The sequence below is a fragment of the Micromonospora cathayae genome (assembly GCF_028993575.1).
GTDB classification, from domain to species: Bacteria; Actinomycetota; Actinomycetes; order Mycobacteriales; family Micromonosporaceae; genus Micromonospora; species Micromonospora cathayae.
Map to the genome: position 1 here is coordinate 171309 of NZ_CP118615.1, position 57373 is coordinate 228681.

Below are 57373 nucleotides of genomic sequence, written 5' to 3' on the forward strand. Positions count from 1 at the left end.
CGTTCCGCGCCGGCCACCACCTCCGCGTTCTGCCAGGCCGAGAAGCGGTCCGCGCCGTCGGAGGCGGCCTGTTGGCGGGTACGCGCCAGCAGCCGCACCACCTCCTGCTCGCAGCGCGCCGAAACGAACCGGCTGGCCAGCCCGTACTCCTCGGGCCGCTTGCCGTACGGCTCGAAGCACCGGTACGCGTCCTGCGCGGCCTCCAGCGACGCCGGGTCCTCCTCGCCCAGGTAGTCGAAGATGGCCTGCATCGACTCCCAGAGGCTGTACACGTCGAGGCCGTGGAAGCCGGCGCGGGCGGTGTCCGGCCGGTCCACGTTCCAGGCGCGCAGCCACCGGCAGAACCGGGCCACCTCCGCGTTCGCCCACATCCAGGTGGGCCAGCGCTCGAAGCGTTCCAGAGCGGTCAGCGGGTCGGCGCTGCCCCGTGGGGCGGCGGTGACCGAGCGGTGCACCCGGTCGCAGTCCGGCCAGTCCCCCTCCACCGCCACGAACGAGAACCCGCACTCGGCGATCAGCCGCCGGGTGAGCTGTTCCCGCAGCCGGTAGTAGTCGTAGGTGCCGTGCGTCGCCTCGCCCAGCATGACGATCCGGGCGTGCCGGGCGCGCTCCAGCAACGGGTCGAAGTCGCTCGGCGCGCCGAGCCGCTGGACCAGCATGAACGCGGCTACCCGGCGCGGGCCGCGACAAACCGGGTGTGCCACGCCGGGCAGCGGGTAGCCGACGGCCATGACGACCACCGGTACCTGGCTGCGGGAGTATCTGGACGGGCTCGACTACCCGGTGTCCCGGGAGGACCTGGTCCGGCGGGCCCAGGAGAACGGGGCGAGCACCGAGGTGCTCCAGCTGCTCCGGGCGCTGCCGGCGGAGCAGTTCGGCTCGCCCGCCGAACTGGGCGACACCCTGGCCTCCCTGGCCTGACCAGCCGGCCGGGCAGGGGACGGCCCGCCCGCCGGAGACTCGGGCCCCGACCGAGACCGGCGGCCCGGCAGAGGCCGGCGGCCCGGCAGAGGCCGGCGGCCCGGCAGGAGCCGGCCGGGCGGGGGACGGCTCAGCTGACCGTCACGGTGACCGTGTGCCAGCCGGTGGCCCCGTCGGGGAAGGGCGGCCGGCGCTCCTCCGGCTGCACCGCGCCGGTCCGGTCGGTGGCGCGTACCCGCAGGGTGTGCCCGCCCGGCGGGGCGGCCCATTCGTACCGCCACTGGACCCAGGTGTCGGTGGACGGGACCGGCAGCAGGGTCGCCGGCCGCCACGGGCCACCGTCCACGGAGACCTCCACCGCGGCGATGCCCCGGTGCTGCGCCCAGGCCACCCCGGCCACCTGCACCCGACCGGCGTCCAGCCGGGCGAACGGGGCCGGCCGGTCGATCCGGGAGGCGGTCTTCACCGGCGCGCGCCGGGCCCACCCGCGCCGCACCCAGTACGCGTCGAAGTCCGCGAAGGTGGACACCTCCAGTTCGACCAGCCACTTGCACGCGCCGGCGTAGCCGAACACGCCCGGGGTGAGCATCCGGACCGGGAAGCCGTGGGTGAACGGCAGTGGTTCGCCGTTCATGCCCACGGCCAGCAGCGCGTCCCGCCCGTCGAGGACGGTCTCCAGCGGGGTGCCGATGGTCATGCCGTCGGACGACCGGGCCACCAGCTGGTCCGCGCCGGACCGGATGCCGGCCGCCCGCAGCAGCGGGGCGATCGGTACGCCGAGCCACCGGGCGGTGCCCACGTACGGGCCGCCGACCTCGTTGGAGACGCAGCTGAGGGTGATGTCCCGCTCGACCAGGTCCCGGTCCAGCAGCTCGTCGAAGGTCAACTCGACCGGCCGGTCCATCAGCCCGTGCAGCCGCAGCCGCCACTGCCGCGGGTCGAGGCGGGGCACGGTGAGCGCGGTGTCCACCCGGTAGAAGTCGGCGTTGCGGGTGTGGAAGCCGGGGGCGACGCCGGCCGGCAACGGCTTCGCCGGGCTGGTCGGGGCGGGCAGCCGGACCGCCTCGCGGGTACGGGCCGCGTCGCGCAGGTTCGTCCGGCGTAACGTGCCCACGCCGAGCGCGGCCAGCGCGGTGCCGCCGGCCACCAGGGCGACGTCCCGCAGCAGCACCCGCCGGGGGGTGCGCCGCTGCGCGTCGTCCGGTGCCGTTTGAGGATGCCCGACCGACAGCAGCCGGCGCAGCAGGAGGGCGGCGACGGTCGCGCCGGCCAGCGCCGGCAGGGCGTCGAGCGGGCCGGCGGCCGGGCGGGTGACGGCGGCGACCGCCGCCACCACGCCCAGCACCGCCGCGCCGGCCAGGCCGTACCCGGCCCGCCGCCGGGCCAGCATCCCGGTGCCGGCGGCCAGCAGCGCCAGCACCAGCACGATGCCGCCCAGCAGCAGCGGCTTGTCGTACGTGCCGAAGGTGCGGACCGCCCACTCCTTGACCGGGGTCGGGGTGCCGTCGATCACCGTGCCGCCGACCGCGACCAGCGGTGCCGCCTGCGGTCGGGTGGCGGTGGCGAGCAGTTCGGCCACCGCCACCCCGGCCGTGGCGGCCAGCAACCCGAGGCCGGCGGCGGAGAACTGGGGGCGCATCGTCGACCTCCGGGGTGGCCCGCCGGGGACGGCGGGCGGGACGGGGAGTGGGCGGTCCGCAGGTCCGGTCAGGACTTCGGCATCAGCACGGTGTCGACGATGTAGACGGTGGCGTTGGCGGTCTGCACGTTGCCGCAGACGACCATCGAGTTGCCGTTCACCGTGAACTGGGTGCCGCTGCCGGCGACGGTGACCTCACCGCCCTGGAGGGTCTTGTGGGTGCCGGCGAGCTGCGCCGGGGCGAGCTTCCCCTCCACCACGTGGTAGGTCAGCACGTCGGTCAGCATCTTCTTGTCGGCGAGGACCTTGTCCAGGTCGGCCTTCGGGATCTTGGCGAAGGCGTCGTTGGCCGGGGCGAAGACGGTCACCGCCGGGGCGGTGTTCAGCGAGTCGACCAGCTCGGCCTGCTTGACCGCGGTGACCAGGGTGCTCAGCACGGGGTTGCCGGAGGCGGCGGTGGCGACCGGCACCTTGGCCATCGCCTCGAAGCTGCCCGGGTTGGCGGCGTCGGTGGGTACCGCGGCGCAGCCGGGGCCGAACTCGCCGTCGGCCATCGCCCCGGTGCTGGGGCTGGCCATGTCGGTCGCCATCGGCGCGCTGGTCGCCGGGGCGGCGGTCTCCTCCTCGGTGGACTCCCCACCGCAGGCGGAGAGGGCGAACGCGAGGGCGGCGACCGCCGCGACGGCGGAGAGCTTCTTCGTACGCATCAGACGAATCCCTTCAAAGGCGAACCTTGCTTCTGAACGGGATTCGTCTCCCGATAGCTCCTTGGATGGGGAGATACGGGATTATTTACGTGAGGGATATCACTGTCAGCGGAGTTGCGGTCGGCTGCCGGGACCCGCCGGCCGGCTCCTCGGTCACCCCGAAGGCACCCTTACCCCGGACCCCGGTCACCAACACCGTCGCCGCGTCGCTGCCCGCCGGCAGCACCCCGGCCGAGGTCGCCGCACCGTCCGCGATCAGCCAGAGCTGGTACGCCCGGTCGGTGCCCGGCCGGGCCAGCCCGCCCAGGGTCACCACCCCCTCGTCCCGGCCGGCCGACACCACCACACTGACCCGGCCACCCCCCGGCGTCACCTGAGACCGGACCACCGCGTCCGGAGCAGTCAGCACCGCCCGGATCCGCTCCCGTTCCGCCTCCAGCGCGGTCACCGAGGCCCGCTCGTCGCGTACCCGCTGCTCCTGCACCGTCCAGGTGACCGCGCCGGCCCCGGCGGCCAGCACCCCGGCGGCGACCGCGAGGGCGGCCCGCCGCCGCCACCGGCCCACCCCCGGCCGCCCGGACCGCACGCCGCGGCCCGGCCGCTCCTGCGGGGTACGCCGGATCGCGGCCAGCACCTCGGCCCGGAGCCGGGGTGGTGGCACCGACCAGGTCGGGTCGGCCAGCCGGGCCGCCGCCTCCCGCAGCTCGGCCACCTCCGCCGCGCAGGTCTCGCAGGCGGCCAGGTGCCGACCGAACGCGACCCGCTCGACGTCGTCCACGGCGTCGAGGACGTACGCGCCGGCCAGCGCGTGAATGTCCGTCATGGTCTCTCTCCTCGCGCTCACCGTGCCGCCCTTCCGTTCGCGACTGCGGGGCTCGCAAGCTCACTCCTCGCGCTCACCGTGCCGCCCTTCCGTTCGCGACTGCGGGGCTCGCAAGCTCACTCCTCACGCTCACCGGCCGAGCTCCAGGCCGAGGCAGTCGCGCAGCCGGATCAGGCCGTCCCGCATCCGGGTCTTCACCGTCGGCAGGGCCGCCTCCAGCAGGGTCGCCACCTCGCGGTAGCTGTGCCCGCCGTAGTAGGCCAGCGTGATCGCCTCCCGCTGCACCTCGGTCAGCACGTCCAGGCAGCGCCGTACCTGCTGGCGTTCCAACCGGACCGCCGCCTCCTCGGCCACCTCGTCGTACGGGGTGTGCGCCGAGCCGGCCGCCACCCGCCGGTTCCGCTCGGCCTGCGACTCCTCCGAACGCACCCGGTCCACCGCACGCCGGTGCGCGATGGTGAACACCCAGGCCGTCGCCGACCCCCGGGCCGGATCGAAACGGCCGGCGGTCCGCCACACCTCCACCAGCACCTCCTGGGCGACCTCCTCGGCCTGCGCCGGGTCCCGCAGCACCCGACGGGCCAGCCCGTACACCCGGGGCGCGACGATCCCGTACAGCTTCTCGAAGGCGGCCTCGTCGCCGCGGCCGACCGCGCGGAGCAGCCGGTCCGCCTCCTCCCGCGGGTCCGGGGCCGGCCCGTCGGACGGGACCGCGCGCAGCATCGGCCCGTCCGCCGCCCGGCCACCGGCGCGGTCCACCCGCTCGGCACCCGTGTCGCCCTGCGTCATCCTGCCGAGCCCTCCGTCCGCTCCACCTGACAGCACGGTAGGCATTCGGAGCCGCCGCCGGGCCGGATGGGCGAATCGCCCACCGGACCGGCGGCCGGCCCGGTCAGCCCCGTCGGGCGTGTCAGGCTCAGCCCGTCGGGCGTGTCGGGGCTCAGCCCCGTCGGGCGTGCAGGAGACGGAACAGGACCAGCCACTGCTCCGGCCAGACCTCGCCGACCGGCGTGGCCGGACCGAGCCGCACCGCGCGCAGCGCGGCGTCGACCCGGGACCGGGCGTGGGCCGTGCGTAGCGACGCCGCCAGCGAACCGCCGACCCCGCCGAAGCCCAGCTCCACCATCCTCCGGTACGCCGGCAGCGCCGCCGGTGGCAGCAACGGCTCCGGCCGCCGGTCCAGCCGCAGGATCCCGGCGTCGACCCGGGGCACCGGGCGGAACGCCGTCCGGGGCACCCGCCCGGCCAGCGTCCACTCGAACTCGGGCCAGGTCGCCACGGTCAGCCGGGTCCACCGGCCGTAGCCGCCGGTGCGTTTGCGGGCGTACTCCCACTGGGTGAGCAGGGTGGCGGCGCGCAGCCCCTCGGCGGCCAGGCACCAGCGGACCACGGCGGCCGTCAACGACCAGGGGATGTTGCCGACCACCGCGAACGGTTCGGCCGGCGGCGACGTGGTCAGGAAGTCCACCGGCCGGTGCGTAACCCCGGGCAGCGCCGCGCACACCCCGGCCAGTTCGGCGTTGACCGTCGGGTCGACCTCGTACGCGACCAGCCGGCCGCACCGGGCGGCCAGCGGCCGGGTCAGCTGCCCCCGCCCCGCGCCCACCTCGATCAGCAGGTCGTCCGGTCCGGGGCGGACCGCCTCGACCATCCGCGCCACGGCGGCCGGGTCGGCGAGGAAGTTCTGGGACAGTATGCGACGGGACCGGTCGCGGGCGGTGCCGGCGGAACGGGCCGGCGTCGGATTCGGGTTCCGGTTCGGGTTCGGGTTGGTACGGGTACGGCGGGGCGCCACGGGTTCGTCCTGTCTGTCGCCGGTCGGCGACGGTACGGACAGGCGCAGCACGGAGCGGGGCCTGTCCGAGCGGGATCGGGACTCGGACGACCCTGGGAAACGACGCGGAACGCGGAGACGGACGGACCGCCGGACCGGTCAGGTCAACGGCGGGTACGGGTGGCGTCCCGGCCGGCCAGGGCCGGACGCCGGACGCGCGGACGGGACGCCAGGAGCGGGCCCCACGCGGCCGACGTGACGGCCACGTTGATCAGGGCATGCGTGCACATGCCGGGCACCCTAGCCGGCGGACACCGCGTACCACGACCGGTTTTACCCGGCCGGCAGGTCGACGGTCCGCGACTCGGCGCGGGCGGTCTCCGCGGCGGCCAGCACGGCGACCACCTCCCGCCCGAACCGGACGTCGCACCCGTGGTCCCGGGCACCGGTGTCGACCTGCTCGACGAGCTGGTCGACGGCGAACCCGAAGGCGTCCACCGCACTGCCGTCCCCGGGCGGGACGGTGGCGGTCCCGTTCTCCCCGAACAGGACCGCGTCCCGGGTCGTCGCGTCCGGCGGCGCGTCCAGGGTCAGCGACAGCGCGCTGGTGGCCCCGCCGTCGTGGGTGAGCAGCAGGTGCACCAGCCCGCGCGGGCCGTCGGTGGCGGACACCCGGGTCACCCGGCCGAGCACCGGCAGGACCAGCGAGAGGGCGTGCGGGCCGATGTCCCACAGCGCGCCGCGCTCCCGCCGCCACACCGACCCGCCGTACCGGTGGCCGGGCTGGAAGATCGAGGCGAACATGGTGACCCGGGCGTGCTGCCAGCCGCCGACGGCGGCGGTCGCGCCGAGGAAACCCGCCACGTTCGGGTGGAACCGTTGGGTGAAGAAGACCACCGAGGCGACCCCGGACCGCTCGGCGGCGGCGGCCACCCGGTCGGCCTCGGCGAGGTCGAGCGCCAGCGGCTTGTCCAGCAGCAGGTGCCGGCCGGCGGTGGCGGCCCGGACGGCGAGGTCGGCCTGCACGTCCGGCGGCAGCGCCACGGCGATCGCGTCCACCGTGTCGAGGAGCGCGTCCTGGTCGTCGTACGCCGGGACGCCGTGCCGGGCGGCCAGCTCGCCGGCCCGCTCCGGGTTGCGTCCCCACACCCCGACCAGTTCGGCGCGGGGATGGGCGGCCAGCGCGGCGGCATGCGTGTGCGCCGCCCAGTGCCCGGTACCGAACAGCCCGAACCGCAGCACGCCGCCACCTCTCCTCGTCGGCCCCGACGACCTGCCGGACCGGTGATCCACGCTAGTCGCCCCGGCCTCCCTACGCAGCCCACCGCCCCACCCGGTCGGGACACCGTCCGGGGTGGCGTACCGGCGCTGAGTAGGCTGTCCCGGTGACCGAGCCACGGACGGGGTACCCCCGATGACCAGCGCGGCGGCGGCCGGTTCCCCGGTGGACGGCATCGTCGCCACCGTCCCGATCGTGCTGTCGCTGGTACTGGCGGCGTGGAGCCTGCTGACGGCGGCCCGGAACCGGCCCCCGGACCGGACCCACCTGGTGGGTCTGCTGGTGCTGGAGGCGGCGCTGCTGGTGCTGACCGTGGTCGCGCTGGTGGCGCTGGGCGGCGGTGACCGGCCGGGCGAGCCGGGCGCGTTCTTCGGGTACCTGGTGACGCTGGTGTTCATGCCGGTGCTGGCCGGGGTGCTGGCCCGGATGGAACCGACCCGCTGGGGCGCGGCGATCGTCGGGGTGGTCTGCCTGGTCGTCCCGGTGGTGGTGGTCCGGCTCCAGCAGACCTGGCAGGTCGTCGGTGGCTGAGACCGGTACGCCCGCACGGACCACCAACCGGGGGCCGGGCCGGCTGCTGATCGCCGTGTACCTGCTGTTCGCGATCGCGGCGACGTCCCGGGCCGGGCTCCAGATCGCCACCCGGTTCGACGAGGCCCCGGTGGCGTACGTGCTCTCCGCGCTGGCCGCGGTGATCTACATCGTGGCGACCGTCGGGCTGGCCCGGGGCGGGTCGGCCGGGCGACGGACCGCGTTGGCCTGCTGCGCCGTGGAGCTGGTCGGGGTGCTCGGGGTGGGTGTGCTCAGCCTGGTCGACCCGGCGCTGTTCCCGGACGACACGGTCTGGTCCCGGTTCGGCAGCGGCTACGGGTACGTGCCGCTGGTGCTGCCGGTGCTGGGCCTGGTGTGGCTGTACCACACCAGGCACGACCGGCACTGAGGACGGCCCGACCCGACCGGCGCTGAGGACCACCGGGCCTGACCGGCGCTGACGCTGGCCGGGCGGCCCGGGGCGGTTCAGTCGCGGGGGCCGCCGGCCACGTAGACGACCTGCCCGGAGACGAACCCCGCGCCCTCGCTGACCAGGAACGCGATGGTGTGCGCCACGTCCTCCGGCCGGCCCACCCGGCGGACCGGGATCTCGGCGGCGGCGTGCTTCTGGAGGTCGTCGAAGTCCACCTTCATCCGGGCCGCGGTGGCGGCGGTCATGTCGGTGACGATGAAGCCGGGGGCGACCGCGTTGACGGTCACCCCGAACGGGCCCAGCTCGATGGCGAGGGTCTTGGTGAAGCCCTGGAGGCCGGCCTTGGCGGCGGCGTAGTTGGCCTGCCCCCGGTTGCCGAGCGCGGACGTGCTGGACAGGTTGACGATCCGCCCCCACTTCTGCTCCACCATGTGCTTCTGCACGGCCTGGCTGACCAGGAACGCGCCGCGCAGGTGCACCTGCAGGACGGTGTCCCAGTCGGCGTCGGTCATCTTGAACAGCAGGTTGTCGCGGAGCACCCCGGCGTTGTTGACCAGCACGGTCGGCGGGCCCAGCTCGGCGGCGACCCGGGCCACGGCGGCCTCCACCCGGTCCCGGTCGGCGACGTCGGCCCCGACGCCCAGGGCCCGCCCACCGGCGGCGGTGATCGCGTCCACCGTCTCGGTGGTCGCCGACTCGTCCAGGTCGACCACGGCGACCGCCAGCCCGTCCGCGGCCAACCGGCGGGCGGTGGCCGCGCCGATCCCCCGCGCGGCTCCGGTGACGATCGCGACCCGACGTTCCTCCGACATGCCTACCTCCCGGTAACAGGCTCGATCCCGGGAGCCTAACCCGCTGCTCCGACCGGGCGGGGTCAGCGGGTCCGGTTGCGGCAGAGCCGGATCCAGCGGTAGCCGTAGCCGCTGAGCTTCAGCGCGTCGAGCTTGCCGACGCCGCCGTAGTCCCGGTCGGCGAGCGTGTCGATCGGCAGGTCCGCCTCCGGCTGGAGCAGGCTCAGGTCCACCATCGTGTCCTCGGTGCCCAGGTTGTGCAGGAAGACCATGGTGCCGGTCGGGCCGTCGGCCCGGTGCGCGAGCACCCCGGGCGGCATCGGCACGTCGATGTGGGTGGTCGAGCCGGAGCCGATCTCGGGGGCCTCGCGGAGCGTGCCGATCATGCGCTCGAACCAGGCCAGCAAGGACTGCCGGTCACTGCGCTGGGCGGTCACGTTGACCTTCTCGTACGAGAACTCGCCCTTGTCGATCACCGGACGGACCAGCTTCTCCGGGTCGGCGTCGGAGAACCCGGCGTTCGGCTGGTACGACCACTGCATCGGGGTACGGATCGCCTCCCGGCCGGGCAGGGACAGGTCCTCACCCATCCCGATCTCCTCGCCGTAGCGCAGCACCGGCGTGCCGCGCAGCGAGAACTGGAGCGCGTACGCCAGCTCGATGCGGCGGCGGTCGTTGCCGAGCATCGGGGCGAACCGGCGCCGGATGCCCCGGTCGTAGATGCGCATGTCCTCGTCCGGGCCGAACTGCTCGTACACCTGGTTGCGCTGTTCGGCGGTGAGCCGGGACAGGTCGATCTCGTCGTGGTTGCGCAGGAAGGTGGCCCACTGCCCGCCCTCGGGCAGGGCCGGGGTGTCCCGCAGCGCCTCGACGACGGGCTCCGGGTCCTGCCGGGCCAGGGCGAGCATCAGCCGGCCGTTGAGCATGAAGTCGAAGAGCATGTGCACCCGGTTGGCCGAGCCGCCGGCGTCGCCGAAGAACTGCGGCAGTTCGTCGGGCTCCACGTTGGCCTCGGCCAGCAGGACCGCGTCGCCGCGCCGCCACTGCACGTGCTGGCGCAGTTCGGTGAGGAACTCGAAGTCCTTCGGCGAGTTGGCGTTGCCCGGCTCGGTCCGCTCGATGATGAACGGCACGGCGTCCATCCGGAACCCGGCGACCCCGAGCTGGAGCCAGAACGACATGATCTTCTTGACCTCGGCACGGACCTGCGGGTTCGTCATGTTCAGGTCCGGTTGGTACTTGTAGAACCGGTGGTAGTACCACGCCTTGGCGCTGCGGTCGTAGGTCCACGTCTCGTGCTGCTCGCCGGGGAAGACCATGCCCTGGTGCCGGTCGGCCGGCTCGTGCTCGGACCAGACGTACCAGTCCCGGTACGGCGAGTCGGGCGAGGAGCGGGCCGAGACGAACCACGGGTGCTCGTCGGAGGTGTGGTTCACCACCAGGTCGATGATCACCCGGATGCCCCGGTTCTGGGCCTGGTGCAGCAGTTCGGCGAAGTCGCCCAGGGTGCCGAAGCGGGGGTCCACGTTGTAGAAGTCGGTGACGTCGTAGCCGTCGTCCTTGTTCGGCGACGGGTGGATGGGGTGCAGCCACAGGCAGGTGACGCCCAGCCGGGCCAGGTAGTCGAGCCGGCCGATCAGGCCCCGGATGTCGCCCACCCCGTCGCCGTCGGAGTCCGCGAACGTGTCGATGTCGAGGCAGTAGACGACGGCCTCGGAGTACCACCTGTCACCCATGCCGGCCTACCTTCTCCGATTGCCGACCTCGGTAAACGCGAGTCCCATTCGGCGGACGCGCGTCCCACCCGGCCGGCAGCGGCGGGTGCCGACCGGGCGGTGACGGGTAGCCTGCCGGGCATGGACCTCGCAGCCGCGCCGCACCCGGTCGACTGGGCGGAGGGGAGCTGGTCGCGCCCGCCGGTCCGGGTCGAAGCCATCCCGCACGGTGGGCTGCTCGTCGAGCCGGCCGCCGGCAGCGACCTGTGGCGGCACACCAGCTACGGGTTCGTGCACGACGACGCGCCGGCCCTGCTCGCCCCGTTCCCGGCCGGCAGCGCCGTCGAGGTGGACTTCCACCTCGACTACACCGAACAGTTCGACCAGGCCGGCGTGCTGGTCCGGGTGGACGACGCGCACTGGGTCAAGGCCGGTGTCGAGGTCAGCGACGGGCAGCCGCAGGTCGGCGCGGTGGTCACCCGGGGGCACTCGGACTGGTCGGTCGCGCCGGTGCCGGAGTGGGTCGGGCGGGAGGTGACCGTCCGGGTCAGCCGGTCCGGTGACGCGCTGACCGTACGGGCCCGGGTGGCCGGTGGGCCGTGGCGGCTGGTCCGGCTCGCGCCCCTGGACCCGACGGCGACGGCCACCGCCGGGCCGTACTGCTGTTCGCCGAGTCGCGGCGGGCTGACCGTACGTTTCACCGGTTGGCGACGCGGTCCGGCGGACGCCGCACTGCATCCCTGAGTCGCCGGGCCTGAGTCGGTGGTCAGGCGTGGTCCCGGCCACCAACAGGTGTGATCATGGTGGGATCGGGTAGCAGTCTCCGATCATCGGGCTCTCCGGCGGAAGGACGCGCATGGCACTCGCCGACAACGTCGACCCGGCCCAACTCGGCGGCCTGACCGGCTGGGTGGCCGGGGTGATCGAGGCGATGGGCGCGCCCGGGGTGGCCCTGCTGGTGGCCCTGGAGAGCATCATCCCGCCGATCCCCAGTGAGATCGTGCTGGCGTTGGCCGGCTACCTGGCCGGTGAGGGCCGGTTCAACCTGGTGGTGGTCTGGGTCGCCGCGACCGTCGGTTCGCTGCTCGGCGCGCTGGTGCTCTACTGGGTCGGCGCGGGGCTGGGCGAGGACCGGCTCAAGCGCTGGCTGGACAAGCTTCCGCTGGTCGACCTGGACGACCTGGAACGGGCCGACCGCTGGTTCGAACGGCACGGCCGCTGGGCGGTGCTGTTCGGCCGGATGGCCCCGGTGGTACGCAGCCTGGTGTCGATCCCGGCCGGGGCGAACCGGATGCCGCTGGTCGAGTTCAGCCTGTTGACCACGCTGGGCAGCGGGATCTGGAACGCGATCTTCGTCGGTCTGGGTTACGCCCTCGGGTCGCGGTGGGACCAGATCGACAGGTACAGCAGCTGGTTCGACTACGGCATCCTGGCGATCTTCGCCCTGATGATCGCCAGTTGGGCGGTGAAGAAGGTCCGTCGCCGGCGCGCCCGACGCGCCCGTCAGCCGGTGTCCAGCGGCAGCGAGAACTGAGCCGCCGCCCCTGCGGAGCGGCACCTCCGGGTCGGACGTGCCGCTCCTGCGCGTTCCGGTCAGGGCAGCGTGGCCAGGTGGGGCTTGACGGTACGGGCGAACCCGTTGCCGTTGCTGACGTCCCAGTTGATCGACCAGGTCATCGCGCCCCGGATGCCCGGGTAGGTGCGCGGCGGCCGGAAGCTGCCGCAGTTGGTCGCCTTCGCCAGACAGTCCAGCGCGGCGTTGACCACGCTGGGCGGGACGATGCCGCCGCCGGCCGCCCCGGCACCGGCGGGCAGGCCGAGCGCCACCTGGTCGGGGCGGAGCCCGTTCTCCAGCTGGAGGCAGGCCAGCGCGACGATGAAGTTCACCGTGCCCTGCGGGTACGCGGCGTTCTGGTCGCAGCCGAGCATCGCCCCGGAGTTGTAGTACTGGGTGTGCACGACGGTGAGGATGTCCCGGATGTCGAGGGCGAGCTTGAAGTAGCTGGTGGTGGGGTTCTGCATGTCGATGGTCTGCGGGGCCATCGTGATGATCAGACCGGCCCCGACCTTGGCCCGCAGCGAGCGCAGCGCCTGGCCCATGTAGGTCGGGTTCAGGCCGTTCTCCAGGTCGATGTCGACGCCGTCGAAGCCGTACCGCTGGATGAGCGCGTGCACGCTGTCGGCGAAGGCGACCGCGCTGGCGGCGTCGTTGACCGCGACCCGGCCGGTCTCCCCGCCGACCGAGATGATCACCTTCTTGCCCCGGGACCTCAGGGTCCGGACGTCGGCGCTGAAGTCGGCGTCGGTGTAGCCGCCGAGCGCGGCGGAGAGGCCGGGGTCGACGGTGAAGCCGACCGCGCCGGGGGTGGCGGTGGCGTCGGCGAAGGCCACCGCGACCACGTCGTACTCGTTCGGCACGTCACGCAGCCGCAGCTCGACGGCGGGGTTGTCGAAGTTGTGCCAGTACCCGGTGAGCAGGTGTTTCGGCAGCGACCCGGTGGGCGGCGGGCTGGTCGGGGGCGGTGTGGTGGCCGGCGGGGTGGTGGCCGGGGGTGTGGTCGGCGGCGCGGTGGTGCCGGGCGGGGTGGTCGGGGTGGTGCCGCCACCGCAGGGCGCGCCGTTGAGGGTGCAGTTGACCGGCGTACCGGAGCCGGTGGCGAGGAAACCGAACGACACCGACGCGCCCGGGGCGACGGTGCCGTTCCAGGACCGGTTGGTGAAGGTGTGCCGCTGGCCGGAGGAGGTCAACAGGGCGTCCCAGTAGCTGCCCATGATGGTCCCGGCCGGCAGGTCGAAGGCCACGCTCCAGGCGGTGATGGTGCTGCCGCCGCCGTTGGTGATGGTGTACTTCCCCTCCCAGCCGGTCCCCCAGTCGGCCGTCTTGACGAAGCTGGCGGTGGCTCCGGCGGCGAAGGCGGGTAGCGCCACCCAGGCCGCGCCGAGGGTCGCCGCGAGTGCGGTGACCAGGGAGAGAACAAGTGCTCGGGTACGTTTCACGGCAGCCTCCAGCCCAACCGGGCATCCATGGACGTCGACAGGTGCCGGTAACGATAAAGAAAGTTAACTGTTCCTGTCCAGGGTCGGCGGCGAGATCGCCCGCTCGCGGCGCAGCACGGTGTGCTCCAGGGCGGTCCAGGCGGTGGTGGTGACCAGGTACAGCACCCCCGCCAGCGGCACCACCAGCGCCACCGGCAGCGTCCCGTACGGCAGCAGCGGCATGATCCGGCCCAGCAGCTCCGCACCCGGGGCCGCGTCCCCCGCCGCCGCCCCACCCGGGCCCGCCGCGCCCGCCATCGCCGATCCGCCCGGCAGCGCCGCCCCGGCCGCCATGGTCCGCCGCATCCGCCGCGAGGCCAGCCAGGCCAGGGCCAGCAACCCCAGCAGCAGTACGCCGAACAGCGGCCCGGCCGCCCCGGCCAGCCCGTCGGTCAGGTGGTGCCCCAACGGCACCCCGGCCAGCTCACCGGCCAGCACGTCCGGGTCCCCGCTGGTGAAGAGGCGGTACATCACCAGGAAGAACGGGGCCTGGAGCAGCGCCGGCAGGCACCCGGCCAACGGGCTCGCCCCGGCGGTGCGGTACAGGTCGACCAGTTCCCGTTGCAGGCCGGCCGGATCGCTGCCGTACCGGCGGCGCAGCTCCGCGATCCGCGGGGCGAGCGCCGCCCGACGGCGCTCCCCACGCACCTGGGCGACGGTGAGCGGCGTGATCAGCAGCCGGACGGCGACGGTGAACAGGACGATGGCGATGGCGGTGGCCGTACCGCCGGCCAGCGGGGCGACCCCGGCGGCGAGCGCGTCGACGGCGGTGGACGCGACGCCGACGACGGCGTCGAGTGGAGCGAAGGCGAACATGACGAGACCCCTCGGTGCGATTCCGGTCGGATGTCCTCGACGGACGGATGACAGGCGGAACCGACCGCGCGACGGCGGCACAGGTGAACTGGGCGACGGCCCGTTACGCGGTCGCGGGGCGCAGGCCGGGCGCGCGGGGACGGGGTCGGCCCGGCGCGTCGGGGTCGAGCTGGCGGGGGATACGGCGGCGGCGGGCCCGGTCCCGCAGGGCGCGGGACCGCCGGCCGGCCCGGGGCACGCCCGCCCCGGTGGTGACCAGCCGCACGGCCAGCACCACGGCCAGCAGCAGGGCCGCACCCAGCGCCGCGCCGGCCAGCAGCTCGACCGGCCGGCCGGCGAGCGGCACGAGGTGGGTGAGCGCGTACGCCCACACCTCGGTCAGCAGCAGAGCCGGCACGCCGCCAGCCTAGGACCCGGTGTCAACGTCCCTGACCGGCTCCGACGACGACCGGCACCGTCCACTTCCCGCGTCGCCCGGCGACCCCCGCGTGGGTGGCGCCCGGCCTTCCGCGTTTCCCGGCGGCCCGCGCATGGGTAGTGCTCGGCGCGACACCCGCGAAGCGCGCGGGGCGGGGAAGGTGGTGAAGGCCGTGATCGGCCAAGGGGCACAGGAGAGCCGAGAGGCAGCGGCGGCCGGTACGGCGGTGCCGCACCAGCCGCAGACCGGCGCACCGGCGGGACCGGACCTGCTCACCGTCGGCGTCGAGGAGGAGTTCCTCCTGGTCGACCCGCACACCGGGGTGGCCGTCCCCGCCGTCGACCTGGTCATGGAACAGGTGCCCGCCGAGCTGTCCGGGCAGGTGGAACGCGAGTTCCAGACCAGCCAGATCGAGATCGGCAGCCCACCCGGGCTGGACCTGGGCGCGATCCGGCACTCGCTGGGCCTGCTCCGGGCCGGGCTCTCCGACGCCGCCGAACGGGCCGGCGTCCGGCTGCTCGCCATCGGCACCGGACCGGTCGCCGGGCCGGTCCCGCCGGTGGTGGACAAGCCCCGCTTCGACCGCATGATCGAGCGGTTCCGGCTGCTCGCGCCCGGCCCCGGCAACAACGGCATGCACGTACACGTCGGGGTGCCCGACCCGGACACCGGCGTGCAGGTGCTCAACCACGTCCGCCCCTGGCTGCCGGTCCTGCACGCGCTCACCACCAACTCCCCCTTCTCGGCCAGCGAGGACACCGGGTACGCCAGCTGGCGGTCGATCGAGTGGGAACGCTGGCCGTCGGTGGCCCCCACCCCCTGGCTCGACTCGTACGCGCACTACCAGCGGCTGATCGGGCAGCTCATCGACAGCGGCCTGATGCTCGACGAGGGGATGCTCTACTGGTACGCCCGGCTGTCGGCGAAGTACCCGACGGTGGAGATCCGCATCGGTGACGTCTGCCCGGCGCTGGACGACACCATCCTGGTGGCGGCGCTGGTCCGGGGCCTGGTCGGGACCGCGATGGCGGACATCTCGGCCGGTCGGCCCGCGCCCCGGGTCGACCACCACCTGCTGGTCGCGGCGCACTGGCGGGCCGCCCACGACGGGCTGGCCGGCAAGGCGGTCGACCTGGGCTCCGGTGGGGTCGTGCCGGCCTGGGAGCTGCTGGACCGGCTGGTCGAGCGGGTCCGCCCGGAACTCGACCGGCACGGCGACACCGACCGGGTCACCGACCTGCTCGCCGGGGTACGCCGGCACGGCACCGGCGCGCAACGCCAGCGGGCCGTGTACGCCCGGACCGGGCAGCTCGTCGACGTCGTCGCCGACGTGGCCCGACAGACGCGCGGCGGCGCACCGACGGTGACAGACTGACCCGATGGCGCAACGGTTGATCGTGATCGGCGGGGACGCCGGCGGCATGGCGGCGGCGTCCCAGGCCCGACGGCGTCGGGACCGCACCGACCTGGAGATCGTGGCCTTCGAGCGGGGCCGGTTCACCTCGTACTCGGCGTGCGGCATCCCGTACTGGATCAGCGGGCTGGTGGAGGACCGGGACGACCTGGTCGCCCGGGACCCGGAGACGTTCCGGCGCGACTTCGCCATCGACGTCCGGCTGCGGCACGAGGTCACCGTGATCGACCTGGACCGCCGCGAGGTCGTCGCCCGGGACCTGGCCGGCGGCGGCGAGGTCCGCGAACGGTTCGACCTGCTGATGTACGCCACCGGCGCGAACCCGGTGCAGCCGGACTGGGCCCGCACCGACGCGGCCGGGGTGTTCGGGGTGCAGACCCTCGACGACGGCGACGCGCTGCGCGACTGGCTGGAACGCGACCCGGCGCCCCGCCGGGCGGTGGTGGTGGGCGGCGGGTACATCGGGGTGGAGATGGCCGAGGCGCTGATCCTGCGCGGACTCGACGTGACCCTGGTCGAGCAGGCCGAACAGCCGATGTCCACGGTGGACCCGGACATGGCGGTGCTGGTGGCGGACGCGATGCGCGGGCTCGGCATCGACATCCGGACCGGGGTGACGGTGACCGGGCTGACCGAGGAGGACGGCCGGGTCACCGAGGTGGTCACCGACGCCGGGGCGTTCCCGGCCGACGTGGTGGTCCTCGGTCTCGGGGTACGCCCGAACACCGCGCTCGCCGAGGCGGCCGGGCTGCCGCTCGGGCCGTCCGGTGGGGTCCGGGTGGACCGCCGGATGCGGGTGGTCGGGGTGCCGGACGTGTGGGCGGCCGGGGACTGCGTGGAGACCCTGCACCGGGTCAGCGGCCAGCCGGTGCACATCCCGCTCGGTACGCACGCCAACAAGCAGGGCCGGGTCGCCGGCATCAACATCGGCGGCGGGTACGCCACCTTCCCCGGGGTGATCGGCACCGCGGTGACCAAGGTCTGCGACCTGGAGGTCGGCCGGACCGGCCTGCGGGAACGCGACGCCGCGGCGGCCGGTTTCGCGTTCGTGTCGGTGATCGCCGAGTCGACCAACCGGGCCGGCTACTACCCGGGGGCCCGGACGATGACCGTGAAGCTGATCGCCGAGCAGCCCAGCGGTCGGCTGCTCGGCGCGCAGATCGTCGGCTGGTCGGAGGCGGCCAAGCGCATCGACACGTTGGCCGTGGCGCTGTGGAACGGCATGACGGTGGACGACATGACCTCGCTCGACCTGGGCTACGCCCCGCCGTACGCGCCGGCCTGGGACCCGGTCCTGGTCGCCGCCCGCAAGGCCGTCGACGCCCTACCGAGGTAGCACCCGTCGACACGCTCACCTGACCGGTGGGGCCCGTTCGGGCCCCACCGGTCTTCCCGTCAGCGGCAGGTCCACCGCAGCGGCTCACCGGTCCGGATCGGTTGACCGTCGGTGGACCGGTACTGGTAGAAGCCGGCGATCGTCCGGCCGTCGTCGCTGAGCACCCGGGCCATCGGGGAGAGCAGCGCCGGGGCCGGATCGATCCGGGGCGGTGCGAGCTCCAGCAGCCCGGCCTCGGTCAGCAGCCCGGCCCGGTCGGTCCCCACCAGGCCGACGACCCAGCCGCGCGCGTTGCCGGCCAGCGGCCGGAACCCCTCTGCCACCTGCGGCAACGGCGCGAACTCACCGGTCGACAGGCGCAGCCGGGCGACCTGTTGACGCGCCGGGGACTGATTCTCGGGCAGGCTGCTCCCGATCGCCCAGGGACCACGGGCGGTGGGCCGGAAGAAGTGGGCGGCCCCCGGGGGCGTCGGCAGGAACTCGCCGGTGCCGTCCGGTCGCCACAGGTAGCCCCGTTGGAAGCCCCCACCCTGACCCACCGAGCCGACGATGGTGCCGTCGTCGGCGATGCCCTCGGCCCGACCGGCCCAGTCCGGGCCGGGCAGCGCCAACTCGACCGGGGTGCTGGTCGACGACGCCCACACCACCGGCACCGACAGGTTCGGGTCGTCCGGGCCGACCCGTAGCCGGTTACCGGCGATCCGGCCCGCCTCGTTGATCGCCACCGGTTGGGTGTTCGGCCCGCCGGGAAGTGGACGGACCACCCCTCCGTCGCCCGACGCGCCCTGGCCGGAGTCGAGCTGGTGGAAGTAGCCCACGCTGCCCCGGTCACCGCCCACGCCGATCGCCTGGCCGGCGGTGTTCACGTCCAGCAGGGTCAGGTTCCGCGCCGCCGGGGGGAGTTCCCGGAGCCGACCGTCCACCCACAACACCGTCCACCCGCCGGAGAGGTCGGGCGAGGCGACGCTGCCCAGCAGGTAGCGGCCGGTCGGATCGCCGGTTGTCACGTCACCACTGCCGGCTCCGGCCGGCAGGGGGAGCCGTTCGACCGTGCAACCTGTCGGCGGTGCCGCCGCCGGCGGCGTGCCCTCGGACCGGCCGGCGTCCCGCAGCACCGGCACGGCCACCAGCGCGGCGAGTGCCACCACCAGCGCGGCCGACCCGGCCCCCGTCATCCGTCGGGCCCGCCGCCGACGACGCCCGTCGCGTACCGCCCGGGCCAGGTCGACCCGGGCCGGCCGGTGCGGCCCCTCGTCCAGTCGGCGCAGCATGCCGACGACCTCTTCGTCGTTCATCGTCATCTCCGCTCCCCTCCGGCGCTGGCGGCCGGCTCACGGTCTCCGAGTTGCCGGCGCATCGCGGCCAGTCCGTGCGCGGTCTGGCTCTTCACCGTCCCGCTGGAACAGCCGAGGATCTCGGCCACCTCCTCCACCGGCAGGTCATGCAGGAACCGCAGCACCAGCACCGCCCGCTGTCGGGGTGGCACCCGACCCAGCGCGGTCCGCAGCACCGTCCGGTCCTCCACCCCCGGGTCGGCGGGCACGGGTGGCGGGTCCGGCGGGGCCGCCGAGAGGCGTACCCGCCACCAGCCGCGTCGCCGCCCGTCGATGAAGAGCCGCACCACCACCGTCCGGACGTACGCGTCGACCCGCTCCGCCCGGGAGACCCGCGCCCAGCGCTGGTACAGCCGGGTCACCGCCTCCTGCACCAGGTCGTCGGCCTCGTCGGCGTTGCCGCACAACGCGTACGCCAGCCGGTGCAGCGCCGGCAGCCGCGCGGTCACGTACTCGGTGTACTCCTGCTCCGATGCGTCCGGCATCCGATACCTCCGTCGCTTCCACCCATCCAGACGGAGGCGGCCCGGAAGTGGTTGTACGCCATCGGTCGGGTTTCCCTGTCGGAGGTGGGCGTTAGGTTGTGCCCGCAGTCGACACCGCCGGCCGGATCGCCGCCGGTTTCCCGCCCCCTCGGAGGATTCCCGATGTCCCAGGAGACGACCTACCTCGAACTGTCCGAAGTGGACGGAGGCGCGCACAAGTTCTACGAGGTCGTCGTGGACGGCTCCGAGCTGACCGTCCGGTACGGCCGGATCGGTGAGCAGGGCCAGGTCAAGAGCAGCAGCTTCGCCGACCAGGCCAAGGCCCGCGCCGCCGCCGCGAAGAAGATCGGCGAGAAGGTCCGCAAGGGGTACGCACCGGCGGTGCGCGGGGTCCGGCAGCGTCGGCCGGTCAGCCGCCGCCAGATCGTCAGCACCCGGTCCACCGCCCGCACCGCGCCGGTGCTGTGGCGGTACGACTCGGGCGCGCCGGCCTTCGGCATCTTCGTGGACGGGCAGCACTGCATGATCGGCAACGAGCGCGGTGTGATCACCACGCTCGGCCACGACGCGCAGGTGCTGGGTCAGGTCCGGCTGCCGGACGGGGTGAAGTGCATCGTCGCCGACGACGCCTGGATCTACGCCGGCTGCGACGACGGGAACGTCTACGACCTCTCCGGCAAGGTGCCCCGGGTGGCGTACGCGATCGCACCGGACATCGACATCTACTGGCTGGACATCCACGACGGGGTGCTCGGGGTCTCCGACGCCGGTGGTGGCATCTCCGCCGTCGACCACGAGGACGAGTTCCTCTGGCGGCGTCCGGGGCGCGGCTCGTCGGCGTGGATGGTGCGCTGCGACGACGACGGGATCTACCACGGGCACTCGCAGGGCGTCACCGGCTACGACTGGCGGACCGGCCAGGAACGCTGGCACAGCCGCACCGGGGCGGTGCTGTTCGGCTGGCAGGAGGGCGACCACGTCTTCGCCGGCACCGCCACCCGCGAGGTGGTGCGGCTGAGCAAGCGCGGGCGGGCGGAGCAGTCGTTCCGCTGCGACGCGCCGGTCTTCTCCTGCGCCACCGCCCCCGACGGCCGGTACGTCTTCGCCGGGGACAGCCACTCCTCGATCTACTGCTTCGACCGGGCCGGCAACCGGCTGTGGAAGCTCGGCACCGGCTGCGGCTCGGCGTACTCGATGCAGTACCACGACGAGCGCCTGTACGTGGTCACCACCGGCGGCTATCTGGCCTGCGTCGACGCCAGCGAGGCGGCGGTACGGGCCGCCGAGGCGGGCAGCGTGCCCCAGGTGGTGGACGTCAAGGCACCCCGGGAGGCGCCCGCCCCGGTGTCGTCCACGGTGGTGGAGGTGGTCCGGCACGTCGACGGCGGGGTGGTGGTGCAGTGCGTCGAGGAGCGGGGCCGGCTGCGCGTCCAGGTCGTCTCCGACGGGTACCGACCGGACTGGTCGGTGCAGTTCCCCAAGGGCATCCGCGAGCCCGGGGCGCGCTACCTGGTCACCGAGGTCCGCGAGTCCGGTCGGGGCGGCTTCTACCGGGCGTACGGCGACATCCGCCGGCTGCTCTGAGCCGCCACAATGGTCCGGTGAGCGGGCAACTGTGGATTCCGGAGGCGCTGGGCTGGGTGCGGGAGGCGCCCGCCGGCCGGGAGTGGCTGGCGGGGCTACCGGATCGGCTGGCCGCCTGCGCGGAACGCTGGCAGCTGCGCCTCGGACCCGCGTACGACGGGGGTGTCGCCTCGCTGGCGTTGCGCGCGGACCTGCCGGACGGGACACCGGCCGTGCTGAAGCTCCAGTACCCCGATCCGGACAGCGTGCACGAGGCGACGGCGCTGGCGGCCTGGGCCGGCGACGGCGCGGTCCGGCTGCTGGCCCACGAACCGACCTGGCGGGCACTGCTGGTCGAGCGGTGCCTGCCCGGCGAGCCGCTGCGCCACCGCCCGCCCGAGGAGGCGCTCGGGGTGGTGGTCGATCTGCTTCCCCGGCTCTGGCTGCCGGTCGACGGGCCAACTGCCGCCGGTGTCGCCGTGGCCGGGATCACCCCGCTGGCCGAGGAGGCCGCCGGCTGGGTGGAGCGGATGCCGGGCAACTGGGAGCGGGCCGGCCGCCCGTACGATCGGCGGCTGCTCGACGCCGCCCGTGACCTGCTCGCCGACCTGGTTCCGACCCAGGGCGGACAGGTGCTGGTCAACCAGGACCTGCACGCCGGTAACGTGCTGCGCGCCGACCGCGAGCCGTGGCTGGTGATCGACCCGAAACCGCTGGTCGGCGAGCGCGAGTTCGGCGTGGTGCCGATGGTGCGCGGCGCGGAGCTGGGCCACTCCCCGGCGGCGGTCCGGTACCGGCTGGACCGGCTCACCGCCGAGCTGGGGCTGGACCGGGACCGGGTCCGGGGCTGGACGATCGGCCAGACGCTGGCCTGGAGCATCGGCGCGGGGCAGGTCTTCCCGCAGCAGGTCGAAGTGGTCCGCTGGCTGCTCGACGGCAGCTGACGGTCAGGACGCGCCGGAGTCCTCCGGGGCCGACTCGGCTCCGTCCCCACCCGAGTGCCGGAGCATCGTCGCGGTGAGCACCGCGGTCAGGGCCAACGTCGCGGCGGCGACCCCGGTCGCCACCGAGAAGCCGTTCTCGAAGGCGCGCTGGGCGGCCGCGACGATCTGCTGGGCCAGCGCCGGCTCGTGGGTGCTCGCCACCTCGGTCGCCGCGCCGATGGACTCCCGTACCGTCCGCTCGTCGTCGGCGGCGAGATCCGGCGGGCGGATCGTGGCGCCGTAGACGGCCAGCAGGACGGTGCCCAGGATGGCGACGCCGAGCCCGGCGCCGAGTTCGAACGAGGTCTCCTGGACGGCCGCCGCCTCACCGGCGCGCTCGGGTTCCGCCGAGGCCATGATGGCGTCCGCGCCGAGCGTCATGACGACGCCCGCCCCCGCCCCGGCCACCAGCATCGCCACCACGGTCTGCGGGTAGTGGCCCGTCCCGCTCACCACCGTCAGGCCGAGCATGGCCACGGCGAACGCGCCGAGCGCCAGCGCCATCGCTCTGCCGCGTCCCCACCGCTCGGACAGCCAGGGTGCGCCGATCGCGCCGACCGCATTGGCGGCGGCGAGCGGCACGAGCGCGAACCCGGCGGTCAGCGGCGAGTACCCGTCCATCAGCTGGAACCACTGGGTGAGCAGGTACAGCAGCCCGACGTACGAGCCGAAGCAGGCCAGCACGCAGACCACCGCGAGGGAGAACCGGCGGTTGGCGAAGAGGGTGATGTCGAGCAGCGGCTGGGTCAACCGGCGTTGCCGGGCCGTGAACCAGACCAGCAGCGCCAGCCCGCCGAGCCCGCTGACCAGCAACGTGGGCTCCAGGCCCAGGGCGGACCCGGCCTCCTTGATGGCGTACACCAGCCCGCCCAGCCCGACGATCGACAACAGTGCGCTGGTCAGGTCCCACCTGCGGGGGGTGCTGCTCTTCGACTCCGGCACCACCAGGAAGCCGGCGACCAGCACCACCACGATGATCGGCACGTTGACCAGGAACACCGAGCCCCACCACCACCGCTGGAGCAGCAGCCCGCCGATGACCGGCCCGACGGTGGCTCCGACACTGTGCGCGGCGGTCCACAGGCCGAGGGCGAGGGTCCGCTCGCGGTCGTCCACGAAGACCACCCGGATGATCGACACGGTCGCGGCGATGATCATGGCGGTACCGGCCCCGAGCAGGGCCCGGGTGACGATCAACTGGGTGGTGGTGGTCGAGAGGGCCGCCCCCAGCGAGGCGAGCCCGAACACCGCGAAGCCGGCCAGCAGCAGCCGCTTGCGTCCGATGCGGTCGCCGATGGTGCCGGAGGTCACCAGCAGCGCCGCCACGGTCAGGGAGTAGATGTCGACGATCCAGAGCAGGGCGGTCCCGCTCGGCAGCAGGTCACGGGTCAGATTGGGAACCGCGACATTCAGCACGGTCAGATCGATGCCCGCCAACAGCAGACTGGTGCACATGACCGCGAGAACGGCCCACCGGTTGTTCCGTGAGACGGGTGCGCCGACCGACACGGCGGGCCCCTCCGCATGCTCCAGGGTCATGGTCGGATTCTCGGTGGACGGGTGCGAACCGACAAGTACGCACATTCCTGTCCAGTAGTGTCACGGGTGATACCAGGGAGGTGCTGCGGCGATGCGTACGAATGTGGCTCACGCGCTTGATTCCTGCGCCATCGAGGTCGCGATCGAGGTGGTGGGCGGCCGGTGGAAGTTGGCGATCCTGTCGCAACTGTTCACCGGGACGAAAAGGTTCGGTGAACTCCGACGGGCGCTGCCGGGCGTGACCCAGCGGATGCTCACCCGACAACTGCGCGAATTGGAGGCCGACGGCCTGGTCACCCGGACCATCTACCGGGAGATCCCGCCGAAGGTCGAGTACTCACTGACCGAGATCGGCCGCAGCCTGGAACAGACCGCGAAACTGCTGGACGAGTGGGGTAACTGGTACCGCACGGTGATCCGGGAAACGGCACCGACGCCGCCCGGGACGGACGGGCCGGACGCCGGGCGGCCGGACGAGCTGACGGTGCCGGTGCCCGGGTCCGCACCGTGAGCCCCCGCTGGTGGTCGCCCACCGGCGCCCGGTGACCGGCGCGGGCGACCGTCCCCGGGCACGCCGGAACGACCGCCGCGGGCCCCGCGCGGGGCGGGGGGGCACGCGGCGGCCGTCAGCCGACCCGGGCGGCCTAGGCGACCTGCCCGTCGTGCACGAGCCGGGCCGCGCTGCCGGCGACGTGCCCCGGCGACGACAGGGCGGACACCAGCCCCGCACGGTCGCAGGCGGCCCGGACGAAGGCGAGGAATAGCGGGTGGGGCCGGGTCGGCCGGGACTTGAACTCCGGGTGTCCCTGGGTACCGACGAAGAACGGGTGCACGTCCGACGGCAGTTCGACGAACTCGACGAGTTCGCCGTCCGGCGACGTGCCCGAGATCCGCAGCCCCGAGTCCTCCAGGACCGCCCGGTACTTGTTGTTGACCTCGTACCGGTGGCGGTGCCGCTCCGAGACGACGAGCCCGCCGTACGCGGCGGCGGTGACGGATCCGGGCCGCAGCCGGGCCGGGTACGCGCCGAGCCGCATGGTGCCGCCCAGGCCCCGCCGGCCCGCCACCACGTCGTGCTGGGCGGCCATGGTGTGCACCACCGGGTGCGGGCTGTGCGGATCTACCTCGGCGGAGTTGGCGTCCGCCAGCCCGGCCAGCGACCGGGCGGCCTCGATCACCATGCACTGGAGGCCCAGACAGAGACCCAGGACCGGGATCCGGTGGATCCGGCCGTGACCGATCGCCCGCACCTTCCCCCCGATGCCACGGATCCCGAACCCGCCGGGGACCAGGATCCCGTGCACGCCCGCCAGGGACCGGTCCGCCCCGTCCGGGGTCCGGCAGTCGTCGGCGTCCAGCCGTCGCACGTCGACCGACACCCCGTGCGCGAAACCGGCGGCCCGCAACGCCTCGGTGACCGAGAGGTAGGTGTCCGGGGACTCGACGTACTTGCCCACCAGGGCCACCTCGACGGTGCGGTCGGCCGCGCCGGGCCGACCGGTCAGCCGCTCCCAGGCCCGCAGGTCGGGTTCGGCGGTACGCAGTCCGAGGCGGCGGGTGACGAAGGTGTCGAGCCCGTTGGTGTGCATGAGCCGGGGCAGGTCGTAGATGGAGGGCGCGTCGGGTGCGGACACCACCCCGTCGACCGGTACGTCACAGGTGAACGCGATCTTCCGGGCCAGGCTCTCCGGCAGGGCACGGGCGGACCGGCAGACCAGCACGTCCGGTTGGATGCCGAGGTTGCGCAGGGCCGCCACCGAGTGCTGGGTGGGTTTGGTCTTCAGTTCGCCCGACGGCGAAATGTACGGCACCAGTGACACGTGGACGAAGACGCAGTTCTCCTGGCCGACCTCACGGCGGATCTGTCGGGCGGCCTCGATGAACGGCAACGACTCGACGTCGCCCACGGTTCCGCCGATCTCGACGATCCGCACCTCGTCGCCGGTGTTCGTCACCCGGGTACGGATCTCGTCGGTGATGTGCGGAATGACCTGGACGGTGTCGCCCAGATAGCGGCCCCGTCGTTCCCGGTCGATGACCGAGGAGTAGATCTGTCCCGAGGTGACGTTCGCGGTGCGATCCAGTTCGACGTCGAGGAACCGTTCGTAGTGGCCGATGTCCAGATCGGTCTCGGCGCCGTCCTCGGTGACGAAAACCTCACCGTGCTGGTACGGGTTCATGGTGCCCGAGTCGACGTTCAGATACGGGTCGAGCTTCTGCATCCCCACCTTCACGCCTCTGGCGGTCAGCAGACAGCCCAGACTGCTCGCCGTGAGGCCCTTGCCCAGGGAGGAGGCCACCCCCCCGGTCACGAATACGTACTTGGTCGCGGTTCCTGGCGGCATCGGAGCCTCCCGGGGTGTCGAGCCTCTGCCGACCGCCCGACGCGGCCGTGGCCGACGAGGGGCCGGTGGTCGCCGGTCGGCGGACCACCGACCCCGATCACCGGCCACGGCGGCGGATCGTCGGTTCAGAGGACGGTGGTGGCGGTGGTGTAGCTGCCGGCGTGGTAGATCAGCGGCAGGTGCAGACGCCGGATCCGGGCCTCGACCGCCCGCGCGACCACCAGGTGGTGGTCACCGGCCTCGAACCTCGACTCCGGTACGGCCCGCAGGTAGGCCGGGACCCCGTCGAGGACCGGCTCCCCACTGGGCAGCCGCGACCACGACGTGGGCGCGGCGAAGCGGTCGACGTGACTCGTCGCGAAGCGACGGGCGATCTCGTGCTGGTCGGCCGAGAGGAAGTTGACCACCACGCTCGTCGCCGCGCTGACGGTCTCCCAGGACGAGGCGGACGTCGACAGCGCGAAGGCCACCAACGGTGGGTGCAGCGAAACGGAACTCAGCGACGTGGCGGTGAAACCGACCGGCCCGGACCCCGCGTCCGCGGTGATCACCACCACCCCGGCCGCGTGGCCCCGGAACAGCGACCGGAAGGTGGCCGGGCTGGTGATCGTCTCCTGCGGTCCGTCGTCCGGCGTACCGTCCGGACCGACGGGCGGGTGGGCGGCCAGCCGGAGCATGCCCCGCTCGTCGGCCAGGGACACCAGCCGGTCGACGACCTCCGCCGGGGTCATGCTGGTGGTGTCCACCTCGACCGCGTCCGGTGCCTTCGCCAGCGGACTGACGGCGCGGTTGCGGTCCCGGGTGTCCCGGCGCAGCAGTGCCTGGCGGACGGCCATGATCCCGTTCCAGGTGGTCACCCCCTCCTGCCGCGACCGGCGCAGGGCACGCTCGTCGTCGGACGCGGTCAGGAAGACCTTCAGCCCGGCTTCGGGGGCGACGACGGTGCCGATGTCCCGGCCCTCCACCACGATCCCCCCGCGACTGGCGACCAGGCGGGCGATGACGTTCCGCTGGATCTGGTGCACCGCCTCCCGGACGATCGGGTGACTCGCCACCGACGGAACGGCTTCCGACACCTGCCGGGAGCGCAGTTGGGCCTCGACCCGCTCGCCGTCCACCGTCACCTGCTGGCCGAGCGACGGGTCGACGCTGATGTCGATGTCGAGCCGACCGGCCAGGTCGGCGACCTGGCCCCCCTCCGGGCTGAGGCCGTCCCGCAGCACCGCCCAGGCCACCGCCCGGTAGATGGCTCCGGTGTCCAGGTAGGCCGCCCCCGACAGCAGCGCCAACCCGCGCGCGGTGGTGGACTTGCCGGCCGCCGCCGGTCCGTCGATCGCCACCACGCCGCGCAACGCGCCCCGCGATTCGCCCTCGGAGTGGGCCGCCGACACGATCTGCGAGCTGGTCATACGGCCGTCGCCTCCGCCGGCTGGCGCAGCGCGGCGACCGTGGCGGCCACCACCGGCGCGTACCGACCGGCCCACTCCCGGGCCAGCTCCGGTACCGCGCCCAGCTCGGCCTCCTCGACCAGCAGCGAGGGGACCGGCAGGCTCGCGCCCAGCTCGGCGAGAACCGGACGGAGGTGCAGGTCGGCCACGAGCTTGTGGGCGAGGGACGCCGACACGCTCACCGGGACGGCCACGACCCGGGCCAGGCCACCCGGCGGGAGCTGGTCGAGGAAGAGCTTGAGCAGCCCGGTGAAGCTCGACTTGTAGACCGGCGTCGCGACGATCACGACCTCGACGTCGGCCGGGATCGCGTACCGGTCCCGGTGGCCGCCGGACGCGTCCACCAGTTCCGACGCGTGCTCGGCCAGGTCGATGACGTGGGTGGTGGCGTCGTGCCGGCCGGTCTGCGACACGAGCGCCCGGGCGAGTTCCTCCGCCACCGCGCGGGTACGGGACCCGGGGCGGGGATTACCGATCACCAGTGTCGTCCGCGAGATGGTGCCGTGGTGTCCCATCCTTCGGTCTCCTACCTCTGGACTCCGTCAGAACTCGGTGAGGGTCTGCCGGAGGGTCGGTTTCGTGTACGCGGAGCGGGTGAGGCCGCGTCGTTGCAGGGCGGGCACGAGGCCGTCGGCGATGTCGATCGCGAAGCGGCGGTTCATCCGCAGCGACGGCGTCGTGATCACGAAGCCGTCGCCGCCGACCTCCTCCATCGCCTCGCCCATCCGCTCCGCCACCTGGTCGGGGGTGCCGATGAGTTCCAGCGAGGACACCAGGCCGCCGGCGCTGTCCATCACGAGCTGGCGGAGCGTCTTGCCGCTGCCCCACTGCTGGAACATGTCCAGCGACCCCTGTTCGCCGTTGGTGGTCAGCCGTTCCGGCAGCGGTTCGTCGAGGTCGAACCGGGCGAAGTCGATCTCGGTGATCGACGACGTCTGGATCAGCAGGTCCCTGATGAACTGCGGCGACGAGACCATCCGCTGGTGGCGTCCGATCGCCTCGCGTTCGGTCTCACCGAGCGTCGGGGTGACGCAGAACAGCACCTTGATCTCGTCCGGATCGCGGCCGGCCGCGACGGCGTGCGCCCGTACGTCGTCCCGGAACCGTCGCATCCCCTCCACCCCGTTGGCGATCGCGATGATCGCGTCCGCGTTGCGGGCGGCGAACCGGCGACCGCGCGGTGACGCACCGGCCTGGACGAACGCGGGACGGTGCTGGGGCGAGGGCACGGTGTTCAGCGGCCCCCGGCACTGGTAGTACTTCCCGACGAAGTTGATCGGCCGTACCTTGCTGGCGTCGACGTAGACACCGTTCTCCCGGTCCAGCACGACGGCGTCCTCGTCCCAGGAACCGAAGAGTTCCCGGACCAGGTCGACGTACTCGTCGGCCATCTCGTACCGGACGTCCCGGGGCGGCAGCGACTCGAGCCCGAAGTTGCGGGCCGCGAGGTCCTCCGCGCTGGTCACGATGTTCCAGCCGAACCGCCCCTCGAGCAGGCTGTCCATGGTGGAGGCGAGCCGGGCGGTCATGAACGGCGGGTACGCCATGGTCGACAGGGTGGCGACGATGCCCAGGTGGGAGGTGGCCAGGCCCATCGCCGCGGCCAGCGGCACCGGGTCGTGCTTGGGCGCGATCGTCCCCTGCCGCAGGGCGGCCTCCGACGAGCCGCCGTACGTCTCGGGGACCATGAGCTTGTCCTCGATGATGACGAAGTCGAAGCAGGCCCGTTCGAAGGCGCGGGCCACCTCCACGTGGAAGCGACCGTTCCACGGCGACCCGCCGTTGCCGAACGGCCCCTGCCAGTCGTCGGGGGTGAAGTTGAAGATCGACGCGAGGTGAAACTTGGTCGGCACTACTGGTCTCCTTTGCGGGACTCGGTGTCAGGTCCTCGTCACGGCGTCGCGGCGGGCAGCTTCGGAACGGCCCGCAGGTCCGCGCCGCCACCCGATTCCGCACCGCCATCCGGTTCTGTGGCGGTGGGCGACTCCGCAGCACCACCCGGTTCCGCGGCGGCTGCCGGCTCCGCGGCGGCGGGCCGACGCATCCCCGGCCCCTGGCGCACCAGCGCCGTCGCGCCCGAGATGACGTGCCAGAAGAGCCGCTCGCCCAGCTCCTGACTGGCGCCGACGGTGGAGGAGAGCACACCCTGGTTCGTGGTGACCGTCGGATCGGCGGGATGCAGGTAGATCCCGGCGAGCGGTGGGTTGTGGTGTTCCGGTCGCTCCGGGGAGACGAGGTCGGGCCGGAGGAACAGCATGAGACTGGTTTCGGTGACCCCGGCGTGCTCGGCGTGCCAGCCGGGGAACCCGGCCACCTCCTCGTTCAGCCACGCGTCCGTCACCAGACTCCACCAGCTGAACGCGATGGCCTCCCGGCCGTCGAGCAGACCCCGCTGGCGGACGTCGTCGACGGCCTCGAAGATCAGCGCCTCGTTCTCGAAGTGGCCGTTGAGCAGGATCAGCCGGTGGAACGGTAGGTGACACAGCGATTCCAGCGTCTCCGTCAGGTACCGGATGAGCGTGTCGCCGCGCAGGTGGAGGGTGCCGGGGAAGGCCGGCCCTCCCCCGCTCTGCGGCAACGACCGGGCCCCGATCGGCTGCACCGGCAGGCGGTACCCGTCGAGTTCGAAGGCGAGCTGCTGGGCCAACGCCTCCGGGATGACGGTGTCCACCGCCAGGGGCAGGTGGGGGCCGTGCTGCTCGATGCTGCCGAGCGGCCAGATCAGGGTCCCGCCGCGCACGGCCTCCGCCACGGTGGCACTGCTGAGTTCGGCGAGGTTGCGGGACCACGGTGAACGGATCTTCATCTCGGCCCGGCCCCTCATCCCGCCACGGCGGCGTGGTCGGGCGTCACCGCTGCCGCGGGTGCCGAGGCGACCTCGTCGAGGATGCGCCGCAGGGTGTCGAACATGTTGGTGTGCAGGGCGGTGTAGACCTGCGCGACGGACGCCCCGACCCGCAGGTAGTCGTGCACGTCGGCACCGGAGGTGACGCCCCCGGAGGCGAGGATCGGCACGTCGAAGCCGCGCCGACGCAGCCGGACGATCGCCGCCAGCACCAACGGCTTGATGCCGGGACCGGAGTAGCCGTAGACCCCGCCCAGGGCCAACTGCCCGTCGTCGGCGATCGCCGCGCCCGGGATCGTGTCACTGATCGTGATCGCGTCGGTGCCGCCCTCGATCGCGGCGGTGACCCGGTCCGGCAGGCCCTCGCCGATGCCCAGCTTGACCGCGATCGGCGCGGTGACCCGCTGCCGCACCGCGCGGGTGTAGGCGAGGACCCGTTCCGGGGTGTCCTGGAGATCGCCCTCCTCCTCGTTGAGACAGGAGATGCCGAGTTCGAGCGCGGGGGCACCGGCGAGCACCACCGCCTCCGCGAGACTGCCCAGTTCCTCGGGGCTGTCCGCGTGGATGGAGGCGATCACCGGCGACCGGTCGTCGGCGAGGGACCGCAGCAGCCGCAGCCACCAGCTGACCGGACGCTTGGAGTAGGTGGTGCTGTTGAGCATGCCGGTCGGGATCCGTACGATCCGTTCGTCCAAAGTGGTCGGCGGGTTGGGATGAATGGTCTTGGTGACCACCGCTCCCGCCCCGGCCGCCAGCAGCTTCCGAATGTTGCGCTCCTGGTCGGTGAGCAGACCGGAACCGATCACCAGGGGATTCGCGAGTCGGAGACCGAGCACCTGTACGTCATTCATTTCGGATCCAATGCCGAAGCGGTCGGAGTGGACATGGCTCACGAGATCGCGCTGGCGAGAATTGCTTCCCGCTGCCGCCCGGTGGCGGACAGGATCCCGTTGATGAGGAACTCCGGCTCCTTCAGGACGAGCTCCAGGTCGAGGACGGTCACCGATCCCACCATGTGCAGACCCTTGAGAAGGTGACTGGCGGAGTTGTTGATCGGAAGCGACGTGACCAGGACGATCGGGCGACCGAGAGCGGTGGCCCAGCCCAGTTCGATATGCGTCCCGTCGGTCCGCAGCAGCGTACCGTCCTCACCCACGGGGAGGAAAGGGACGAACACGTCGCACTTCTTCATCCAACGGAAGTCCCGCAGGGAGACCTGCTCCGGGGTGAAGGCGGCCGTCTTGTCGCCGAACTCTTCCACCACGTGGGCGGAGAAAACGTTCCCGCCGTTCGCCCGTATCTGACCGATGGCCGTCGAGATGGACTCCTGGAGGCTGGGCAGGAAGCCAACCGGACGAATGGCGTGCTGGATGGGGCCACCAACGAATACGTCGAGGCCACCCAGGTACTGTTCGGGTTTCTCGCCCACCACTGATCCTTTCCGGAACGAGTTGGTTCACCGAAGGGGTACGACAGCAACGCGACCCCTGGCGACGCCGATAGCGAGGCATCAATGGACGCCAATCCGAGAGGCTACCTGTCAGCATTAGTGCCGGCAAGGGAGCCGCACGCGATTCGTAGATCGTTCAGTGCATCCCGGAGAAGATCGTTTTTGTGGTCCACGCGGAGCCGGCCGACACCGATTCCGCGGCGGGACGGCGGAGGAGCCCTCGCCGTCCCGCCGCGTCCCGCCGGCGGGACGGCAGACCCCTGGGCGACAGACCGGACGGAGTCGGCGACCTACACGCTGAGCAGCGCGGACGACGAACCCACCGGCCGGATGGGGGCAGCCGAGAGCCGGGCTACACCACCCGACCGCGCGCCCGCGCCTCGGACGGAATTCCCAGCAGTCGCCCCGCCCCGTGCAACGGCCGCCCCGAGGGACTACCCGGCGGGAAGATCGTCCGATGCGTCGTCCAGGATGGACATAATCCATTCCTCGAGCGTCCGGTTGGTACGGGCGGCGGCCCGCTGCCAGCGCTCGAACCGATCCGAGGCGGGGTCCACGGACAGAATCAACGGAAGCCGCTTACGGACTGTCGACGAGGCGACCCGGGAACCGCCCTCGTCGTTCCGTACCCATTCCTCGCCAGGTGGCGGCGGATCGACCCGGTCGGCCCGCTTCCGCAGTTCCCGGCGCAACGTGTTCTTCGACCACTTTCCCTCGGCGGCCCGCTGGAGCCAGAGGTCTTGTTCCGCCTTGGAGAGGGTGGCGACCTCGGCGTGATGGGAGAAGCTCAACTGCGCCCAACGCCGGTGCGGCTCGAAGCGGCGAGCGACCCAGGCATAGTTCCGCAGGGTCTGATAATCCAGCGACGTCCGTTCGATCGCGGCGGCGTAGCGGTCCGGGTACATGCGTTCGCCGTAGAGCAGCCAGTCGCCGAGCCACCAGGCGGAGGACCGGACGATAAGGGAGAGTTGCCCGCCGATGCGGTCCCAGGTCGAATAGGGGACGCTCGCCGGAATGTGCAGGCTGGTCGGTTGCGGGACAACGACGCTGTCCAATCCCAGGTTCGCCCCTCGCCCCGCCGGATGTTTCGGGTGAAGGGCCAGGGCGTGCCGGACGCTCCGCGCGGCCGGGGGTATGGAAGCGGACAGGGAACGATCGGTCGGCATGCCCTCCTCCGGCATCAGAAGAGCACCTTCCCCATCGGCGGCCCGGCGATCACGGCCCCACCGGTCCGGCCGGCCGGAAATCGACACGGCACTCCGGAAACCGCCAGGAAACCGTGGTCGTCGACACTACGGCTAAGGTCTGTCCGCTTTGGACCAACGTGACAGCACATACCGGCAGAGTAACTACTCAACGTGGCGGATCTGTAGCGGAGAGCCCAACGGATGCCCGGCCGCCCACAGTGACGACCGTCACGTTCAATGGGGGTTGCCGGACCCGCCGACGACCGGGCGGGGCGCGGCGCCGGTCGGCCCCCGGGGCCGGAGTTCTCCTACCGGACACGCCCGGGCAGCACTCCGCAACCCGACGGCCACCGTCCCCCGCGTGCCCACGGAACGGTCAGGGCGTACCCGGCGGCCGGTGTCGCGGTACCGGGTGGGCGCGGCTCAACCGGCCTGACAGCCGGCACACCAGTAGAGGTTCCGGCCGCCCAGTTCACCCCGGGCCACCGGGGCGCCGCAGACGTGACAGGGCTGACCCGGCCGGCGGTAGACGTACACCTCGCCACCGTGCCGGTCGATCCGGGGCGCGCGACCCATCGCCTCCGGCAGATGGTCGGGGCGGACGGTGTCGATCCGGCCGCGCTCGACGGCGACCGTCATCAGCTCGACCAGATCCGCCCAGAGGGTCCGCCACCCGTCCGGGGTCAGCTCCCGGCCGGGCCGCAGCGGCGGCAGCCCGGCCCGGAACAACGCCTCGGTCACGAAGATCAACCCGGTGCCGGCCACCACCGACTGGTCCAGCAGCAGCGCGGCGAGCGGGGTGGCGCTGCGCCGGATCCGGTCGAACGCCCGCGCCGGGTCGGCGTCGGCGCGCAGTGGATCGGGGCCGAGCCGGGCCCGCAACGCGTCCACCTCGGGCGGGGTGAACAGCTCGCAGGCGGTCGGCCCGCGCAGATCCAGCCAGTGCCGGTCGGTGGTCAGCCGGAGCCGGACCTGCCCGACCGGCGCCGGCGGCTCCCCCGCCCCGTCGGCGAACTTGCCGTACAGCCCCAGGTGGACGTGCAGGGTCAGCTCGCCCGCGTAGTGGTGCAGCAGATGCTTGCCGTACGCCTCGGTGCGCTCCAGCACCGCGCCGGAGATCAGCGCGGCCCCCTCGGCGAACCGGCCCTGCGGGCTGCTGACCTGCGGCTTGTCCCCGGCGAACAGCTCGGCGTGCCGAGCCGCCAGGCGGTGAATCGTATGTCCCTCCGGCACAGCCGCCAAGCGTAGTCAGCGACACCCGTCGCATCGACCACGCCCCCGCCGCCCTGTCGATCAGGAGGTTCGAGCACGGCTCCGCGCGAACCGGTACGTGAACCGCTTGACCGTGCGAGAGGCCCCCGCCGGGGCGGCCTACCTGTCGTCAGTCGGCCAGGCCGCCGGCGAACGGCGTCGACCGCCACTGTTCCACCAGCGGCCCGATCGCTTCCACCAGCATGGGTAGCTGCGGTGCCAGGGCCAGGGCGGCGAGGCCGCGCAGCATCCCCACGGCGGTCACGAAGCGCAGGACGTCCCGGTCCAACCGCCGCAGCCCCAGCCGGTCCGCCTCACGGTCGTAGGCGGCCTCGCCGTCCGGGCCGAGCCCGGCCAGGTCCCACTCGACGGGCCCCAGGGTCACCATCTCGAAGTCGGCGTACAGGTTGCCGTGCAGGCTGGGGAAGATGTTGGCCGGCGGACAGTCCCCGTGCACGGGTCGCAGGTCGATCCCCGGGAACCGGGCCTCGAACTCCGCCCGAGACCGCACCATCGGCTCCAGGGCCCGCCACTCGCGGCCGGCGCGGTCCAGATCGGCCGGCTCGACGAGGTCGGGACGCTCGGCCAGCAGCGCCAGACTGTCCTCGATGAACCGTGGCTCGGCGGCGGACAGGAACGACAGCTCGCCCGGGTAGTCACGCATCGCGGCGTGCAGCCCGGCGACCAGGCCGCAGTTCGCCACGTAGTCGGGTTCCGCGTCCGGGGCCGGTTCGACGTACTGCCAGAAGGTCATCGAGAACCCGTCGACCTGAACGGGTTCCGCTGGCACGAGCGGGCTGGGCGGGATCACCGGAACGCCCCGGTCGGCGAGCCACCGGACGACGCCCAGCTCGGCCCGCTGGCGGGTCGCCTGGCTGGCCAGGTCCGCGTAGTGCGGCAGCACCGTGAGCACCCGGGCCACCACCGGCGCGGGTTCGAGGTGGACGACCACGGAGAACACGTCGTGCAACACCCGGGGACCGGTCACGGTGAGGCCGAGGCCACGCGCGGCACGCACCGCCGCGTCGACCGCGCGGGCGGTCCGGTGGGCGAGCTGCTCGGGCGTCAGGAAGGCACTCATCACGAGATCGTGTCATTCCGCCGCCGGGTGGCGGAGACCCGGGCCGCCCGGGTCCCGTCGCCGCCGGGCGCGAAGGGGCCCACCCGAAAGGTCCATCGATATGTACGGGCCAGCGACCAGCGTGGGGATGTTCACCCGACGGTCGGGTGAAGGCAACCCGCGTCGGGCAGGGTCACGGGGTGTGAGCAGCGCAGAGTCCACTTCCGGACGTCCCCGGCTGTCCGTCGTCGTTCCGGTCCACGGGGTCGAGGCGTACCTGACGACCTGCCTCGACTCGATCCTCGCCGAGCCGACCGACGACGTCGAGGTGGTTGCCGTCGACGACGCCTCACCGGACGGCTGCGGCGCGATCCTCGACCGGTACGCCGCGCACGAACCCCGGCTACGCGTGGTGCACCTGAGTGCCAACGCCGGGCTCGGTGGTGCCCGCAACGCCGGGCTGGACCGGGCCACCGGCGAGTACGTCTGGTTCGTCGACGGCGACGACTGGCTGCCACCCGGCGCGCTGGCCGCGGTCCGGGACCGGCTCGCCGCGACCCGCCCCGACGTGCTCCTCATCGACCACGCCGAGGTCTTCCCGGGAAACCGGGTGGTGCCCCGCCCCTCGGCCGATGCGCTCGGTGGACAGCCCACCCCGCTACGGCTGGCCGACGCCCCGCAACTGCTCCGACTGGCCCAGTCCGCGTGCACCAGGATCGTCCGGCGCGGTCTGCTCGCGGAGACCGGGCTGCGCTTCCGGGGCGGCTGGTACGAGGACGTCGCCTACAGCCACCCCCTGTTGATGGCCGCCGACCGCATCGACGTACTCGAAAGGGTCTGCTACCACTACCGGCAGCAACCGCAGGGCCGGATCACGGTGACCCGCAGCGACCGGCACTTCGAGGTCTTCGACCAGTACGCCGCCGTCTTCGCCGCCGTGGACGCCGCCGCCGGCCGGTACGACGTCTTCCGTCCGGAACTGTTCCGCCTGATGGTCAACCACTACCTGGTGATCGTCGGGAACGATTCCCGGCTACCGGACACCGCGCGCCGAGGGTTCTTCCGGCGGGCCGCCGAGGACTGCCGCCGCTGGCTGCCACCGGGCGGCTATCCGGTACCCGGCGGGGTCGCCGGGTTGAAGCACCGGCTGCTCCAGCGGGACGGCTACGCCGCCTGGGCCGCGCTGCGGTCGGTCCACCGCACGCTCGCCCGGGTACGGCGGCCCGGTGGCCCGACCACGGAGACCGCCCCGCTGCCGCAGCCCGTGCCACTTACCGGGACGGAGACCACCGCCCTCCCCACCACCCCGATCCACTGATCCGGCGACGCGTAGCGAGGAGCGACTGGTGAAGGTGCTGGTCACCGGCGGAGCCGGTTTCATCGGCAGCACCGTGGCCTCCGCGCTGCTCGACGGGGGACACGTCCCGGTCATCCTGGACGACCTCTCCACCGGTCGGGAGTCGTTCACCGCCGGACGGGCCTTCTACCGGGGTGACATCGCCGATCGCCGCCTGGTCGACCGGATCTTCACCGAACACCCGGACATCAGCGCCACCGTGCACTGCGCCGGGGTGATCGTGGTGCCCGAGTCGGTCCGCCAACCGCTGCGCTACTACCGGGAGAACCTGGCCAAGACGATCGCGCTGGTGGACCACCTGGCGGGCAACGGTTGCCGCCGGGTGCTGTTCAGCTCGACCGCCGCGCTGTACCGGCCCGGCGCGGACTTCGGCGTCGACGAGACGTCCCCGGTCGACCCGACCAGCCCGTACGCCCGCAGCAAGGCGCTGGTGGAACAGGTGCTCGCCGACGCCGCGGCGGCCGGCGAGGTGACCGCTGTCGCGTTGCGCTACTTCAATCCGATCGGCGCGGACCCGCAACTACGGACCGGGTTGCAGATCCGCGACCCGAGTCACGCCCTCGGCCGGATGATCGAGGCGTGGTTCGGCGGGGAGAAGTTCTGTGTCACCGGCGTCGACTGGCCGACCCGGGACGGCACCGCGATCCGCGACTACGTCCACGTCTGGGACCTGGCCGAGGCACACGTGGCGGCGTTGACCCGGTTCGACGAGGTGGCGGCCACCGAACCGAACAGGTTGGTGGCGGTCAACGTGGGCACCGGCACCGGCACCACCGTCCGGGAACTCCTGGCGGCCTTCGAGCAGTTCACCGGTGAGCCGTTCCCGTACCGGGAGACCGGTCCCCGGCCCGGTGACACCGCCGGGGTGTTCAACCGGAGCCGACGCGGCCAGGAGTTGCTGCGGTGGCGGCCCCGGTACGGCATAGCCGACGCCATCGGGCACGCGCTGCGCTGGCGGGAACTCGACGCCGCCGGCCCGGCGGGCGCGACCCGGACCGGACCCGCCGGGCGGGCACGGCCCTGACCGTCCGGGCTCAACGGCGCTGGGCCAGTCGGGCGACGACCCGCCGCGGGGTGAGCGGGACAACCGAGATCATCAGGCGTCCGGAGTCGTCCCGGCTCGGGCTGACCGCGTAGAGCCGCCGGCCGCGTCGGCAGACCACCGGACGGGACGCATTCAACCTGGTCGCCCGCAGTGGTGCCGAACCGTTGTCACCGGCCACCGTCACCTCGACCCGTACCGCGCGGCGCTGCCCGGTGACCGCGCTCGCCGCGACCAGGGCGGCCACCTCGAACAGGGCCGTCACCGAGGTCGCAGCTTCCTGCCGGGTGAGCTGGACCTCGCCACCCGGCACCTCCTCCGCCAGCACGGCCAGGGTCGAGGCGCGGGCGTCCAGATCCGGCAGCGGGCTGCGGGCGTGCACGGCGAGCACCGTCCGGCCGGCCCGGTCACGGGCCCAGCCGACCGACGTCACGTCCAGCTTGGCCAGCCACTGCGGCAGCGCGTCGGTCACGTCGAAGACCTGGTCGGGCAGCCCGCCGCCCACATCGCCGCCGTCCGCGCCACCGTCGGCCGCGTCGCCACCATCCGCAGCACCGTCGGCCGCGCCACCGTCGGCCGCGTCGCTACCGCCCACGGCACCACCGCCCGCAGCACCGGCGTCGGCGGTGGGGCCGAAGCCGGGGTACGTGGCGTACCAGCGGTCCCCCACCATCGTGACCGGCGGCACCCCCCGTTCGGCGTCCTGCCGGATCACCGCGACCAGGTCGTCCAGGCCACCGTGGCGGGCCACCGCCAGCCGGAGCCGGGTCTCCACCGCCAACCGTCCGGCGATCCGGGCGCTGAGGTGCCGCTCGGCGAGCGTCCGCACCCCGGCGTGCAGCTTGGCCTGGGTCGTCCGGTCCAACCGGAGGAAGTCGTCGGCCAGCAACGCCCCGACCTCCAACGCGAAGTACCGGGTCAGGACGGTGTCCCGGGCCGGCCCTGGCCCGATCAACCCGTCCGCGAAGGCGACCAGCGCCTCGGCGCAGGCCAGCCGTTCCTCGGCCCTGCTCAGGTAGGTGATGTTGCGCGCGTCGAGGCGGCGGACCGCGAAGTAGTAGTCGTAGTCGGCGAGTACCGAGACCCGCCTGGCGTGGTGACAGGCCGCCAACGTGAAGGGCTGGTCGCTGCCGATCGGCATGTCCTCCGGATAGCGCAGCCCGTACCGCTCGATCAGGTCCCGGCGGAACAGCTTGGTGTTCGCCAGCGACCAGGACAGTGCCGGGTCGTCCAGCCCGATTTCCGGCCGGGTGGCGGCGAACACCTCCTGGTGGATGAACCGGCTGTTGACCCCCACCACCCGGCCGAGGACCACCTCCGCGTCGTACCGGTCAGCGGCGGCGACAAGCCGCTCCAGCGCCTCCGGTCCCAGCTGGTCGTCCGCGCCGAGGAAGAAGACGTACCGGCCGGTGGCCCGGTCCAACGCCCGGTTGCAGGGAGCCGCCGGCCCGCCCGAGTTGGGTTGCCGCAGCACGGTGACCCGGCCGGCGAACCGCCGCGCGAAGCGATCGAGGTGCCGGTGCCCGAGATCGGTGGAACCGTCGTCGACCGCGACGACCTCCATCCGGTCCGCGCCGATGGTCTGTGCCGCCAACGAGGCCAGGCAGCGGGTCAGGTACGGCATGGCGTTGTAGACCGGCAACACCACGGTGACGTCGGGGACGCTCACCCTTCCGTCCCACCGGTCGGGGCGGAAGCAGGCAGCAGGTCGGCGTAGATCCGGTCGTACACCTCGGCCTGTGCCGGCCAGGACCACGACTTCAGCAGGCCGGGCCGGTCGTACGCGGCGCGGTGGCGGGCCGGGTCGGCGAGGACCGCCCGGACCGCCCGGACCAGGTCGGCGGGGTCCCCGGCGCGGAACACCTCCCCCTGCCCGGTGGTGCGGACGGTCTCCGCCATCGTCCGTACGTCGCTGACCACGACCGGCAGCCGGGCGTGCGAGTACTCGAAGAACTTGGTGATCAGGGCGATCTCGTGGTTCGGCCAGTGCTCGATCGGGATCACCCCGACGTCCGCCCCGGCCAGGAACGGCACCACCCGGTCGGCGGGGACGTACCCGCCGACGTGCAGCCGGTCGGCCACCCCCAACTCCCCGGCCCGGTCGACCAGGCCCCGGACGTACTCGCCGTCCGGCCGGTTCACCACGAACGCCACGTGCACGCCGGGCAGCGCGGGCAGTGCCTCCACCAGTACCGCCAGCCCTCGCTGCGGGGCCGCCGCCCCGCTGTAGACCAGCAGCGGCACGTCCGGCCCGAGCCCACACCGCGCCCGCACCGACACGAACTCCTCCTCCGGCTGCGGTTTCCCGCTGTCGACGGGATCGGGGGCGTTGAGCACCACCGCCGGCCGGTCCGCGAGGCCGTGCTCGGCCTGGAGCAGCCGGGCCAGTTCGGCGGAGACGGTCACCACCGCGTCCGCGTACGGGGCGTACTCCCGCTCGTACGCGCGGTGCGCGGGCAGCCAGCGGACGTTGTCCCGCCAGGGCTTGATACCGGGCAGGAACTCGTGCGCGTCCCAGAGCAGCCGGACCCGGCGACCCCGCTCGGCGGCCCGCAGCTTGGCCCGGGCACCCACCCCGAGCATCCGGAAGTCGTGGGCGTGGATCAGGTCGGGGTCCAACGCGTCCACCACCGGCCCGTACGCCCGCTCGTACTGCCACAGCGACGGCTCCAACCGCCGCCAGGCCCGCTCCCGTAGCGCGGTCGACCAGAAGCGGGTGTACGCCGTCTCGACCGGCCGGCGCAGCCCACCGAGCGCGGCCACCGCGCGCCGCCGTCGGGCCTGCGCCCCGGTGGGCGGGCCACCCATCGGCAGCAGCCGGACCTCGGCGCCCCCGAGCCGCCACCGGTGCGGTACGCCGTCCGGCGAGCGCCCCAGCAGGGTCACGTCCCAGCCGGCGGCGGCCGCGGAACGGGCCGCCTTCTGCACCCGCGAGTCACCGTCGACCGCGTTGTCCACCAGCATGACCACCCGGCCCCGGGTCCCCGGACGGCGGTCGGCCACGGTGTCGTTCGTCCCGGTCACGGCTGGGGATCCTACGGCCACCGTGGGCCGCGTCGAAGCCCAACAGGAACACGTCGACCCCTGTTCACCTGCGCTTCGATCGACGGATGCCGGAGCGACCAGGTGTGCCGGAAAGCGGCACCGGGTACGTCAGGGACGTCACCGCGTGGCTGAACCGGCGCGTCCGAGGTCTCCACGCATCGATCAGGAGGTGTTTCTGGTGAAGATTCCTTCGCTGTCGCGCCGGAGCGAGCCGGCAATCGGGGACGAGAACGCGGACAGCCGGGTGGACCGGAACGGGGACGGCCGGGTGGACGGGCAGGACCGCACGACCACCCTGGACACCGGCGACGGGGGGGTCACCCCGCCGGTGGTCACCGGTCGGGACGACGACCGGACCACGTACCGCAGCAGCGCCGCGCCCCACGACGGCCGGGACCCCCGCGACGCGGAGGCGGAGCGTCGGGCCGCCGCCCGCGCCGCCACCGCCCGCGCCGCCACCGGCCGGCCGGCGGAGGGCGACCGCGCCACCGCCCGTCCGGTCGACGCCACCGGCGGTACGACGACCACCCCGACCGTCGACCTGGACGCGGACGGGGCCCGGGAACGTACCGTCGACCGGGGCCACCTGCACCGCGACCGGACCGACACGGCCCCGGCCACCCTGCACCGCGCCGACCCGGACCGGACCGACCTGGACCGGAGCGTGGCCGGCGTGGACCGGACCGACCCGGACCGGGACGTCGACGGCGGGCCCGTCACGGAGCCCCCGGCCGTGGCCGGCAAGCGGCCCCGGTCCAGCCTGCTCGCCACGCTCGGCCTGGTCGTCGGGGTGGTCGGGGTGCTGTTCGTGCTGACCGGCACACTCGCCGGGTACGGCATCGCGGTCGGCGCGATCGGCGCGGTGCTGGCCGTGCTGGGGCTGGTCGCGACCCGGCGTCGGCACGTGGCCGGCAAGTTCGACGCGCTGGTCGGCATGGCGGCCGGTCTCGCCGCGGTGGTGCTCGGGGTGCTCGCGATGAGCGGCCAGTACGACTGGCCTACCACAGACGGTGACTGGGTGCTGCGGCTCCGGGAGTGGCTTGACTCACAGTTTGTCGACCGGTTCTGACGGGCACTGTTGCCCGCGCCGGTGATGCACCGGCCGAGCCCGGTCAAACTGGTGGTTCACCAGCGGGGGCGACTCTTTCAGGGGCGGCGGTTCGCCGCCCCTGAAGCATGTCCGGGTCCGGACGGCACCCCCACCATCGCCTCACGCAACGAATCACCTGTACCGACCCTCCCAGACGCAATGAACGTCTGCCTCACGCAATCCTCACGGGTGGATACCGCCGCCCCGGGCCGCATAGCGTTGAAGAACGGCGCCAGCCCGTGGGCCGAAGGTGGCCAGGGCGCGCCCGACCCCCGGGAGCAGGACAATGACGATGGACGCCACCAGCCAGCGCTTCCTCATGTGCCGGCCGACGTACTTCGCCGTCGACTACGCGATCAACCCCTGGATGGACCCGACCGCCCCGGTCGACACCGAGCTGGCCGTCCGGCAGTGGGAACAGCTCCGCCAGGTGTACCGCGAGCTGGGCCACACCGTCGAGGAGATCCCTCCGGTGCCCGGCCTGCCGGACATGGTCTTCGCCGCCAACGGCGGGACCGTGATCGACGGTAGGGCGATGGCGGTGCAGTTCCGCGACCCGCAACGCGCCGACGAGGCCCCCGCCTACCGCGCCTGGTTCGAGGCCGCCGGCTTCGAGATGTCCGACCCGAAGCACGTCAACGAGGGCGAGGGCGACATCCTGCTCGCCGGTGACCTGCTGCTCGCCGGCACCGGCTTCCGCACCGCGCACGCCTCGCACGCCCAGTTGCAGGAGGTCTTCGGGTACCCGGTGATCAGCCTCCAGCTCGTCGACCCGCGCTTCTACCACCTGGACACCGCCCTCACCGTGCTCGACGAGCGGACCGTGGCCTACCTGCCGGAGGCGTTCTCAGCCGGCAGCCAGGCCGCGCTGCGCCGGCTCTTCCCCGACGCCGTGCACGCCACCATCGCCGACGCCGAGGTGCTCGGACTGAACGCGGTCAGCGACGGCCGGCACGTGGTGCTGCCCGTCCAGGCCACCGGCCTCGCCGCGCAACTGCGCGACCGGGGCTACCAGACCATCGGTGTCGACCTGTCCGAGCTGCGCAAGGCCGGCGGCGGACCGAAGTGCTGCACGTTGCGTCTCCGACAGGGAAAGGCAGGCAAGTGATCGTCGACGACATGCTGCGGACGCCGGGGGCGGTCCGGGAGGCCGAACAGTGGACGGCCCACAACTACCACCCGCTGCCGGTGGTGGTCTCCTCCGCCGAGGGGGCCTGGCTGACCGACGTGGACGGCCGGCGGTACCTCGACTGTCTGGCCGGCTACTCGGCGCTCAACTTCGGTCACCGGCACCCGAAGCTGATCGCCGCCGCGCACGCCCAGCTCGACAAGCTCACCCTGACCAGCCGGGCGTTCATCCACGACCAGTTCGCCGACTTCTGCCGCGAGCTGGCCCAGCTCTGCGGCAAGGAGCTGGTCCTGCCGATGAACACCGGCGCGGAGGCGGTGGAGACCGCGATCAAGGTGGCCCGCAAGTGGGGCTACCAGGTCAAGGGCGTACCGGCCGGCAAGGCGAACATCGTGGTCGCCGAGGGCAACTTCCACGGCCGGACCACCACCATCGTCAGCTTCTCCACCGACCCGGACGCCCGCGACGACTTCGGGCCGTACACCCCCGGCTTCACCGTCGTCCCGTACGGCGACCTGGACGCGCTGGCCGCCGCGATCGACGAGCACACCGTGGCGGTGCTGATCGAGCCGATCCAGGGCGAGCAGGGCGTGGTGGTGCCGCCGGCCGGCTACCTGCCGGGCGTACGCCGGGTCTGCACCGAACGCAACGTGCTCTTCCTGGCCGACGAGATCCAGTCCGGCCTGGGGCGTACCGGGGCGACGTTCGCCTGTGACCACGAGGGCGTCGTGCCCGACATGTACCTGCTGGGCAAGGCGCTCGGCGGCGGCATCGTGCCGGTGTCGGCGGTCGCCGCCAACACCGACGTGCTGGGTGTGCTCCGGCCGGGACAGCACGGCTCCACCTTCGGCGGCAACCCGCTGGCCTGCGCGGTCGCCACCGAGGTGGTCCGGTTGCTGGCCACCGGCGAGTTCCAGCGCCGCTCCGCCGAGCTGGGCGAACGGCTGCACGCCGGCCTGCACGCGCTGGTCGGCCGGGGTCTGGTGGCCGTCCGCGGCCGGGGCCTGTGGGCCGGGCTGGACATCGACCCGACGTTGATGACCGGCCGGGAGGCGTGCGAGAAGCTGATGGCCCTGGGCGTCCTCGCCAAGGACACCCACGGCTCCACGATCCGCCTCGCCCCGCCCCTGGTCATCACCCCCGAGGAGATCGACCACGCCCTCACCCAACTCACCACCGTCCTGACCCCCACCCCCTAACCCCCTCCCCTGCCCCCTGCCCCCTCCCGCCTCCCGCCCGGTTGATCATGAAGTTGTTGCCCCGACACGCCGGTGCCGAGGACAACAACTTCATGGTCAACGCGCCGAGGGGGCGGGCGGCGGGGAGGGAGGGGGGCAGGGAGGGTTAGGGGCGGGGGAGGCGCATGGCCATGGTGGGGGCTTCGGCCATCACCGAGGTGGGGGTGTACTGGGCGCCGGCCGGCAACTCGCCGGGGCGGCCGATCTGCACACCCGGATAGAGCTCGAGCATGTCGCCGGGATCCAGTACCCGGGACTGCTGCGGGGCCAGCGGGATCCGCTCCGCCTCGGCCATCGAGCCGCCCGGCCGGATGCCGCTGCCGTTGGTGCTGACGTCGGTCACCACCACCGTGCCGGCCCGCAACTCGAACTTGGCGTGGCTGCGGCTGATCCAGCGTCGGGCCTCGTCGTTGAGCCACTGCCCGAGCACGATCCCATCGGCGGCGTCCGGTGCCCGGCCGACCAGCACCGGCTGGTCGGCAGTGAGCACGAACCGGCGGCGGACCAGCCCACCGATGCGGACCGCGAGAACCTCGGTGCGGGGCCGGGCTCCGGCGTCACCGAGCCGGGAGCCGTGCCGCGGGCAGGTGGGCGCGCCACCGCGCAGGGTGGGTGGCGGCTGGGCGGCCGGGCTGCGCTCGACGACCCGGGCGAGGTCGGCGAAGGCGCCGCCGCCACCGCCGCTGCCGAACAGGGCACAGCCCGGCTCGGGGCAGCGCCACAGCCGGGCCAACAGCTTGGCGCCGACCGGTGAGGGCTGGCCGGCGACCGGGACGGTGCCCGTGCCGACGTGGGCGACGAAGGTCGGGCCGCCCTGGCCGGGCACCGGTGCGACCACCCGTCCCGGCTGGTCGACCACCCACGGGTAGCGGCCCCGCAGCCCGTCGAAGCGGGCCCGGCTGAGCACCGGCAGACCGAGCAGGTCGGCCACCTCGAGGATCCGGTCACCCGGCTGGTCCAGCACCTCCACCAGCCCGTCGTCGGCCCAGCGCCGGACCACCATCCGCTCGTTGGAGGTCAGGTCGGCGTCGGAGAGCAGCGCCCGGTGCACCACCGCGTAGACCGGGACGCTGTCCTCCTCCAACTGGCGGGCCAGCGCGTCGATCACCATGCCGAGCCGCAGCATGCTGGCGGGGCGGCCGGCGTCGAGATCCTGGTACCGGATCACCTCGGCCAGGTCGACCACGGCCCGGGCCAGGACGGGGTCGGTGCAGACGCGTCCCTCGATGGCGTCCAGCACCTTGCTGATCTCGAATCTCATCGCGCGCTCCGGACGATCTCGTCGATCCGCCGGGCCAGGTCGACGTCACGCTGGGTGACTCCACCGGCGGAGTGGGTGGTACAGCGGAAGGTCAGCGTCCGCCACCGGATGTCGATGTCGGGGTGATGGTCCCGCTCCTCGGCCACCACGGCGACCCGGTCGACGACCGCGATCGCCGCGGGGAAACTGTCGAGCTGGACGGTCCGACTGATGCCGGCAGGGTCGCCCGTCCAGTCCGCCAGTGCGGCCAGCTCGTCTCGCACCGCCTCGGCGGTGAGCACCTCTGCCATGGTCAGCACCCTACCTCCGACGGTGCCGACAGCGAGTGACGGCGAGCGACGGGTGGGACGGAGGTGACCCGGCTACCCGAGCCGGCCGACGAGGGACCGCAGCCGGGCCAGGTCCCGCCGCCGCCGCTCGTACGTGGTGGCCAGCCCGATCAGCGCGAAGCCGCCCACGGCCAGGAAGATCCACCGGGGTACCAGATCCCAGCTCCGGATCGCCTCGTGCAACGCGAGCAGGGCCAGCGTGGCCGCCCCGGAGAGCACCGGCGCCTGCCACCGCCGGACCGCCCCGGCCAGTACGACCAGCAGCGCCCCCGCACCGAGCAGCAGCCGCCGCCATGGCTGCGGGTCCGGGGCGAACAGCACCGAGACCAGACTGGGCAGCAGCGCCGCGGCGAGCCCCGGGCCGAGGGCGGGCCAGCTGGTCAGGCCCGTCCGGGTACGCATCGCCACCACCCCGGCCAGCACCGCCAGCGCCGCCGCCGGCAGGGTGTACGCCTCCAGCAGCGCCACCTGACCGGCGGCCAGCAGCAGCCACCCGCCGAACAGCTCACTGGCACCGGCGATGGTCGCGAAGCCCCACCGTCGACCGATGGACTCCCCCGGCCGGAGCGACCGGAGCGCGACCACGGCACCCCAGAGGGTGCAGACCACGGCGGCGTGCCGGAGCGACCCGACGGTCAGCAGCAACGCGGTCAGCGCGACAGCCTGGGCGGACGCGTCCAGCACCAGGCTCTCCCCGGGCCGGCGGCCGGCCAGCCGGGCGGCGGTCACCAGGGCGAGTACCGCCACCGCGAGGACGGCGAACGCGGTGGTCCGCAGCGGTAGGTCGCCGGCGGACGCGGCGGTCAGGGCGAAGCCGGTCGCCGTGAGGGTCGCCACGATCCAGCCGGCCGGACGGACGGCTGCGGACCGCCCGGCCACCCCGACGACCACCGCCGCGACCAGCATCAGTCCCAGCCCGGCGAGGGTGGTGGCCCGGGTCGGGACCAGCCCGGCCAGCCCGGCCCCGACCAGTGGTACCCCGGTCCAGGCCAGCACCGGCCGCACCAGCCACCCGGCCCGGGAACCACCGGGTGCCGGTGCGGGGACGAGCGCGGCGGCCAGCAACACGGCCACGCCGACCAGCAGGGACAGCCCAGGCATGACCGGCCACGGGGCACCGGCCCCGGCGGCCAGCACCGGCCCGGCGAGCGCGACGAGCGGCAGCCCGGCCACCAGCACGGCCGAGCCACCGAGGCCGAAGCGACCGGGGCCAGACCGACCGACGCCAGATCGACCGACGAGGGGCGCGGCCGAAGGGCCGGAACCGGATCGACCGGCCGGGGCGAACGCTGGGCGGTCAGGGCCGGGACCACCGGTCAGGGGCACCAGGGGGCGGTCGGGACCGGAGCGGGCGGCCACGGCCACCGCTGCGAGCAACAGGAGCAGCGCGACGCCGGCAGAGAGGCGGACCGGGGCCAGCCCGGATGGCAGGCCCACCCCGTCCGGAGCGCCGGACCAGACGTCCCCGAGCCAGCCGTACGGGGCGACCAGCACCAGGAACCAGGTCGGGGCGAGCGCCGCCACGGTCACCGCCGCCAGGCCGGCACCGACCATCCGGAGTACGCCGGTCGCGCCGACGACCGATCCGACGGCCGCCACCAGCACCATCGACGCGAGGTACAGCGGCACCGACTCACCGGCCGGTACGACCAGCGGCACGAGCCCGGCCAGCGGGGGCGCCACGGCCAGCGCGCCGACGGCGTACCCCCGCAGGTCCGGCCAGTGGCGACGGACCGCGACCAGGGCGACCGGCAGCAGCCCGACGGCGAGAGCCAGCCCGCGCAGCCGCCACCGGACCGGGGTGTCCAGCCCGATCAGTGTCACCACCACCAGGGCCGGTACGACGAGCACCGCCACCGTCAGCGCCGGGCCGGCCAGTTCCCGCCCCGGACCGGTCAGCCGCCGGCCCCGACCGGCCATCACCAGTCCGGTCAGCAGCAGCCCGGCCAGGACCGCACCGGCCCCCACCGGCGCGGCCATCCCGACGAGCAGGGCGTGCCCGGTCAGCAGTACGCCCCCGGTGGCGGTGAGCACCGGCTGCCATCCGCGCCGACCCGGCCGGAACACCGCCGCCAGCAGCAGCACCACCCCGGCGACCAGGTCCAGGGTCAGCACGGCGGGCCAGGGCGCGGGGTGGACGGCCGGGGTGGCCAGCACGGTGACCACACCGCTGGCGAGGCCGATCGGGAAGCGGGCCGCCCGGGGCGACAGCAGGGCCGCCGCCAGTGCGGTCAGCAGGACCGCGACAGGCAGCTGCCAACCCCAGGAGAGGTCCGGACCGGCCGCCGCGCCCCGCCACGGCGGGGCGGACCGGGCCACCGCGGCGACGGCCAGCACGCCGGTCAGCAGCAGGGCGACCTGGGCCGTCCCGCCGGCCACCACCAACGCGCCGACCCGGGGACCGGTCCGCGTCCGTCCCGGCAGCAGCCGGACCGACCCGGCCGACGCAAGGGCCACCAGCGCCGCCGTGACCAGCAGCATCGACGGGCGGAGTTCGGCCACCGGGCGGAGCACCGCCGCGGCGGCCAGCACCACCAGCAGCCCGGCGGCGATCCCCCGGAACACCGGACCGCCGGCCACCAGCGCCGCCCCGAGCAGGACCGCCCCCACCGCCAGCAGCGGCGCCCCGGCCAGGTAGGCGGTGCCGGCGACCTCCCCCAGCGCCAACGCCACCAGCGCGCAGACCGTGGCCGGGACCATCGCCAGGGCGTACCCGATCCAGGCGACGACCCGGCCGGCGGTGCCCAGCGGACCGGTCACCGGCCGGACGCGCGGCCCCGCCGCACCGGCCTGCCCGACCGGCGCGGCAGCGGAAGCCGGCCCCGCCGGCCCGACCGGCGCGGGCACCGTGGCCGGCCCCGCCACTCCGAACGGCACGGAAGCCGGCCCCGCCTGGCCGGCGGGCGCGGACACGGCGCGTAGGACGCCCAGCACGGCCAGGTCGAGCAGCGCGACCCCGGCGAGGACCATCGCCCAGCCGGCGGCGTCCGGCCGGGCCTCGACGGCGAGCAGCGGCAGCACCGGCTGCACGACGATCAACGCCGTGAACCAGGGCACTGCCAGCCGGGTGAGCAGCCCGTACCCGGCGGCGACCGCCGCGCTGACCCCCCCGGCCAGCGCGACGTACCGGGTGCCCGGCCAACCGGCGACACCGAACAGGTCCACCGTCCACGCGGCGTACCCGTCGAGGAGCACCAGCAGCAATCCGACGGCGGCGAAGGTCTCCGCCGTGCCGCGCAGCCCCCGCCGCGCGACGACCGGTGGCACGGCGAGCGCCAGCGCGGTGAACCCGGCCAGTATCGCCGCCCGGCCCACGATCCCGACCGACGCCCAGGCGACCGCCGTGAAGACGATCGCCGCCGTACCGAGCAGCAGCCCACCGAGAACGAACAGCAGGCCCTGCACGGTCCGGGTCGAGGTCTCCCGGCCGCCGGCCACCACCGGCACCCCCACCGGTGGCCCGACCGGCAGCCGACCGCCCACCGGCGGCACCCCCACCACCGGCCCGACCGGCAACGACCCGACCGGCACCGGCCCGGCAGACGTCGGCCCGACCGGCAGCGGTCCGGCCGGCGTCGGAGCGACCATGCCCGGTCCAGCCGGTACCGGCGCCCGGGGCGGGACCGGCCGGGGCGGGACGGTCCGGGACGCGCGCACCCGCGCCGCCAGTTCCGCCCGCCGCCGCTGCGCCGTGTGCAGCGTCGCACCGAGTTCGAGGTACGTCCGGCGGGCCTGCTCCACCCGGGCGGACAGCACGGGAATCTCGGCGTCGAGGCGGACCACCTCGGCGGCGACCGGGTCGGGTCCCCGGCCGCAGGACCGGCAACCGACGGTCAGGTCGGCCGGTGCCGCGCAACCGGGGCAGGGGTAACCGGTGATCTGCACGCGGCCATCCTGACCTGCGCCGGCAACCGTTGCCCAGAGTGTGCGTACTCAGAGTCGGGTCTGGTCGTGTACCCAGGTCGAGTAGTCGGGGTTTCCGCTCTCCACCCGGGTCACCAGGATCTCCGGTACCTCGTACGGGTGGCTGGCCCGGATCTGGTCGACCAGCGCGACCACCCGGTCCGGGGCGGTCTTGAACTGCACCGACCACTCGGAACTGGTCTCCATCGCGGACTGCCACCAGTAGGTGCTGTCCACCTGACCGCCGACCTGGGCGCAGGCCGCCAGCCGGCCGGCGACCGCGGTGGCCGCCAGCAGGTCGGCTACGGAACGGGCGTCCACCACGGTCGTCACCACGCAGATGTGCTCCACGAGCGCACCCTACGCGCCGACCGGCCCGTCGCGGTCGATCCCGACCGGGTCGTCGCGGCCCGGTTCGGCGGCCGGAGCCGGTTCGGCGGCCGGAGCCGGTTCGGCGGCCGGAGCCGGTTCGTCGCCGGTGGGGTCGGCCACGACCAGCGGACCGTCACCGGCGACGCCGACCGGACCCGGTCCGGCGCGGCCCGGTCCGTCGGCCGGAGCCGGCCCCGTACCGGCGGAGTCGGCTACGCCGTCGCGGTTCTCCGCGATCCAGCCGTCGATCCGCGCCCACCAGTCGAACAGCCAGTCGATGCGTTCCTGCCGCCCGGACGGGATCTCCTCGGGCGGCACCGACCAGAACCGCATCACGATCCGCTTGTCCATCGGCAGTTCCCGCCAGACGTCCGCCACGGTCAGCATCCGGTCCAGCCCGGTGTGCGCCACGAAGATCACCCCGGCGTCGGGGGCCGCCTCCAGGGCGGCGAGCATCCCACCCGGTTGCGGGGCGAGCACGTGCTGCATCTTCTCGGCCCGTAGCGCCATCCGCTCCAGGCCGCGTGAGCGGAGCCGGGCGATGGCCCGCAGCCGGCGACGCGGGGTGAAGTTCCCGCCCTCCGGGAAGATCACGAAGGCGTCGTTGTCGTCCAGGCCGGTGGCGAGGTGCCCGATCTGGTCGGTCACGCTCCCGTCGCGGCGCGCCCCGGGGGCGAGGAACCGGCTCGGCAACCGGTTGAGCAGGACGTCGATGGCCGGATCCCACTGGAGGGTGTCCTTGAGGACGATCCGCGGCTCCCGGTAGAACCAGTTGACCAGCGCGTGGATCAGGATGAACGAGTCACCGGGGCCGGCGTGCCGGCACAGCACCAGCTCCGGCCGGCCGGGCAGCGCGGTGTCCGGGTCGGTGCCGACCACGTCGATGCTCAACCGCAGGGTCCACCGGGCCTGCCAGAACAACACCCGCAGGAACCAGCCGGCGAGCAGGTAGTGGGCGCGCTGGAAGGCCGGGGACCGGGTCCGCCAGCCGAACCCGGAGCCGACCCACAGCCCGAACAGCGCGAGCAGCGCGGCGGCGTCCCACAGCAGGTAGACGTAGCCGATCCAGACCAGTCGCAGCGGGCGCAGCCGACCGGGGACGAACGGCGACAGGGCCGCCGCGACCAGCAGCCAGACCGGCAGCGTGGTGACCACGGTGAACGCCAGCAACACCACGGCGGGCGCGAGCAGGATCCGCCGGACCCACCTCGGGGGCAACGGCATCAGTGGTCCAACGCGGCGAGGTAGTCCCGGGAGGCGGTGTACGCGCGGCTGATCCGCCGGCCCACCGCGGCCATGTCCCGGTACGCCCACGGGGAGTCCTCGCGCGGTTCGAGCCCGCCGGTCGGCAGGACGTGCACCTCCACGCCGGCCGGCAGCGCGGCCAGCTCCCGGGCGAACCGGTGCCGGCGGGCGATCTCGAACGCGACCTGGGCGACCTCCCAGGGCCGGCGGGGCGGGGACAGCTCCCGTTCGATCCGGCCCACCTGGAGGACGAAGATCCGGGCCGCGCCCAGGGTGACCGCCTCGCCGATCGGGATCGAGTTGACGATGCCCCCGTCCACGTAGTGCTGGCCGTCGATCTGGGCCGGTGGCAGCAGCCCGGGTACCGACGCCGAGGCGACCACCGCGGGCACCACCAGCCCGGTGCCGAACCAGTGTTCGGCGGCCCGTTCGATGTTGGCCGCGCAGCACCGGAACGGGACCGCCAGGTCGGCGAAGGTGGTCTCCGCGCCCAGCTCGTTCTCCAGCAGTTTGCGCAGCGGGCGCGGCGAGTGCAGGTGGGTACGGGCGGCGAAGCGGCGCAACTGCCGGGCCACCGAGTCACCGTAGACCTCGCTGGCCTCGGGCGAGGCCCACAGCCGGACCAGCCGGTCGGTGACCGCCTCGGTGGGGTCGGCGGCGACCAGGGCACCGTTGACCGCGCCGATCGAGGTGCCGAGCACCAGGTCGGGACGGATTCCGGCGCGGAACAGGGCACGCAGCATGCCGACCTCGACCGCGCCCAGCACGCCGCCACCACCGAGCACGAACGCCACCGGACCGCCAACCATGGCGTTCATCCTGGCACGGCGACGCCCGTCGCTGGTCACGGCCAATCACCGGGGCACCCTGACGGCAACGGACCGGATACCGTCGGCGAAACCGGCCAGCCGTTGACACGTCGGACACATTCCCGCAACCTGATAGCGCTTCCGACCCGAGGGCAGGTGCGTTCAGAGATGGGGGCGCTGCACGCCGGCAACCTGCTGGCCCGCCGGTACCGGCTCGTCGACCGGATCGGCTCCGGCGGCATGTCGGTGATCTGGCGGGCCCGGGACGAGGTCCTCGACCGGATCGTCGCGGTGAAGGTGCTCGCCCCCTCGCTCGCCGCCGACGCCCGGTTCCGGGACATGGTCCGCGAGGAGGCCCGCGCCGCCGCCCAACTGGTCCATCCGCACGTGACCTCGGTACACGACTACGGCGAGGCGATCGCCCCGGACGGCTCGATCACCTCGTTCGTGGTGATGGAACTGCTCACCGGCGAGGAACTGGAGTACCGGCTCACCGAGGGGCCGCTGCCCTGGGCCGAGGCGGTGGAGATCGGCGCCCAGGTGGCCGACGCCCTCGCCGCCGCCCACCGGCTCGGCATCGTGCACCGGGACATCACCCCCGCCAACGTGATGATGACCCCGGTCGGCGCGAAGGTCCTCGACTTCGGCATCGCCACCCGGATCGGCACCCCGGACGACGACGAGGACGGCGGCACCTTCGGCACCCCCGCGTACGTCGCGCCGGAACGCCTCGACGGCGCGCCCGCCCAGCCGTCCACCGACATCTACTCGCTCGGCGTGCTGCTGTACGAGACGCTGACCGGGCGGGTCCCGTACCCGGCGGAGACCTGGGAGCAGCTCAGCGTCGCGTTGGAGACGACCCGGAGCCCGTCCCTGGCGGACGTGCCGGAGCTGCCGCCGGCCGTGGCGCGGACCTGCCTGCGCTGCCTGTCCCGGGACCCGGCCGACCGGCCGACCGCCCGGCAGGTCACCGAGGCGCTCCGCAAGCAGCTCAGCGCCGAGGCGGCTCCCGCCCAGACGGTCCCGTTGCCGGCGGGCGAGGCGGAGGCGCCGGCCGCCGTACCGCCCGACGGGCCGGCGCGGCCGGTCGGGCGGGTGGCGGTCGCCGCCCCGCCGCCGGCCGGGGACGCGGAGCCGGCCGCCCCGGTCAGCGCCCGCCGGCGGTGGGCGGTCACCCTGGCCGCCGGGGCGCTGGTGCTGCTCGTCGCGGGTGCCCTGGCCTGGCGCGAAGCCCCCGGGACGACGCCCACCACCCCGCAGGTGCAGCCGACCACCGAGGCGGTCGCCGAACCCACCGCGACCGTCACCCGGCCCAGCCCGTCGGCGTCGGCCACCCGTCGCCCGGCCCCCGCGCCGAGCACCCCGGCCGGGACCCCACCCGCCGACGACGGGGAGACGCTGGTCGCCGCCGCGAACCGGCTGGACCAGCTCATCGACGCCGGGGTCAGCTCCGGCGAGATCCGCTCCGACGTCGGCCTGGACCTGGACAACCTGCTGCGCAACCTGACCATGGCGGCAGCCGACGGGCGGGGCGACGTGGCGGAGTCGGTGGCGGAGATGCGGGCGAAGGTCGCGCGGCGGGTCACCGAGGGCGGGATCACCCCCGGGTACGCCCGCCAGCTCGACGCCGCCCTCGAACGGCTCGCCGCAGCCCGGGTCTGAGCCGACCGGGTCTGAGCGGGCCGCGGGTGCCCCCGGCCGGGATCGTCCGCCGGCGGGCTCCAGGCCCGGCCCGGCACCTGGGCGGGCAATCAGCGGCCGGGCCGGCCCCCCGGGGAGGGCTGTCAGCGGGCCGGTACCCGGGCCGACGCGGGACGGCCGGCGGAGGTCGGACGGCCGGCGAACCGCCGGTAGACGGCCTCGTAGCCACGGGCCATCCCGACGGTGGAGAAGTGCTCGGCCACGTGCGCCACGCAGTCCTCCGGCCGCAGCCGGTCCACCTCGCGCAGCGCCGCCGGCAGTTCCTCCGGACGGTCGCAGACCAGCCCGGTCACCCCGGGCCGGACCAGTTCCGGCACCGCCCCCCGGTTGAGCGCGACCACCGGCGTACCGGTCGCCATCGCCTCCACCATCACCATGCCGAACGGTTCATCCCACTGGATCGGCATGATCAGGCAGCGGGCCTCGGCCAGCAGCCGCAGGCAGGTGTCCCGGTCGGCGTTGACCAGCACCCGCACGTCCGGCCCGAGCAGCGGCTCGACCACCTCGGTGTAGTGGCGGCGCTCCCCCGGTTCGGTGCACTTGCCGGCCAGCACCAGTGGCAGTCCGGCCGCCCGGCAGGCCGCGATGGCGACCTCCGGGCCCTTGTCCGGGCTGAACCGGGCCAGCCAGAGCACCGGGCCGGCACCGGGGCTGCGTTTGCGGGGGAAGTCCGCCGTCTCCAGCGCGTTGTGCACCGTCCCGGCCCAGGGCAGGCCCGGGTTCGACCGGCGCTGGGCGTGCGAGATGGCGACCAACCCCACCGACGGGTGGACCAGGCTCAGCACGTCGCCGTACTCACCGACCGGGTTGCCGTGGACGGTGGCGACGGTCGGCACGGTCCGCCGGTCCGCCAGCAGTGGACCGACCGTGGTGTGGTCGTGGACCACGTCGAAGTCCGCCGGGCTGAGCAACCGGTGCACCCGCGCCAGGTGGGCCAGTTCGGGCAGCGACTCGCCGATCCGCTCGTGCTGGAGGTCACCGACCGTCGGGACGTAGTCCGCGTCGGTGCCGTGCCAGCCGCCGGCCCCGAAGAGGGTGACCGCGTGGCCGCCGGCGATCAGGCCGTCGACCAGGCCGGCGACCACCTGTTCCAGGCCGCCGTACCCGGACGGGGGCACCGGATACCACGGCGGCACCAGCATGGCGATCCGCAACGGCTCCCCGCGCTCCCCGAACGAGTGGTCCACGACGATGAGCCCCTCCCCCTGTCAGGTCCGCGCCGGGCGTCTTCCCGCCGCATGCCCGGGTAAACGGAGCGGCGGGCCGGGCCGGGCCCACGACCGGCACCCGGTGCGGGCATCCGAGCGGCGCGGGGCCAGGTGCAGGGGCGGCGCACCGGGCCGGCGGCGGGTGAGCCGCCTCACCCGGACCGGGTGACGTGACGAGGCGACGGCGGGCGACGGAACCGACCCCCTCGGTTCCGCCGCCCGCCGTCGCGGGAGGAGACAGGCTCGGTCAGGACGCTTCGGCGAGCGTCGCGGTGGTGTTGGCGGTCGCGCCGTCCCGGCGGTACTCGATCTGCACCCGGTCGCCGACCTTGCCCGCCTGGACGGCCGCCACCAGGTCGTTCGAGTCGCTGATCGCCTTGTCGCCGAACTTGACGATCACGTCGCCCTGGCGCAGGCCGGCCTTCTCGGCGGCGCTGCCCGGGGTGACCGTCGAGACCAGCGCCCCGCCGTCCTCGGCGACGGTGACGCTCACGCCGAGCGAGGCGTGGCTGACCTTCTCGCCCCGCTGGAGGGCCGCGGCGACGTCCTTGGCCTTGTTGCTGGGGATGGCGAAGCCCACCCCGATGTTGCCGGTGCTCTGCCCGCTGGTGGCGATGGCGGTGTTGATGCCGATCACCTCGCCCCGGGTGTTGACCAGCGCGCCGCCGGAGTTGCCCGGGTTGATCGGGGCGTCGGTCTGGAGCAGCCCGGAGATCGAGCTGGCCCCGGCGCCCGGCTGCTGCTGGCTGCCGGCCTGGATGGTCCGGTCCCGGGCGCTGAGGATGCCGGCGGTCACCGAGCCCTGCAGGCCGAGCGGGCTGCCCAGCGCGAGCACCTGGTCGCCGACCTGCATCGCGTCGCTGTCGCCGAGCTTGGCCGCCTTCAGCCCGGACACGCCGGTCGCCTTCACCACCGCCAGGTCGGTCTTCGGGTCGGTGCCGACGATCTCCGCGTCGGCGGTCTTGCCGTCGGCGAAGACCACCCGGACGGTGTCCCCGCCGGCCGAGGCGACCACGTGGTTGTTGGTCAGCACGTAGCCGTCGGCGGTGAGGATGACGCCCGAGCCCTCGCCGCTGCCGGCCTGGATCGAGACCACGCTGGGCTGGACGGCGGCGGCGATCTTCGGCAGGTCGGCGCTGTCGATCACCGGGGCGGCGGTGTAGGTGCGGGTGGGGCCGGAGTTGTCGGCCAGGGCGAGCGCGAGCGCGCCACCGCCGACACCGGAGCCGAACATCAGGGCCACCACGGCGATCCCGGCGGCGGCGAACTTCGCCACCCGACCCGGCTGCGGACCGGGCCGCTGGCCCGGCCCCTGCGCCCACGGCGGCACCGGCCCGGACCCGCCGGGCGGCACCGGCCCGAACGGCCCCTGCTGCCCCGGGTACCCGGCGTTCCATCCGCCCTGGTTCCCGGGGTACCAGGGGCCGGTCGGGTACCGGCCACCGGGCGGCGGGTAGCCGGGCTGCCCGGACACCTGACCCGGGTAGGGCGGGGCGGACGGCGGGGGGCCGGCCGGCGACCAGCCCTGCGGGGCCCCGGTCGACGGGCCGGACAGGGTGCCGGCGGTCGGGGTGGGGGCGGACGGGGTGCCGGGCCCGGAGCCCTCGATGGGACGGACGATCGCGGTGGGGTCGTCGGCCCGGTCGGCGTACGGGCCAGCCGGAGCGTACGGGTCAGCCGGAGCGGCGGGGTCCGCCGGGCCGGTCGGAGCGGACGGCCCGGTCGCGGTGGGCCCGGTGCCGGGCGACGGGGCGTCCGACGACGGCGCGGTGGCGGACGACGGCGCGGTGGCAGAGGACGGGGCGTACGGCGACGGCGCGGTGGCCGGCGGCGCGGCGTCCGGGGCGTACGGCGACGGCGCGCTCTCGGCGCGGGGCAGCTCGGCGGTGGGATGCGCCGGCTCGGCGTCGGACTGGGCCGGTCGCCGCTGCGGGTCGGTCTCGTACTCGGTCATGTGTCTACCTTGCCCCCGTGGACTGCGTTCAGCCTGGAACCAACCTGGATGTTGCCTGAAAATCACTGCGTGTCGATCACTGCGGGGCCGTCGGCGGGTCCGCCGGCGGGGCCGTCGGCCCGGCCGCCTCCTCCGGGTCGCCGGCCGGCTGCCCCTCACCCACCGGGAGCAACGGCAGCCGCACCTGGAAGGTCGCGCCACCGCCCGGGGTGGGCACCACCTGGACGGTGCCCTGGTGCACCGCGACCAGCGCGGCGACGATGGCCAGGCCGAGACCGGTGCCGGTCACCCCACCGGCCCGGCGGGTACGGGCCGCGTCGGCCCGGTAGAACCGCTCGAAGACCCGCTCGGCCTGCTCCGGGGAGAGCCCGGGACCGGTGTCGGCCACCTCCACCAGCGCGGTCCGCTCCCCGTCGGTGCAGAGCCGCAGGGTGACCGACGCCTCCGGCGGGGTGTGGGTCAGCGCGTTGGTCATCAGGTTCCCGATGATCTGCCGCAGCCGGGCGTCGTCGCCCTGCACCACCAGCGGACCGGAGCCGGGGGTGATGTCCAGTTCGATCCGGCGGT

At 73.8% G+C, this 57373-nt stretch carries 52 protein-coding genes and 1 pseudogene (2 of these 53 only partly in view); 16 read left to right on the plus strand and 37 right to left on the minus strand.

What is annotated here, in order from left to right:
* Positions 1-659, minus strand: the 5' portion of a protein-coding gene (locus PVK37_RS00780; protein ID WP_275031739.1) for an erythromycin esterase family protein. It extends 598 nt beyond the left edge of the window; the window shows 659 of its 1257 coding nt (coding positions 1-659); its start codon is at positions 657-659; its stop codon lies beyond the left edge, outside the window.
* 70 nt (positions 660-729) lie between these two features.
* On the opposite strand from PVK37_RS00780, the gene PVK37_RS00785 reads away from it, so the two are divergent.
* Complete coding sequence (locus PVK37_RS00785; protein ID WP_275031740.1) at positions 730-921, plus strand: DUF2795 domain-containing protein; 192 nt, start codon at positions 730-732, stop codon at positions 919-921.
* Positions 922-1051: 130 nt separating this feature from the next.
* Here PVK37_RS00785 and PVK37_RS00790 read toward each other — a convergent pair whose 3' ends face one another.
* The 7 genes from PVK37_RS00790 to PVK37_RS00820 all read right to left on the minus strand — a co-directional run bounded on the left by PVK37_RS00790 (position 1052) and on the right by PVK37_RS00820 (position 7106).
* On the minus strand, positions 1052-2560 hold the full coding sequence (locus PVK37_RS00790) for a molybdopterin-dependent oxidoreductase (RefSeq protein ID WP_275031741.1): 1509 nt from the start codon (positions 2558-2560) through the stop codon (positions 1052-1054).
* A 68-nt stretch (positions 2561-2628) separates the two neighbouring features.
* Complete coding sequence (locus PVK37_RS00795) at positions 2629-3267, minus strand: fasciclin domain-containing protein (protein ID WP_275031742.1); 639 nt, start codon at positions 3265-3267, stop codon at positions 2629-2631.
* 85 nt (positions 3268-3352) lie between these two features.
* Positions 3353-4090 carry an anti-sigma factor gene (locus PVK37_RS00800; protein ID WP_275031743.1) on the minus strand — a complete coding sequence of 246 codons (738 nt, stop codon included), beginning with the start codon at positions 4088-4090 and terminating at the stop codon, positions 3353-3355.
* Between the two features lie 129 nt (positions 4091-4219).
* Positions 4220-4813 (minus strand): ECF RNA polymerase sigma factor SigK, encoded by a 594-nt coding sequence (gene sigK, locus PVK37_RS00805; RefSeq protein WP_275035310.1) that lies wholly within the window; start codon positions 4811-4813, stop codon positions 4220-4222.
* A gap of 217 nt (positions 4814-5030) precedes the next feature.
* Positions 5031-5786: an ErmE/ErmH/ErmO/ErmR family 23S rRNA (adenine(2058)-N(6))-methyltransferase gene (gene erm, locus PVK37_RS00810; protein WP_275035311.1), complete on the minus strand. Its 756-nt coding sequence runs from the start codon at positions 5784-5786 to the stop codon at positions 5031-5033.
* 242 nt (positions 5787-6028) lie between these two features.
* Positions 6029-6154 (minus strand): hypothetical protein, encoded by a 126-nt coding sequence (locus tag PVK37_RS00815; RefSeq protein WP_275031744.1) that lies wholly within the window; start codon positions 6152-6154, stop codon positions 6029-6031.
* Positions 6155-6197: 43 nt separating this feature from the next.
* On the minus strand, positions 6198-7106 hold the full coding sequence (locus PVK37_RS00820; RefSeq protein ID WP_275031745.1) for a Gfo/Idh/MocA family protein: 909 nt from the start codon (positions 7104-7106) through the stop codon (positions 6198-6200).
* Between the two features lie 172 nt (positions 7107-7278).
* Here PVK37_RS00820 and PVK37_RS00825 point away from each other — a divergent pair, with 172 nt between their 5' ends.
* Together PVK37_RS00825 and PVK37_RS00830 are read left to right on the plus strand one after the other, a co-directional pair.
* Complete coding sequence (locus tag PVK37_RS00825) at positions 7279-7674, plus strand: hypothetical protein (RefSeq protein ID WP_275031746.1); 396 nt, start codon at positions 7279-7281, stop codon at positions 7672-7674.
* Complete coding sequence (locus PVK37_RS00830) at positions 7667-8083, plus strand: hypothetical protein (protein ID WP_275031747.1); 417 nt, start codon at positions 7667-7669, stop codon at positions 8081-8083. Before PVK37_RS00825 ends, PVK37_RS00830 begins: the two co-directional genes overlap by 8 nt.
* Positions 8084-8160: 77 nt before the next feature.
* Here the strand turns inward: PVK37_RS00830 and fabG are convergent, their stop codons facing one another.
* Entirely contained in the window at positions 8161-8919 is a 759-nt protein-coding gene (gene fabG / locus PVK37_RS00835) for a 3-oxoacyl-ACP reductase FabG (RefSeq protein ID WP_275031748.1), read from the minus strand.
* 62 nt (positions 8920-8981) lie between these two features.
* Complete coding sequence (locus PVK37_RS00840; protein WP_275031749.1) at positions 8982-10634, minus strand: alpha-amylase family protein; 1653 nt, start codon at positions 10632-10634, stop codon at positions 8982-8984.
* A 120-nt stretch (positions 10635-10754) separates the two neighbouring features.
* On the opposite strand from PVK37_RS00840, the gene PVK37_RS00845 reads away from it, so the two are divergent.
* Positions 10755-11357 (plus strand): DUF1349 domain-containing protein, encoded by a 603-nt coding sequence (locus tag PVK37_RS00845; protein ID WP_275031750.1) that lies wholly within the window; start codon positions 10755-10757, stop codon positions 11355-11357.
* Positions 11358-11469: 112 nt separating this feature from the next.
* On the plus strand, positions 11470-12147 hold the full coding sequence (locus tag PVK37_RS00850) for a DedA family protein (protein ID WP_275031751.1): 678 nt from the start codon (positions 11470-11472) through the stop codon (positions 12145-12147).
* 59 nt (positions 12148-12206) lie between these two features.
* Here the strand turns inward: PVK37_RS00850 and PVK37_RS00855 are convergent, their stop codons facing one another.
* The 3 genes from PVK37_RS00855 to PVK37_RS00865 all read right to left on the minus strand — a co-directional run bounded on the left by PVK37_RS00855 (position 12207) and on the right by PVK37_RS00865 (position 14862).
* Complete coding sequence (locus PVK37_RS00855; protein WP_275031752.1) at positions 12207-13610, minus strand: chitinase; 1404 nt, start codon at positions 13608-13610, stop codon at positions 12207-12209.
* 63 nt (positions 13611-13673) lie between these two features.
* Entirely contained in the window at positions 13674-14465 is a 792-nt protein-coding gene (locus tag PVK37_RS00860) for a YidC/Oxa1 family membrane protein insertase (protein WP_275031753.1), read from the minus strand.
* 103 nt (positions 14466-14568) lie between these two features.
* Positions 14569-14862: a DUF6412 domain-containing protein gene (locus PVK37_RS00865; protein ID WP_275031754.1), complete on the minus strand. Its 294-nt coding sequence runs from the start codon at positions 14860-14862 to the stop codon at positions 14569-14571.
* Positions 14863-15109: 247 nt separating this feature from the next.
* On the opposite strand from PVK37_RS00865, the gene PVK37_RS00870 reads away from it, so the two are divergent.
* On the plus strand, positions 15110-16258 hold the full coding sequence (locus PVK37_RS00870) for a carboxylate-amine ligase (protein WP_275035312.1): 1149 nt from the start codon (positions 15110-15112) through the stop codon (positions 16256-16258).
* Between the two features lie 4 nt (positions 16259-16262).
* Entirely contained in the window at positions 16263-17633 is a 1371-nt protein-coding gene (locus PVK37_RS00875; protein WP_275031755.1) for an FAD-dependent oxidoreductase, read from the plus strand.
* Positions 17634-17692: 59 nt separating this feature from the next.
* On the opposite strand, the gene PVK37_RS00880 is transcribed toward PVK37_RS00875, so the two are convergent.
* Positions 17693-18934: a hypothetical protein gene (locus PVK37_RS00880; RefSeq protein WP_275031757.1), complete on the minus strand. Its 1242-nt coding sequence runs from the start codon at positions 18932-18934 to the stop codon at positions 17693-17695.
* On the minus strand, positions 18931-19452 hold the full coding sequence (locus PVK37_RS00885; protein ID WP_275031758.1) for a SigE family RNA polymerase sigma factor: 522 nt from the start codon (positions 19450-19452) through the stop codon (positions 18931-18933). Before PVK37_RS00885 ends, PVK37_RS00880 begins: the two co-directional genes overlap by 4 nt.
* A 162-nt stretch (positions 19453-19614) precedes the next feature.
* On the opposite strand from PVK37_RS00885, the gene PVK37_RS00890 reads away from it, so the two are divergent.
* On the plus strand, positions 19615-21036 hold the full coding sequence (locus PVK37_RS00890; RefSeq protein WP_275031759.1) for a WGR domain-containing protein: 1422 nt from the start codon (positions 19615-19617) through the stop codon (positions 21034-21036).
* Positions 21037-21053: 17 nt separating this feature from the next.
* On the plus strand, positions 21054-21959 hold the full coding sequence (locus PVK37_RS00895) for an aminoglycoside phosphotransferase family protein (RefSeq protein ID WP_275031760.1): 906 nt from the start codon (positions 21054-21056) through the stop codon (positions 21957-21959).
* A 3-nt stretch (positions 21960-21962) separates the two neighbouring features.
* Here the strand turns inward: PVK37_RS00895 and PVK37_RS00900 are convergent, their stop codons facing one another.
* Positions 21963-23537, minus strand: a complete 1575-nt coding sequence (locus PVK37_RS00900; RefSeq protein ID WP_275031761.1) for an MFS transporter — start codon at positions 23535-23537, stop codon at positions 21963-21965.
* Positions 23538-23628: 91 nt separating this feature from the next.
* Between PVK37_RS00900 and PVK37_RS00905 the strand changes: the two genes are divergently transcribed.
* Entirely contained in the window at positions 23629-24048 is a 420-nt protein-coding gene (locus tag PVK37_RS00905) for a winged helix-turn-helix transcriptional regulator (protein ID WP_275031762.1), read from the plus strand.
* A gap of 133 nt (positions 24049-24181) precedes the next feature.
* Here the strand turns inward: PVK37_RS00905 and PVK37_RS00910 are convergent, their stop codons facing one another.
* From PVK37_RS00910 to PVK37_RS00955, 10 genes are all read right to left on the minus strand, one after another.
* Complete coding sequence (locus tag PVK37_RS00910) at positions 24182-25882, minus strand: CTP synthase (RefSeq protein ID WP_275031763.1); 1701 nt, start codon at positions 25880-25882, stop codon at positions 24182-24184.
* Between the two features lie 125 nt (positions 25883-26007).
* Positions 26008-27291: a (d)CMP kinase gene (gene cmk / locus PVK37_RS00915; protein ID WP_275031764.1), complete on the minus strand. Its 1284-nt coding sequence runs from the start codon at positions 27289-27291 to the stop codon at positions 26008-26010.
* A complete protein-coding gene (locus PVK37_RS00920) occupies positions 27288-27845 on the minus strand; it encodes an NADPH-dependent FMN reductase (RefSeq protein WP_275031765.1) in 558 nt (185 codons plus the stop codon). Before PVK37_RS00920 ends, cmk begins: the two co-directional genes overlap by 4 nt.
* Before the next feature lie 27 nt (positions 27846-27872).
* Entirely contained in the window at positions 27873-29183 is a 1311-nt protein-coding gene (locus PVK37_RS00925) for an NtaA/DmoA family FMN-dependent monooxygenase (RefSeq protein ID WP_275031766.1), read from the minus strand.
* A gap of 38 nt (positions 29184-29221) precedes the next feature.
* On the minus strand, positions 29222-30136 hold the full coding sequence (locus tag PVK37_RS00930; protein ID WP_275031768.1) for a creatininase family protein: 915 nt from the start codon (positions 30134-30136) through the stop codon (positions 29222-29224).
* Between the two features lie 14 nt (positions 30137-30150).
* On the minus strand, positions 30151-31026 hold the full coding sequence (locus tag PVK37_RS00935) for a beta/alpha barrel domain-containing protein (RefSeq protein WP_275031769.1): 876 nt from the start codon (positions 31024-31026) through the stop codon (positions 30151-30153).
* Positions 31027-31064: 38 nt separating this feature from the next.
* Positions 31065-31604 carry a nucleoside 2-deoxyribosyltransferase gene (locus tag PVK37_RS00940; protein WP_275031770.1) on the minus strand — a complete coding sequence of 180 codons (540 nt, stop codon included), beginning with the start codon at positions 31602-31604 and terminating at the stop codon, positions 31065-31067.
* Positions 31605-32059: 455 nt separating this feature from the next.
* Positions 32060-32806 carry an LmbU family transcriptional regulator gene (locus PVK37_RS00945; RefSeq protein ID WP_275031771.1) on the minus strand — a complete coding sequence of 249 codons (747 nt, stop codon included), beginning with the start codon at positions 32804-32806 and terminating at the stop codon, positions 32060-32062.
* A 429-nt stretch (positions 32807-33235) separates the two neighbouring features.
* Entirely contained in the window at positions 33236-34045 is an 810-nt protein-coding gene (locus PVK37_RS00950; protein ID WP_275031772.1) for an Fpg/Nei family DNA glycosylase, read from the minus strand.
* Positions 34046-34193: 148 nt separating this feature from the next.
* Positions 34194-35144, minus strand: a complete 951-nt coding sequence (locus PVK37_RS00955) for an aminoglycoside phosphotransferase family protein (protein ID WP_275031773.1) — start codon at positions 35142-35144, stop codon at positions 34194-34196.
* Between the two features lie 181 nt (positions 35145-35325).
* On the opposite strand from PVK37_RS00955, the gene PVK37_RS00960 reads away from it, so the two are divergent.
* Positions 35326-36441, plus strand: a complete 1116-nt coding sequence (locus PVK37_RS00960; RefSeq protein ID WP_275031774.1) for a glycosyltransferase family 2 protein — start codon at positions 35326-35328, stop codon at positions 36439-36441.
* A gap of 28 nt (positions 36442-36469) precedes the next feature.
* The gene (gene galE / locus PVK37_RS00965) at positions 36470-37504 is read left to right on the plus strand and encodes a UDP-glucose 4-epimerase GalE (protein ID WP_275031775.1); all 1035 of its coding nucleotides are present in this window, start codon (positions 36470-36472) and stop codon (positions 37502-37504) included.
* A gap of 10 nt (positions 37505-37514) precedes the next feature.
* Here galE and PVK37_RS00970 read toward each other — a convergent pair whose 3' ends face one another.
* Both PVK37_RS00970 and PVK37_RS00975 read right to left on the minus strand, forming a co-directional pair.
* Complete coding sequence (locus PVK37_RS00970; protein ID WP_275031776.1) at positions 37515-39191, minus strand: glycosyltransferase family 2 protein; 1677 nt, start codon at positions 39189-39191, stop codon at positions 37515-37517.
* Positions 39188-40486 (minus strand): glycosyltransferase family 4 protein, encoded by a 1299-nt coding sequence (locus PVK37_RS00975; RefSeq protein WP_275035313.1) that lies wholly within the window; start codon positions 40484-40486, stop codon positions 39188-39190. The genes PVK37_RS00970 and PVK37_RS00975 overlap by 4 nt, the downstream gene beginning before the upstream one ends.
* 259 nt (positions 40487-40745) lie before the next feature.
* Here PVK37_RS00975 and PVK37_RS00980 point away from each other — a divergent pair, with 259 nt between their 5' ends.
* From PVK37_RS00980 to rocD, 3 genes are all read left to right on the plus strand, one after another.
* Complete coding sequence (locus tag PVK37_RS00980; protein ID WP_275031777.1) at positions 40746-41636, plus strand: thrombospondin; 891 nt, start codon at positions 40746-40748, stop codon at positions 41634-41636.
* Between the two features lie 313 nt (positions 41637-41949).
* A complete protein-coding gene (gene ddaH / locus PVK37_RS00985; protein WP_275035314.1) occupies positions 41950-42765 on the plus strand; it encodes a dimethylargininase in 816 nt (271 codons plus the stop codon).
* Entirely contained in the window at positions 42765-43985 is a 1221-nt protein-coding gene (gene rocD / locus PVK37_RS00990; protein ID WP_275035315.1) for an ornithine--oxo-acid transaminase, read from the plus strand. Before ddaH ends, rocD begins: the two co-directional genes overlap by 1 nt.
* A 145-nt stretch (positions 43986-44130) precedes the next feature.
* On the opposite strand, the gene PVK37_RS00995 is transcribed toward rocD, so the two are convergent.
* From PVK37_RS00995 to PVK37_RS01020, 6 genes and pseudogenes are all read right to left on the minus strand, one after another.
* Positions 44131-45285 (minus strand): FHA domain-containing protein, encoded by a 1155-nt coding sequence (locus PVK37_RS00995; RefSeq protein WP_275031778.1) that lies wholly within the window; start codon positions 45283-45285, stop codon positions 44131-44133.
* Entirely contained in the window at positions 45282-45575 is a 294-nt protein-coding gene (locus tag PVK37_RS01000; protein ID WP_275031779.1) for a 4a-hydroxytetrahydrobiopterin dehydratase, read from the minus strand. The genes PVK37_RS00995 and PVK37_RS01000 overlap by 4 nt, the downstream gene beginning before the upstream one ends.
* A gap of 72 nt (positions 45576-45647) precedes the next feature.
* Positions 45648-49499, minus strand: a complete 3852-nt coding sequence (locus PVK37_RS01005) for an SCO7613 C-terminal domain-containing membrane protein (RefSeq protein ID WP_275031780.1) — start codon at positions 49497-49499, stop codon at positions 45648-45650.
* 48 nt (positions 49500-49547) lie between these two features.
* Positions 49548-49868: a divalent-cation tolerance protein CutA gene (gene cutA, locus PVK37_RS01010; protein ID WP_275031781.1), complete on the minus strand. Its 321-nt coding sequence runs from the start codon at positions 49866-49868 to the stop codon at positions 49548-49550.
* Between the two features lie 237 nt (positions 49869-50105).
* Positions 50106-51113, minus strand: a pseudogene (locus PVK37_RS01015) (1-acyl-sn-glycerol-3-phosphate acyltransferase); the annotation flags it as partial.
* On the minus strand, positions 51113-51943 hold the full coding sequence (locus PVK37_RS01020; RefSeq protein ID WP_275031782.1) for a patatin-like phospholipase family protein: 831 nt from the start codon (positions 51941-51943) through the stop codon (positions 51113-51115). The pseudogene PVK37_RS01015 and the gene PVK37_RS01020, both read right to left, overlap by 1 nt.
* Positions 51944-52099: 156 nt before the next feature.
* On the opposite strand from PVK37_RS01020, the gene PVK37_RS01025 reads away from it, so the two are divergent.
* Entirely contained in the window at positions 52100-53605 is a 1506-nt protein-coding gene (locus PVK37_RS01025) for a serine/threonine-protein kinase (RefSeq protein ID WP_275031783.1), read from the plus strand.
* A 122-nt stretch (positions 53606-53727) separates the two neighbouring features.
* Here PVK37_RS01025 and PVK37_RS01030 read toward each other — a convergent pair whose 3' ends face one another.
* The 3 genes from PVK37_RS01030 to PVK37_RS01040 form a co-directional block, all read right to left on the minus strand.
* Positions 53728-54786, minus strand: coding sequence for a glycosyltransferase family 4 protein (locus PVK37_RS01030; protein WP_275035316.1), 1059 nt, complete (start codon positions 54784-54786; stop codon positions 53728-53730).
* Between the two features lie 313 nt (positions 54787-55099).
* The gene (locus PVK37_RS01035) at positions 55100-56806 is read right to left on the minus strand and encodes a S1C family serine protease (RefSeq protein WP_275031784.1); all 1707 of its coding nucleotides are present in this window, start codon (positions 56804-56806) and stop codon (positions 55100-55102) included.
* Between the two features lie 76 nt (positions 56807-56882).
* Positions 56883-57373 carry the 3' end of a HAMP domain-containing sensor histidine kinase gene (locus PVK37_RS01040; RefSeq protein WP_423790979.1) on the minus strand. The gene runs 1129 nt beyond the window's last position, so only the last 491 of its 1620 coding nucleotides appear in the window; its start codon lies off the right edge, out of view; its stop codon occupies positions 56883-56885.

Coding starts and splice junctions, on each gene's coding strand:
- fabG (WP_275031748.1), bottom strand. CDS start 8,919: ATGTCGGAGGAACGTCGGGTCGCGATCGTCACCGGAGCCGCGCGGGGG.
- PVK37_RS00860 (WP_275031753.1), bottom strand. CDS start 14,465: ATGTTCGCCTTCGCTCCACTCGACGCCGTCGTCGGCGTCGCGTCCACC.
- PVK37_RS00890 (WP_275031759.1), top strand. CDS start 19,615: ATGTCCCAGGAGACGACCTACCTCGAACTGTCCGAAGTGGACGGAGGC.
- PVK37_RS00975 (WP_275035313.1), bottom strand. CDS start 40,486: ATGCTGGTGGACAACGCGGTCGACGGTGACTCGCGGGTGCAGAAGGCG.
- PVK37_RS00995 (WP_275031778.1), bottom strand. CDS start 45,285: ATGAGATTCGAGATCAGCAAGGTGCTGGACGCCATCGAGGGACGCGTC.
- PVK37_RS00955 (WP_275031773.1), bottom strand. CDS start 35,144: ATGAGTGCCTTCCTGACGCCCGAGCAGCTCGCCCACCGGACCGCCCGC.
- PVK37_RS01035 (WP_275031784.1), bottom strand. CDS start 56,806: ATGACCGAGTACGAGACCGACCCGCAGCGGCGACCGGCCCAGTCCGAC.
- PVK37_RS00880 (WP_275031757.1), bottom strand. CDS start 18,934: ATGACGATGAACGACGAAGAGGTCGTCGGCATGCTGCGCCGACTGGAC.
- PVK37_RS00790 (WP_275031741.1), bottom strand. CDS start 2,560: ATGCGCCCCCAGTTCTCCGCCGCCGGCCTCGGGTTGCTGGCCGCCACG.
- PVK37_RS00900 (WP_275031761.1), bottom strand. CDS start 23,537: ATGACCCTGGAGCATGCGGAGGGGCCCGCCGTGTCGGTCGGCGCACCC.
- PVK37_RS00850 (WP_275031751.1), top strand. CDS start 11,470: ATGGCACTCGCCGACAACGTCGACCCGGCCCAACTCGGCGGCCTGACC.
- PVK37_RS00840 (WP_275031749.1), bottom strand. CDS start 10,634: ATGGGTGACAGGTGGTACTCCGAGGCCGTCGTCTACTGCCTCGACATC.
- PVK37_RS01000 (WP_275031779.1), bottom strand. CDS start 45,575: ATGGCAGAGGTGCTCACCGCCGAGGCGGTGCGAGACGAGCTGGCCGCA.
- ddaH (WP_275035314.1), top strand. CDS start 41,950: ATGGACGCCACCAGCCAGCGCTTCCTCATGTGCCGGCCGACGTACTTC.
- PVK37_RS00935 (WP_275031769.1), bottom strand. CDS start 31,026: ATGAATGACGTACAGGTGCTCGGTCTCCGACTCGCGAATCCCCTGGTG.
- cmk (WP_275031764.1), bottom strand. CDS start 27,291: ATGACCAGCTCGCAGATCGTGTCGGCGGCCCACTCCGAGGGCGAATCG.
- PVK37_RS00815 (WP_275031744.1), bottom strand. CDS start 6,154: ATGTGCACGCATGCCCTGATCAACGTGGCCGTCACGTCGGCCGCGTGG.
- PVK37_RS01020 (WP_275031782.1), bottom strand. CDS start 51,943: ATGGTTGGCGGTCCGGTGGCGTTCGTGCTCGGTGGTGGCGGCGTGCTG.
- PVK37_RS00910 (WP_275031763.1), bottom strand. CDS start 25,882: ATGCCGCCAGGAACCGCGACCAAGTACGTATTCGTGACCGGGGGGGTG.
- PVK37_RS00825 (WP_275031746.1), top strand. CDS start 7,279: ATGACCAGCGCGGCGGCGGCCGGTTCCCCGGTGGACGGCATCGTCGCC.
- PVK37_RS00785 (WP_275031740.1), top strand. CDS start 730: ATGACGACCACCGGTACCTGGCTGCGGGAGTATCTGGACGGGCTCGAC.
- sigK (WP_275035310.1), bottom strand. CDS start 4,813: ATGCTGCGCGCGGTCCCGTCCGACGGGCCGGCCCCGGACCCGCGGGAG.
- PVK37_RS00875 (WP_275031755.1), top strand. CDS start 16,263: ATGGCGCAACGGTTGATCGTGATCGGCGGGGACGCCGGCGGCATGGCG.
- PVK37_RS00795 (WP_275031742.1), bottom strand. CDS start 3,267: ATGCGTACGAAGAAGCTCTCCGCCGTCGCGGCGGTCGCCGCCCTCGCG.
- PVK37_RS00945 (WP_275031771.1), bottom strand. CDS start 32,806: ATGCCGGAGGAGGGCATGCCGACCGATCGTTCCCTGTCCGCTTCCATA.
- PVK37_RS00920 (WP_275031765.1), bottom strand. CDS start 27,845: ATGGGACACCACGGCACCATCTCGCGGACGACACTGGTGATCGGTAAT.
- PVK37_RS01030 (WP_275035316.1), bottom strand. CDS start 54,786: ATGCTGGTGCCGCCGTGGTATCCGGTGCCCCCGTCCGGGTACGGCGGC.
- PVK37_RS00930 (WP_275031768.1), bottom strand. CDS start 30,136: ATGAAGATCCGTTCACCGTGGTCCCGCAACCTCGCCGAACTCAGCAGT.
- PVK37_RS00905 (WP_275031762.1), top strand. CDS start 23,629: ATGCGTACGAATGTGGCTCACGCGCTTGATTCCTGCGCCATCGAGGTC.
- PVK37_RS00845 (WP_275031750.1), top strand. CDS start 10,755: ATGGACCTCGCAGCCGCGCCGCACCCGGTCGACTGGGCGGAGGGGAGC.
- PVK37_RS00800 (WP_275031743.1), bottom strand. CDS start 4,090: ATGACGGACATTCACGCGCTGGCCGGCGCGTACGTCCTCGACGCCGTG.
- PVK37_RS00885 (WP_275031758.1), bottom strand. CDS start 19,452: ATGCCGGACGCATCGGAGCAGGAGTACACCGAGTACGTGACCGCGCGG.